Source organism: Pseudarthrobacter sp. rb, from assembly GCF_056389225.1.
This window is the reverse complement of the sequence record NZ_JBWJAR010000007.1, coordinates 57672-114199: the sequence shown is the minus strand read 5'-3', so window position 1 is coordinate 114199 and position 56528 is coordinate 57672. Positions and strand designations below refer to the sequence as shown.

Sequence of the window (56528 nt, the reverse complement as noted above, 5' to 3'; positions counted from 1 at the left end):
TCTGAGGTAAAGATGATCTTTCCCTTGCCCCAGCAGGCGTGCGGGAACTTTCCGCTGGTCGCGCCGTCACGCAGCCAAGACTCAGTGCAGCGCATCAGCGCTGCTGCTTCGGCAGGCTCAAAAAATTCGATATCCACAGCGTCTCCAAGGAATAGGTGCACGTTTCCCAGTTCATGCACCCGGCAGGACTCGCCAACATGACCGAGATCCGTAATCGCGCGCGCCGACTCCTTGAAGGCTCCCTATAGCCGTTGGAAAGCTGTTACCGAGCGTTCAGTGGCATCAGCACCCACTTGCAGTGCCTCAGGCATCAGGTGCCCGTAAACCTGCTCGGTGGTCTTCGTGGAGGCGTGCCCGAGCCGGCGAGAGATAGTGAACAGGGGGACGCCGTCCTGGATCAGCCAGGACGCGTGCGTGTGGCGCAGGTCGTGGATTCGCGGGTTTTTGGTCAAGCCGATTGCCTGGGCCGTTCGAACGGCTGGGAGCCAGTAGTCATCCCAGTAGAGCTTGTGATAGATCCGGTCGCCCTTCGGCGACGTGAACACAAGTTCTTTTCCTGGCCTGCTTGCCACCAAGGGGATCAGGAGCTCAACCAGGGCGGGGTTCAGGCCGATAGTTCGCTTACCGGCTCCGGTCTTGGTCGGGCCAACGTAGAACTGGTTCTGCCCGTCCCGCTTCCATGCCTTGTTGATCCGGGCGGTGGGTGGTTTGGAGAGCAAGTCGACGTCGGCCACGGTAAGGGCAGTGGCCTCGCCAAAGCGCGTACCCGTCATGACAAGGAAATTGGTGAAGGCTTTGTACCGTTCCCCCATGCCCTCCATGATGAGGCTGAACTCAGCGTGGGTGAGAAACATGGCCTCATCCTCAGCTTTCTCAATGTTCGGCAGCTGCACGCCCCGGCAAGGATTGCGGCTGATGTAGCCCAACATCTCGGCGGTGTTCATCGCAGCTGAAATCAATCCGTGGATGTTGTGGATCGTCTTGGGCGCCTTGCCCTTGGCCAACATCGACTTCACCCAATGCGCCATGACGCGATAATCGAGCTTGTCCACTGGCACATGACCGATGACTGACCGGATGTGAAGGTCCAGCATCGTCTGGTACGTCTTGATCGTCCCACTCGACGGGCGGACCAACAGGTCGATGTGTTCCTGGATGACGTCCGCAACAGTTGGGGGACGCTTCTCGTTCGACAGGATGGCGTGCTGGGCGATTTCAAAAGACTGACCGTTGGCATCAAGCAACCGCTTCAGGGTCTCGGCTTCGGCCGCGCTCGGAACTGTCAGGCCCTGCTGCTCGCGGCTCTTCGGGTCCCGCCACAGCACCATGTAGGACGATGAACCGTCCTTCTTGGTGCGTTTGCGAATGCTGGCCACACAGAAAACGGTACGCCGCTGTCAACACTTTCGGCGGATTTGTCAACACCCAGAGAAGAAACAGGCCTCTGACCTGCGGAAACACTGTGCCCGAGGTGGGACTCGAACCCACACACCTTTCGATACCGCATTTTGAGTGCGGCGCGTCTGCCAATTCCGCCACTCGGGCGCGGATTACGTGGAGCCGAAGTACGCCCACAGCTGACTGTGAGCAACGCGATCGCTTCACGTACGCGGAATTACTCTACATGCAGATAGGCTGAATTCCAGAATCGCGCCGCCGTCGCCGCAAACGAACCCCTGCAAGCCAAGTACAGCCGCGGTGGCACCTAAGATAGTGATGTCCCGCCGTACCTTTTCAAGGAGATCCCGTGACTGAACAGACGGAGTCCAAGCCCACGTCCCAGCCGGCGCGCCGCGTCATTGTGGCAGAGGATGAAACCCTCATCCGCCTCGACATCATCGAGATCCTGCGCGGCGAAGGCTACGACGTCGTTGGCGAGGCGGACAACGGCGAGAAGGCCGTCCAGCTCGCCGAGGAACTGAAGCCGGACCTGGTCCTGATGGACGTGAAGATGCCCGTGATGGATGGCATCTCGGCGGCTGAGAAGATCGTCAAGGCCCGCATCGCCCCCGTGGTGCTGCTGACCGCCTTCAGCCAGAAGGAACTGGTGGAGCGTGCCCGCGACGCCGGCGCCATGGCCTACGTGGTCAAGCCGTTCACGCCTGCTGACCTGATCCCGGCCCTGGAGATCGCACTCTCCCGCCACGAGGAAATCAAGGCCCTCGAAAGCGAAGTGTCCGACCTCCAGGAGCAGTTCGCCACCCGCAAGCTCGTCGAACGCGCCAAGAGCCTGCTGACCACCAAGATGGGCCTGACGGAACCGGAAGCCTTCCGCTGGATCCAGAAGACCTCCATGGACCGCCGCCTCAGCATGCGCGAGGTCGCCGAAACCATCATCAACCAGGTCAACTGACGCCCCGGCCGGGCCCGGCGGGATTACGACGACGGCCCGGCCACAAGCCGCAAACGGTCACCAAAAAGCCAACACAACGAAAAGGACCCCTGCCAGCCGGCAGGGGTCCTTTTCGTTGAAGCCTAGCCCTGTGCGGCCTGGTTCTTCTTCTTCTTCTCCGGCCAGGGGCCGAGCTTCTCGCGGTTGCTGCCGGGCTCGCCGCCCTGGCTGCCGGCATCGGCGAGGTCGCCCACCTTGTGGACCTTCAGCATGTTCGTGGAGCCGGCTTTTCCGGGAGGGGAACCGGCGGCAATGACCACCAGGTCGCCGTCGTCCACCAGGTCCATTTCCAGCAGGCTGCGGTCAACCTGGGACGTCATCTCATCGGTGTGCCCCACCATGGGGACCAGCACCGGCTGGATGCCCCAGGTCAGTGCCAGCTGGTTCCACACGTGCTCCACCGGGGTGAAGGCGAACACGGCCTTGATGGGCCGCAGGCGGGAGAGGCGCCGGGCGGAGTCGCCGGACTGGGTGAAGGTACAGATGTACTTCGCATCCAGCTGGTCGGCGATTTCGACGGCGGCACGCGTGATGGCACCACCACGGGTCTTGGGCTTGGTCCCCAGCGGGGGAACGCGCTCCAGGCCGTGGACTTCGGTGGACTCGATGATCCGGGCCATGGTCTTGACCGTCTCGATGGGGTACTTGCCCACGCTGGTCTCGCCGGACAGCATGACAGCGTCGGCACCGTCGAGGACAGCGTTGGCGCAGTCGGACGCCTCTGCACGGGTGGGGCGCGGGTTGTCGATCATGGATTCCAGGACCTGGGTGGCCACGATGACCGGCTTCGCCCAGCGGCGTGCCAGTTCGACGGCGCGCTTCTGGACGATCGGCACTTCCTCCAGCGGCAGTTCCACGCCGAGGTCGCCACGGGCCACCATGATGGCGTCGAACGCGTCGATGATCTCGGGCAGCTGCTCCACGGCCTGCGGCTTCTCGATCTTGGCGATGACGGGCACGCGGCGGCCTTCCTCGTCCATGATCTCGTGCACGCGGGTAATGTCCGAGGCGTCGCGGACAAACGAGAGCGCCACCAGGTCCACGCCGCGGCGGATGGCCCAGCGGAGGTCATCCTCGTCTTTTTCACTCAGCGCGGGGACGTTGACGGCCACGCCGGGGAGGTTGATGCCCTTGTTGTTTGACACCATGCCACCGACGGTTACCTCGGCGACCACCTTGACGTCGTCGACCTCGATGGCGCGAAGTGCCACCTTGCCGTCGTCGATCAGCAGGGCGTCGCCCACGTTGACGTCCTCGGTGAGGCTCTTCAGCGTGGTGGAGCAGATGTCCTTGGTGCCGGGAACATCCTCGGTGGTGATGGTGAAGATGTCGCCAACAGCGAGGGCGTGCGGGCCGTCAACGAAACGGCCCAGGCGGATCTTGGGACCCTGCAGGTCGGCCATGATGGCCACTGCCTTGCTCAGGTCGGACGCGGCCTTGCGGACGTTCTCGTAGGTGTTGTCATGCACGGTGTAGTCACCGTGGCTCATGTTCATGCGGGCGACGTCAACGCCGGCCTCCAGCACCGCGAGGGTGTTTTCGTAGCTGGCAATTGCCGGGCCAAACGTAGCCACAATTTTTGCGCGTCTCATATACCTACCCTATTGGTCTCTTGCATTGGTTAAGTTGTCTGCGAGGTGAACCCTCGATGCATCCCCCGGGACAGCGGTCAGAGGACGGCGATGGCGCGGTCCGTCGGCGCGACGGGTGCAGGAAGGATGGTGCTTCCCATCAGGTACTTGTCCACAGCGGCTGCGGCGGCGCGGCCCTCGGCAATGGCCCACACAATCAGGGACTGCCCGCGCCCGGCGTCACCGGCAACGAAGACGCCCTCGGTGTTGGTCATGTAGTAGCCATCGCGCGCCACGTTGCCGCGGCCGTCGAATTCGGCGTGCACCTGTTCGGTGATCCCGGCAGGTTCGGCGCCCGTGAAGCCGAGGGACAGGAACACCAGGTCCGCGGGAATAATCCGCTCGGTGCCGGCCTTCGGGAGCCGCTTGCCATCCACGAACTCCGTCTCGGCCACCTTCACCCCGGTGAGCTTGCCGTTTTCGCCAACGAACTCGACGGTGGAGGCGAGGTAGGTGCGTTCGCCGCCTTCCTCGTGTGCGCTGGCCATCTCGAAGAGGGTGGGGAACGTCGGCCACGGCTGGTGGCTGGCACGCTCTGCCGGCGGCTGCTTGCCGATGGCCAGGGTGGTAACGGACGCGGCGCCGTGCCGGTGCGCGGTGCCCAAGCAGTCGGCACCGGTATCGCCGCCACCCAGGATCACCACATGCTTGCCGTGGGCGTTGATCTGGTTCTCAATGGTTTCCCCGGCCACCGCGCGGTTCGCCGGCACCAGGTAGTCCATCGCGAAGTGGACGCCGTCCAGGTCGCGGCCCGGGATGGGCAGGTCACGCGGAACGGTGGCACCCGTGCACACCACGACGGCGTCATAGCGCCTGCGCAGCTGCTCCCAGGTAACGTCGGTGCCCACGGACACGCCGGTCCGGAAGCGGGTGCCTTCCGCCTTCATCTGCTCGACGCGGCGGTCCACCTGCTCTTTTTCCATCTTGAAGTCGGGGATGCCGTACCGCAGCAGGCCGCCGATCTTGTCGTCCCGCTCATAGACGGCAACGGTGTGGCCCACGCGGGTGAGCTGCTGGGCGACGGCCAGGCCGGCGGGGCCGGAGCCGACCACCGCAACAGTCTTGCCGGTGAGGCGCGCCGGCGGCAGCGGATTGACCCAGCCGTTGTCCCAGGCCTCATCGATGATCGAAACTTCCACCTGCTTGATGGTGACGGCGGGCTGGTTGATCCCCAGCACGCAGGACGCCTCGCAGGGCGCCGGGCAGAGCCGTCCGGTGAACTCAGGGAAGTTGTTCGTGGCGTGCAGGCGCTCGATTGCTTCATCGCCCTTGTCCCGCCACATGAGGTCGTTCCACTCGGGGATGAGGTTGCCCAGCGGGCAGCCCTGGTGGCAGAACGGGACACCACAGTCCATGCAGCGTCCGGCCTGGGCTTTCAGCGTGCCCTTTTCCTGCGCCTCGTAGACCTCTTTCCAGTCCATGATGCGGACGGGAACGGGGCGGCGTGGCTGGGTTTCACGCTGGCGTACTTTCAGAAATCCGCGTGGATCAGCCACCGGTAACCTCCAGGATTCGAGACCATACTTCTTCGCCGTCGGGGTCAAGGCCCTCTTCGATGGCGTCGAGACGGGTTTGCAGCACGGCCGCGTAGTCGCGCGGCAGCACCTTGGTGATGCGGGCGGCCGTGTCATCGAAGTTCTCAAGGAGGCGTGCCGCCAGCTGGGAGTCAGTTTCTTCCACGTGCTTGACCAGCAGGCCGTGGACGATGTCGCGGTCCTCGGAGTCCAGCTCGCGCAGCTGCAGTTCGCCGGACTCCAGCGCCTGCTTGTTGACGCGGGTGGTCCGCAGGTCCAGGACGTAGGCGGTACCGCCGGACATGCCCGCGCCGAAGTTGCGGCCCGTGCGTCCGATGATCAGCGTCTGGCCGCCGGTCATGTATTCACAGCCGTGGTCACCGATGCCTTCGACGACGGCGGTGGCACCGGAGTTGCGGACCAGGAAGCGTTCGCCCACCTGGCCGCGCAGGAACATCTCACCACTGGTGGCGCCATAGCCGATCACGTTGCCGGCGATGACGTTGGTCTCCGCCTTGAACACGTTGGTCCGGTCCGGGCGGACGATGATCCGGCCGCCGGACAGGCCCTTGCCCACGTAGTCGTTCGAGTCGCCGTACAGCCGCAGCGTGATGCCCGCGGGCAGGAAGGCGCCCAGGGACTGGCCCGCGGTGCCGTTCAGCGTGACGTCGATGGTGTCCGTGGCCAGGACATCGGTACCAAAGGTCTTGGTGACCACGTGGCCCAGCATGGTGCCCACCGAACGGTCGGTGTTGATGACGTCCACGGTGATCTTCACCGGGCTGCGGTCCGTCAGCGCCTCGGTGGCCATGGTGATCAGGCGCTGGTCGAAGTGCTTGTCCAGTTCGTGGTTCTGGCCGGTCATGTTGCGCAGCGGCGCGTCGTCGTCGAACTCCAGGCCGTGCAGGATCGGGTCCAGGTCCAGGCCGTCGGCCTTCCAGTGGTCCACCGCGTCGCGGGTGTCCAGGACCTCGGCGTGGCCGATCGCCTCCTCGAGGCTCCGGAACCCGAGCTCGGCCAGGATTTCGCGGACTTCCTCGGCAAGGAACTCGAAGAAGTTGACCACGAACTCCGGCTTGCCGCTGAAGCGGGCCCGCAGCTCGGGGTTCTGCGTGGCGACGCCGACCGGGCAGGTGTCCAGGTGGCAGACGCGCATCATGATGCAGCCTTCCACCACCAGCGGGGCAGTGGCGAAACCGAACTCCTCGCCGCCCAGCAGGGCAGCGATGACAACGTCGCGGCCGGTCTTGAGCTGGCCGTCCACCTGCACCACCACGCGGTCGCGCAGGCCGTTGAGCATGAGCGTCTGCTGGGTCTCGGCCAGGCCAAGCTCCCAGGGAACACCGGCATGCTTGAGCGAGTTCAGCGGCGAGGCGCCGGTGCCGCCGTCATGTCCGGAGACAAGGACGACGTCGGCCTTCGCCTTGGTCACGCCGGACGCCACGGTGCCGATCCCCACTTCGGAGACAAGCTTCACGTGGACACGGGCCGAGGGGTTGGCACGCTTGGCATCGTAGATGAGCTGCGCCAAGTCCTCGATCGAGTAGATGTCGTGGTGCGGGGGCGGGGAGATCAGCCCGACGCCGGGGGTCGAGTGTCGCGTGCGGGCAACCCACGGGTAGACCTTCTGCGCCATCAGCTGGCCGCCTTCACCGGGCTTGGCACCCTGCGCCATCTTGATCTGGATGTCGTCGGCGTTGGTCAGGTAGAGGCTGGTCACGCCGAAGCGGCCGGACGCGATCTGCTTGACCGCGGAGCGGCGCTTCGGGTCGAGCAGGCGGTCCACATCCTCGCCGCCTTCGCCGGTATTGGACTTGCCGCCCAACTGGTTCATGGCGATGGCCAGCGTCTCGTGGGCCTCCTGGGAGATGGAGCCGTAGCTCATCGCCCCGGTGGAGAACCGCTTGACGATGCTGGAGACGGGCTCCACTTCCTCAAGGGGAACAGACGGGCGCTCATTCTTGAACTTGAGCAGGCCGCGGAGGGTCATGAGGTTGGTGGACTGGTCGTCCACTCCCCTGGTGTACGCCTTGAAGATGTCGTAGCGGCGCTCACGCGTGGCGTGCTGCAGCCGGAAGACGGTCTCCGGGTTGAACAGGTGCGGCTCGCCGTCGCGGCGCCACTGGTACTCGCCGCCGCCCAAAAGCGGACGGTGCGGCTGTTCGATGCCGCCCTCCGGGTAGGCCATCTGGTGGCGGGCGGAGACCTCGGCAGCGATGACGTCCAGGCCCACGCCGCCCAGCTGGGAGTGCGTGCCGGCGAAGAATTCGTCCACCAGTTCCTGGCCCAGGCCCAGTGCCTCGAAGGTCTGGGCGCCGGTGTACGAGGCCACCGTGGAGATGCCCATCTTGGACATGATCTTCAGGACGCCCTTGCCCAGGCCCTTGATGAGGTTGTAGACGCCGTCCTGCGGGGTCACCCCGGTGACGTCGCCGGCCGCAATGAGCTGCTCCACGGATTCCATGGCCAGGTACGGGTTGACGGCGGAGGCGCCATAGCCGATCAGGACTGCAACGTGGTGGGTTTCGCGGACGTCGCCGGCTTCGACCACCAGGGCGGTCTTGGTGCGGTTGGCGCTGCGCAGCAGGTGGTGGTGCACGGCGCTGACCAGCAGCAGCGACGGGATGGGCGCCCACTGGGCGTTGGAGTCACGGTCGGACAGCACGATGTACTGGACACCGCGGTTGATCGCACCGGAGACCTGCTCGCAGATTTCGGTGAGGCGGGCGCGGAGCGCGTTCTCGCCGCCCTCAGGGCGGTACAGGCCGCGGACCTTCATGGCCACGCGGTTGCCGTCGGCGTCCTCGATGTTGGCGATCTTGGCGAGCTGGTCGTTGTTGATCACCGGGAAGGGCAGCTGGACCTGCGGCTGGCGGACCTGCTTGGTGTCCAGGAGGTTGCCGTTGGGTCCGATGGCGCAGGTCAGCGAGGTGACCAGTTCTTCACGGATGGCGTCCAGCGGCGGGTTGGTGACCTGCGCGAAGGACTGCACGAAGTAGTCGAAGAGCAGGCGCGGGCGCTTGGACAGCACAGCCACCGGGGTATCGGAACCCATGGCACCCAGGGGTTCGGCGCCGGTGCGGGCCATGGGGCCCAGCAGGATCTTCAGTTCCTCGGTGGTGTAGCCGAAGGTGCGCTGGCGGATGTTGACGGACGCGGCGGTGTGCACCACGTGCTCGCGCTCGGGCAGGTCGTTGAGGTCGATCAGGTTGTCCTTGACCCACTCGGCCCACGGGTTGGCCGCGGCCACTTCGGCCTTGACCTCTTCGTCGTCAATGATGCGGCCGGCCTCGGTGTCCACCAGGAACATCTTGCCCGGGGACACACGGCCCTTCTTGACCACCTTGGAGGGTTCGACGTCGATCACGCCCACCTCGGAGGCGAAGACGATCAGCCCGTCCTCGGTGATCCAGAAGCGGCCGGGACGCAGTCCGTTGCGGTCCAGGGTGGCGCCCACCAGGTTGCCGTCGGTGAAGGAGACGGCGGCGGGGCCGTCCCAGGGTTCCATCAGCAGCGAGTGGTACTCGTAGAAGGCGCGGCGGGCCGGATCCATGGTGGCGTGGTTTTCCCAGGCCTCAGGGATCATCATCATGATCGAGTGCGTGATGGGGCGGCCGGACAGCCACAGGAGTTCCGCTACCTCGTCAAAGGAGGCCGAGTCGGAGGCGCCGGGGGTGCAGATGGGGTACAGCTCTTCCGGCGAGTCACCCAGCAGCGGGTTGGCAAGCTGGGACTGGCGTGCGCGCATCCAGTTCCGGTTGCCCTTGACGGTGTTGATTTCACCGTTGTGGGCGATGGTCCGGAACGGCTGCGCGAGTGGCCAGGACGGGAAGGTGTTGGTGGAGAAGCGCGAGTGGACGATCGCGAGCTTGGTCTTGAAGCGCTTGTCTGACAGGTCCGGGTAGAACGGCTCCAGCTGGGCGGTGGTCAGCATGCCCTTGTAGACGATGGTGCGCGAGGACAGCGACGGGAAGTACACGCCGAACTTGTTCTGGGCGCGCTTGCGGATCCGCCAGGCGCGGGAGTCCAGTTCGTTGCGGTCGAGTTCCTCACCGTTGGCGGATGCGAGGAAGGGCTGGGAGAAGTAAGGCATGCAGGCCCGGGCCATGGCGCCCACGAGGTCGGCGACTACCGGCACTTCGCGCCATCCGAGGACCTTCAGGCCCTCGTCGGCGGCCAGTCCCTCGATGCCTGCCTTGGCGGCGTCGGCCTCCCGCTGCTCGGCAGGAAGGAACGCGGTGCCGGCAACGTACTGGCCTGGGGCCGGCAGCTCGAACTCGGTGACGGCCCGGAAGAACTCGTCGGGGATCTGCATGAGCAGGCCCGCGCCGTCGCCGGTTCCCTCGTCGGCGCCCACGGCGCCGCGGTGCTCAAGGTTGCGCAGCGCGGTGAGGGCGGCATCGACGATGTCGTACCCGGGTTCGCCGCGAAGGGTGGCGATGATGGCGAGGCCGCACGCGTCCTTTTCCTGTTCCGGGTTGTACAGCCCGGCGGCCTCCGGCATGGCGGCGAAGCGCTTGAACGGCGACAGGGCAGCCCCGGGCTGATCCGGTTCGGACCAGCTGGGAGTGTTAAGAGTTTGGGTCATGGGAGACGTCCTTCCTCCTGATCGTGCGTATGGAAGGGACACCGTTGGCCCCACTCGTCGGCGCCGTTGCAAGGGCACAACAAAGTGTTGATTACTGGAAATTGTAGGTCAGCGCAGCCTGCTGAACTAACGGTTACGCAGGCCCCTGCCCGGGGCAACACCGGACAGCAGCTTCACGCTGTACGGACGGTGCCCCATGCCACGACGTTGTGGTTTCGGGCTCTTCGAGCGGTGGCTCTACTGCCCTGCCTGGCCGGCGCCCTACTTGCCGGTGCCGGCCTCCGGTGCGGGTTCCGTGGCTGTGCTGCCGGAGTGTCCGGCAGCCGTCGCATCCGCTCCGGGCTTTGGGCCGGCCGGTGCCGCCGCGGCTTCTTCCGTGGGGTCGGAAGCATGCCTGGAACCGCTGTGGTTATCAGGGAGATTACCACGCGAATCACTATCTGAGACAACAGTGTCCGGATCACGGACCTCTGTGACTGTCCCGGCATGTGGTCCCGTTGTCACGGCCTTGTCCGGTTCACGGCCGGCGAGGTACACGGTGTCCGGGTCCGGCCGGCCCTTGAGGCCGAGCAGGATGAAGGCGGCCAGGGCTGCCAGGAACACGAAGATGCTGGTCCACACATTGAGCCTGGTGGTGATGCCGAAGATGCTGATCTGCTCAGCATCGTCGATGCGCATCGCTTCAATCCAGACGCGGCCCAGCGTGTAGTACATGGCGTACAGCCAGAAGAGCCTGCTCCGGCGGAAGTTGAAGCGCCGGTCCAGGGCGAGCAGGATCAGGACGCCGGCCAGGTTCCACAGCGACTCGTAGAGGAACGTGGGGTGGAAGAGGGTGTCGGCGGGCATGCCGGCCGGAAAGTTGGGGTTGTCCGCGTCGATTTGCAGACCCCACGGCAGGGTGGTGGGGCCGCCGAAGAGTTCCTGGTTGAAGTAGTTGCCCCACCGGCCAATGGCCTGTGCCAGGAGCAGGCCCGGCGCTGCGGCATCGACGAAGGCGCTCAGCTTGACGCCGCTGCGGCGGCACCCGATCCAGGCACCCACCGCACCGAGCACGACGGCGCCCCAGATTCCCAGCCCGCCCCGTTGGATCTGCGGGATCAGGGAAAGGTCTCCGGTGCCGTCGAAGCCGGGGCCGAAGTAGGCGTCCGGTGATGAGACCACGTGGTACAGCCGGCCCCCGATGATGCCAAAGGGGATGGCCCAGATGACGATGTCCCAGACGCTGCCTTCAGGCGCACCACGCTTGGCCCAGCGGACGGACGTCAGCCAAAGGCCTACGACGATGCCGGCCAGGATGCACAACGCGTAGGCGTGGATCCGCAGGCTGCCCCACGGGAGGGGGATGTCGAAGCCGGACCAGTCCGGGCTGGGGATGCTGGCGGACACCAACGTGGGTGCCAGGGCGGTTGCCTGAAGGAGCGGCTGCACGGCTACGCCCCGGTTTCCTGCGTGAGGCCCGATTCCCGGGCCAGCCCCGTGGCGAGGTCCTTGGTGAGGGCGCCGACGGCGTCCACTCCCCCGTCGCGGAGGGCGGCCACCAATGCCGTGCCCACGATGACGCCTTCGGCGTAGGCTGCGATTTCGCGGACCTGGTCCGCGGTGGAGACGCCAAGGCCAACGCAGACGCGTTCGGCGCCTGCACCGTGCGCGGCTGCCACAACATCCTTGGCGGCCGTGCTGACGGATGTCCGTGCGCCCGTGACGCCCATGATGGACACGGCGTAGACGAAGCCGCGGCTCGCGTCCACGGTGCGCTGCATGCGCTCCGGCGTGGAGGACGGTGCCACCAGGAACACCCGGTCCAGGCCATACTTGTCAGAGGCTGCCATCCACTCGGCGGCCTCGTCCGGAATGAGGTCCGGGGTGATGAGCCCGGCGCCACCGGCTTCGGCGAGCCGGCGCGAGAACTCATCCACGCCCATGCGGACCACGGGGTTCCAGTAGGTCATGACCAAGACGGCGGCGTCGGTCCTGCTGGTGATGCCGGCGACGACGTCGAAGACCTGGCTGACGTGGAAGCCCTTGGCCAGGGCCTCGGTGGTGGCGGCCTGGATGACCTGGCCGTCCATGACCGGATCGGAGTAGGGGATGCCGATTTCGATCAGGTCGGCTCCGTTCTCCGCCAGGGCGATGCCTGCGGCGATGGTTTCCTCCACGCTGGGGTAGCCGGCGGGAAGGTAGCCGATGAGCGCCGAACGCCCCTGGGAACGGGCCCGGTCGATCGCTGCTGCCGACTTGCTGGCCGTCTCTGCCTGGTTGGCGATGTCTGCGCTGCTCACAGCTGCTCCCCCTCTTTGCCGATTTCCGATTCGGCAGAATTTTTGTCCAACAGGTCAAACCATTCGGCGGCGGTGGCTACGTCCTTGTCACCGCGTCCGGAAAGGTTGACGATGATGATCTTTTCGGCGGCGGAAGCGGCATCCTCGGCGGCAAGCCGCTGGCCCACCTTGATGGCTCCGGCCAGCGCATGCGAGGACTCGATGGCGGGGATGATGCCTTCGGTGCGGCACAGGAGCCGGAAGGCGTCCATCGCTTCGCCGTCGGTGATGGGCTCGTAGCTGACCCGCCCGATGTCGGCCAGGTAGGAGTGCTCCGGGCCGACCCCGGGGTAGTCCAGTCCGGCGGAGATGGAGTGCGACTCGATGGTCTGCCCATCGTCGTCCTGCATCAGGTAGGACCGTGCGCCATGGAGGACCCCGGGCTTGCCCAGGGTAATGGTCGCGGCGTGCCGGCCTGTCTCCACACCTTCGCCGCCGGCCTCGAACCCGTAGATCTTCACGCTGGGATCATCCAGGAACCCGTGGAAGATGCCGATGGCGTTGGAGCCGCCGCCAATGCAGGCGCAGACAGCGTCCGGGAGCCGGCCCTCCTGCTCGAGGATCTGGGCGCGGGCTTCCTCGCCGATGACCTCATGGAAGTAGCGGACCATGGCGGGGAACGGATGGGCTCCGGCGGCCGTGCCCAGCAGGTAGTGGGTGGTGGAAACGTTGGCTACCCAGTCCCGGAGGGCATCGTTGATGGCGTCCTTGAGGGTCTGGGAGCCGCTGGTCACGGGAATGACCTTGGCCCCCAGCAGCTCCATGCGGGCAACGTTCAGCGCCTGGCGGCGGCAGTCCTCGGCACCCATGTACACCACGCACTCCAGGCCCATGAGGGCGGCAGCGGTGGCACTGGCCACGCCGTGCTGGCCGGCGCCGGTCTCGGCGATGATGCGGGTCTTGCCCATGCGCTTGGCGAGCAGCGCCTGGCCCAGGACGTTGTTGATCTTGTGCGAGCCCGTGTGGTTGAGGTCCTCGCGCTTGAGGAACACCCGCACTCCCCCGGCGTGCTGGGAGAACCGCTTGGCTTCCGTGAGCAGGGACGGGCGGCCGGAGTAGTTCTTGTTCAGGTCCGCGATCTGGGCCCGGAAGTCGGGGTCGTCCTTGGCCTTGTTGAAGGTCTCTTCAAGTTCGTCCAGGGCGGCGATGAGGGACTCGGGCATCCATCGGCCGCCGTAGTTGCCGAAGTACGGCCCCGGGGCGTGGCGGAGGGATCCCCCCTGCAGGAATGCTTCCGCGGTGGTGTTGTCAGCGTTTCCTGAGGGTGTTTCAGCCATCAGTCCTGTCCTGTTCGAAGTTGGTGGTCAAAAGTGTGCATTTCCGGTACCGGGCCGGAACGGGTGCCTGTCCTGCGGGGCAACGTACTGCTGCCCAGCAGGAGGCTGGATGGGGTGTGCCTTAGCTGCGGGCAGCGATGGCGGCGGCGCCGGCGGCAGTGAACTCGGCGATGCGTTCCCGCGGCGTGGCGTGGCTTACCAGGGCCTCGCCCACCAGTATGGCGTTGGCGCCGCTGGCGGCGTAGTGCGTGACGTCGTCCGCGTCGCGGACGCCTGATTCGGCAACCACGACAGCTTCGGCGGGGATCATTCCTGCCAGTGAGGCAAAAACGGAACGGTCGACGTCGAGCGTCTTCAGGTTGCGTACGTTGACGCCGATGATCCGGGCGTTGGCCGCGATGGCCCGCTCGATTTCTTCCTCCGTGTGCGTCTCCACCAGCACGTTCATGCCGAGCTCGCGGCTGAGGGCGCTGAACTCGGTGAGCTGCGCGTCGGAAAGCGCGGCCACGATGAGCAGGATGAGGTCGGCACCGTGGGCACGGGCCTCCCATATCTGGTACTCGTCGAGCGTGAAGTCCTTGCGCAGCAGCGGGATGTCGACGGCGGCGCGCACGGCGTCGAGGTCGGCCAGGGACCCGTTGAAGCGGCGCTGTTCGGTGAGGACGCTGATGACGGAGGCACCGCCGTCGGCGTACTGCCGGGCGAGCGACGCCGGATCCCCGATGCTGGCGAGATCGCCCTTGGAGGGGCTGCGGCGCTTGATTTCGGCGATGACTTTCAGCTGTTCCCGGGTTGGGGAGGTTCCGCCGAGGGCCGCCCATGCGTCGCGGGCGGGTGCCGCTGCCTGGACCAGGTCCTTCAGCTCAGCCAGGGAAACGAGCCGCTTCCTGGCCTCCATATCCTCCCTGACACCGGCGTTGATGTCGTCGAGAACAGTCGCCATCAGTGGCCGGAGTTCTTCAGCTTGCTGCCTTCGACGCCGTAGCCTGCCTTGCGCATGACGTAACCGAGGATCAGGCCGATGACCATGACAACGGCGCCGCCAATGAAGATGGGGGTGCTGGCGATAACGAAGGCGATGGCTGCGATGAGCGCGCCGACGAGCATGACGATGACGCAGGTCCATGCTGCCGGGCTGTTGCCGTGGCCCAGTTCCTGGCTGTGGTCAATGGCGCCCGGGGCGACCTGGCGGGTGCCGGACTTGGAAACGGACGCAGGTGCTTTGCTCATGGAAAATCTCCTCAGGGTGGATACTGCTTACATTCTGCCATTTTTTGGCCGCCGACCGCGTACCGCCGGGCCCGACGCCCGTGCCGGCGGTGGCGGCCGCAGGCCTTACGTTGGGTCCTCGCCGCGGGAAAGCCGGTCCCAGCTGTCAATCTCGTCCACTGGTCCCGCCGCTGCAGCGGTTCCCGCGGCGCCGGGCGCGTCATATTTGGTGCGCGTCTTCCAGTAACGGGACGCCGGCAGGATCAGGAGGGCTGCCAGCGCCAGCAGGCAGCCGGCGACGACGGCAAGTACCGGAAAGGGGGTGAGCTCCACGTGCGCCTGGCTGCCGGAGATCCCGGTGGCGCCTGCAATGGTTCCCTGCGCGGCCGAGAGCGGGTCGGCCAGGACCGTTGCCGCGGCGGTGACCACACCGGCTGAGGCCAGGACGATGATGGCGGTGATGACCCACCGTGCGATCCTGCCGGCGATGGCAGCTGCCAGTCCCCCGGCAAGGGCCACCAGGCCCAGGGCCGTGACGGTGGTGGCGGCCTTGCTGCCCTGCACCTGGATGGCACTTTGGGTGGCGGCAGCCTGGCCGACCTGGTTGGGGTCCAGGGTGGCAGTCATCCAGGTCTGGGTGGTGGTGCCGAAGGCGGCCAGCGCGAGGAGGGCGATCAGCATCACCAGCGTCGACTTGCGTGCCCACACCGGCGTGCCGCGGTTCTTCCGCGCCTTGCCTGCTTTGCCGGCCTTGCCCGCAGTTACTCCGGAATCCGGCATCAGGAGTCCGTCCCGCCTGGCAGGGATTCCGCCGAAATGTTGTGCAGCGATCCGGCGGTGTGGACTGCGCGCAGCGGGGCGGCGGCCTTGTTGACGGTTTCCATGGCCTCGGTGGGGTTCACCGAGTCCGCCACGATGCCGCCGCCGGCCTGGACGTAGGCGCGCCCTTCCCGGATCAGCGCCGACCTGATGGCGATGGCCATGTCCATGTCCCCGGCGAAGTCGAGGTAGCCCACCACGCCGCCGTAGATGCCGCGGCGGTGCGGTTCCAGCTCATCGAGCAGGCGCAGCGCCCTGGGCTTGGGGGCTCCGGAGAGCGTGCCGGCCGGGAACGTGGCCTTCAGGACGTCGTAAGCCTTGGCCTGCGGAGCGAGCTGCCCCACCACGGTGGATACCAGGTGCATGATGTGGCTGAAGCGCTCCACCTCCATGAACTGGGTGACATCCACCGTGCCGGCAACGCAGACCTTGGAGAGGTCGTTGCGGGACAGGTCCACCAGCATCAGGTGCTCGGCGCGTTCCTTCTGGTCCGCCAGCAGTTCCTCGGCCAGGGCCTTGTCCGCTTCGACCGTCTTGCCGCGGGGGCGGGAGCCGGCGATGGGGTGGGTGATGACTTCCTCGCCCGTGACCGTCACCAGCGCCTCCGGGGAGGACCCGACAATGGAGTATTCGCGGCCCTCGGCGTCTTCGAGGCTGAAAATGTACATGTACGGGCTGGGGTTGGTGTTGCGGAGCACGCGGTAGACGTCCAGGGCGGACGCCTTGCACTCCATCTCGAAGCGGCGCGAGATCACCACCTGGAAGACTTCGCCGTCAACGATGGCTTCCTTGCCGCGGTCCAGGGCTGCCAGGTATTCAGCTTCGTCCCAGCGCTCCTGGACGCTCGAGGCGAAGTCCAGGGCAGCAGGGGCCAGCACGGACACCGGCTGCACCACGGGGGCGCTGATCCTGGCCAGGAGTTCCTTGACCCGGGCCACGGCATCGTGCCAGGCCTCATCGACGCGCTCGGAGCTGTTGTCGAAGTTGATGGCATTGGCGATCAGCAGGACCGTGCCGTCAACGTTGTCGTGCACCGCCATGTCCGTGACCAGGTTCAGGGCCATCTCGGGCAGGTGCAGATCGTCCTCCGGCGGACTGACCAGCCGCTCCCAGTGCCGGACGGTTTCCCAGCCGAGGAAGCCCACCAGGCCGGAGGTGAACGGTGGCAGCCCCTCGAACCGGTCAGTGCGCAGGGCATCGATGGTGTCGCGGATGGCGTCCACCGGACTGCCGCTGACCGGCACCCCGGCGGGCGGCTCGCCGAGCCAGTGCGCCTGGCCGTCCTTGGTGGTCAGCGTGGCGCGGGATTTGGCACCGATGAAGGAGTAGCGTGACCAGGCTCCGCCCACGGCGGCCGATTCCATGAGGAAGGTGCCGGGCTGCCCCTGGGCCAGCTTCCGGTACAGGCCGATGGGGGTTTCGGCGTCGGCGAGGACCTTGAGCCGGACGGGAATGACGCGGCTGTGGCCGGCGAGTTCCCGGAACTCCTCAAGGCTTGGGCTGATGGTTCCGAGGTCCTGCATGGCTGTGCTTGTCCGCCTGTTCTTCAAAAAGGGCCGGCGTTGCCGGCACCTTGGTTGTGCTTTGCTGGGATGGCCGCCGCCGGGTGGAAACGCCGGCCGGACTGTCGCTGCCGCCTACCCTGCCTGGCCGGCCACCACGTCGAGGTCCCTGCCGTCGAAGCAGGTCCGGGTGCCGGTGTGGCAGGCGGCGCCCACCTGGTCGACGCGCACCAGCAGTGCGTCGCCGTCGCAGTCCATGGCCACGGACTTGACCCACTGGACGTGCCCCGAGGTGTCCCCCTTGCGCCAGTACTCCTGGCGGGAGCGGGAGTAGAACGTCACGCGGCCGGTGGTCATGGTGCGGTGGAGGGCTTCGTCGTCCATCCAGCCAAGCATGAGCACTTCGTTCGTGTCGTACTGCTGCACCACAGCGGCCACCAGGCCTGCGCCGTCGCGCTTGAGCGCGGCGGCCACCTCCTCGGGAAGCGGGCTTGCCGGCGGGGCGGATTCAACGGATGGCGCCGGCACGGACTGCACGGGCGCGGACACGGCGGATCCTGCGGTTTGGACGGGGGTTGGCTGCTCAGACATCGGGTCAAGTCTAGTGCCTCCGCCGGGCCGGTCTCCTGTTGTGAACAACGGCACGCCACCGGCCGCCGCAGTGCTGCCCAACTCCACACCACTCGTGCTAGTTTCACAAGTGATGCATTTCGTCGAACCGTCCCGAGAAGTCCTGGCCGAAACCCTGCTTGCGGCCGGCCCTGATGCGCCCACGCTGTGCAAGGGCTGGCGTACCAGGGACCTGGCCGCGCACCTGTACCTGCGCGAGCGGAAGGCCGCCGTCGGGCTCGGTTTGATCATCAAGCGCCTGGCCAAGGCCTCGGACCAAGCCACCGCAAAGCTGGCCGCCAAGCTCACCAACAACGAGGACTACGCCCGGCTGGTGAACACCTTCCGCGCCGGGCCACCGACCCTCTCCCCGATGAGCATCCGGGCGCTGGACGAAAGCGCCAACCTGATCGAGTACTTCGTGCACACGGAGGACGTCCGGCGCGCCGTGGACCGGTGGGCCCCCCGGGCACTGGACGAGGCCTACTCGGACGCGCTCTGGGACGAACTGGTTAAACGCGCCGCCATCCTTTACCGCGGCGTGGACCTTGGCATTGTCCTGGTCCGCCCGTCCGGGCCGCGGCACGTGGCCAAGCGCGCGCCTGTTTCGGTGGCCATCGTCGGCGAGCCGGGCGAACTGCTGATGCACGCCCATGGCCGCACCCGCCATGCCCTGGTCACGTTCGAAGGCCAGCCCGACGCCGTCGCCCTCCTCCAGTCAGCCGAAGTAGGACTGTAAAGGCAACGCCAGGTCACAGACAGTGACCTGGCGTTGCTTTTGGAGATAGTGATTACCTGACTTCGAAGCCTGCCTCACGGATGGCGTCCTTGACCTGGGACATCATGTTGTCCGGGCCCCAGTGGAAAATTGACGCAGCCAGGACGGCGTCCGCGCCGGCCGCGACGGCGGGCGGGAAGTGCGCCGGCTCCCCCGCGCCGCCGGAGGCGATGATGGGGACCCTGACTGCGGCCCGGACCAGCTTGATGAGTTCGAGGTCGAACCCGTCCTTGGTGCCGTCGGCATCGATGGAGTTCAGCAGGATCTCCCCGACGCCGCGGTCAGCTGCTTCCCGGGCCCATTCGATGGCGTCGATCCCCGTGCCGGTGCGGCCGCCGTGGGTGGTCACTTCGAAGCCCGACGGCGTGGGCCGGGATCCCGGGCGCGTCCGCCGGGCGTCGACGGACAGGACCAGCACCTGGGAACCGAAGTGCCGGGTGATCTCGTCGATGACGTCCGGACGCGCCACGGCCGCGGTGTTGATGGAGGCTTTGTCCGCGCCGTAGCGCAGGAGCTTGTCCACCTCGGCCACCCCACGGACGCCGCCGCCAACGGTGAGCGGGATGAAGACTTCCTCGGCGGTGCGCCGGACGACGTCGAACGTGGTCTCGCGGTTGCCGGACGACGCGGTGACGTCGAGGAAGGTCAGTTCGTCGGCGCCGGCGTTGTCGTAGCGGTGGGCGAGTTCCACGGGGTCGCCGGCATCGCGGAGGCCCTCGAAGTTGACGCCCTTGACGACGCGCCCGGCGTCGACGTCAAGGCAGGGTATGACCCGTACTGCTACTGCCATGGGAACTCCTGGTATTCGGTGGTGCTGGGGATGCCGTTGATCAGATGCGGCAGGCGTGGATGCTGCTGACCAGGATGGCGCGGGCGCCCAGGTCGTACAGTTCATCCATGATCCGGTTGGTTTCCTTCTTGGGCACCATGGACCGGACGGCTACCCAGTCGGAGTCCCGCAGCGGGGAGACGGTGGGCGATTCGAGGCCGGGAGTCAGGCTGGCGGCCTTCTCCACGAGTTCCTTGCGGATGTCGTAGTCCATCAGGACGTACTGGCGCGCCACCAGGACGCCCTGGAGGCGGCGGATGAGGACCTCGATCTCCTTGGCCGTGCCGTTGGCGGCTCCGCCGGCGCCGGTGCGCCGGATCAGGACGGCTTCGGATTTGAGGATGGGTTCGCCGAAGATTTCCATGCCGGCGGCCTTGAGGGTGTTGCCGGTTTCCACGACGTCGGCGATGGCGTCCGCGACGCCGAGGCGCACGGAGGATTCAACGGCGCCGTCGAGCCGGACCACCTTGGCATTGATGCCGCGTTCTGCCAGGTAGTTGCGCAGCAATCCGTCGTAACTGGTGGCAAGGCGCTTGCCTTCGAGCTCGGCGGCGGAACTGAAATCGCCCACCGGGCCGGCAAAGCGGAACGTGGAGGCGGCGAAGCCCAGTGGAAGCAGCTCTTCGGCTTCCACCTCGGCGTCCAGCAGCAGGTCGCGGCCGGTGATGCCGACGTCGAGCGTTCCCCGGCCCACGTATACCGCGATGTCGCGGGGGCGGAGGAAGAAGAACTCAATGTCGTTGTCGGGGTCAACCATGACCAGCTCGCGGCTGTCGCGCCGCTGGCGGTATCCGGCTTCGGAGAGCATGGCGGAGGCGGCTTCGGACAGGGAGCCCTTGTTGGGAACGGCTACTCGCAGCATGGGAAATTCTTTCTGGGTGGAAGGTCTGGGTTATCAGGCAATGCAGGCCACAGGAGGCCGGCGGCAGAGCGCCGGCCGGTGGCTACAGATGCTTGTAGACGTCTTCCAGGGTCAGGCCTTTGGCGAGCATCAGGACCTGCAGGTGGTACAACAGCTGGGAGATTTCCTCGGCCGCAGCTTCATCGGATTCATATTCGGCAGCCATCCATACTTCGGCTGCTTCCTCAACGACTTTTTTGCCGATGCCGTGAACACCGGACTCCAATTCAGCGACGGTGCGGGAGCCTTCCGGGCGGGTGGCTGCCTTCTCGCTGAGCTCAGCGAACAGCGTCTCGAAATTCTTCACGCCCTCCAGCCTACTTGCTGCGGCCGTGGGGGCGCTTCCCGGGCGGTTCCATGACGGGCGCGATGTGAGGGAATACACACCGCGCCCGTGCAGCGGGGTGCCGCTTAGCTGCGGTACTGCTTGAGGACGACGGCGGTGGCCAGTGCCGCGGTGACGGCCTCGTGGCCCTTGTCTTCCTTGGAGCCGGGCAGGCCGGCGCGGTCCAGGCCCTGCTGTTCGGTGTCGCAGGTGAGCACGCCGAAGCCCACCGGCACGCCGGTGGAGACGCTGACGTCGGTGAGGCCCGACGTCGCAGCCTGGCAGACGTAGTCGAAGTGCGGCGTGCCGCCGCGGATCACGACGCCGAGGGCCACCACGGCGTCAAAGTGCGGTGCCAGCCGCGCGGCGGCCACGGGAAGTTCGAAGCTGCCGGGAACCCGGAGCACCGTGGGCTCGGCGATCCCGGCATCCTTGGCGGCGCGGAGTGCACCGTCCAGGAGGCCATCCATGATCTGCGTGTGCCAGCTGGCTGCAATGATGGCCAGCTTCAGCTGCGAGGTTTCAGCCGGGTTGAGGGTGCTGAGGTCAATGTCGGGGGCGCCGTGTCCGCTCATGGGTTTGTTGTGTTCCGTTCGTTCGTGAAGACGTCAGTCTTGTTCGTGGTCGTAAGGGGTTTCGGGGGCCGTCACAGGCACGGGAGCCACCTGGGTGTCCAGCACCAGCCGGTGTTCCATGCGGTCCTTCTTGGTGCGCAGGTACCGGATGTTCTGTTCGCGGGAGGGGACCTCTGTGGGAACCATTTCCACGACCGTCACCCCGGCCTTGGCCAGCCTGTTCTGCTTGTCCGGGTTGTTGCTCAGCAGCCGGACTTCATGCAGGCCCATTTCCGCGAGGATCTGGGCCGCGGCCTTGTAGCAGCGGGCATCAACGGGAAGGCCCAGCTGCTCGTTGGCTTCGACGGTGTCAAAGCCCGCTTCCTGCAGCGCGTAGGCCTTGATCTTGTTGGCCAGGCCAATGCCGCGGCCTTCCTGGCCGCGGAGGTAGAGCAGGGTTCCGCCGTTGTCCCGGATCAGCTCCAGCGCGAAGGCGAGCTGTTCCCCGCAGTCGCACCGGTAGGAGCCAAAGACATCCCCGGTGAGGCACTCGGAATGCAGCCGGACAAGGGGAGCTTTTCCGTCGGTGGGAGCATTGGGGGAACTGACGGCCAGATGCTCCACGCCTGTTACGAGGTCCGTCCACGCCTGCGCCACGAAGTCGCCAAAGGCGGTGGGCAGTTGCACCACGGGCCCTCCGCTGACGGGATGGGGCGCTTCACCGGACACCGCATGGGGCTTCCGGTGACCATTGTGCTGGCTGTCGTCGCTGGCTGCCGCTGCCGTCATCGTTTCTCCTTTTCTTCACCCGGGACCGCCCGGGCATCCTCGTCCGGTGCTCCCCCGGTCCCGGCTTCAAGATACGCCACCAGGTCCTCGATGGAGATCAGGGGGCACCCATGTTCAGCTGCGAACGAACGGAGCCCGTCCAGGCGCATCATTTCGCCGTCGTCGTACACCACTTCCGCGATCACCCCGACGGGCGCAAGGCCTGCCAGGCGGCACAGGTCCACAGCGGCCTCGGTGTGGCCCTGGCGTTCCCGCACACCTCCGTCAACTGCACGGAGCGGGAAAATATGCCCCGGCCGGGTCACGGATGCCGGACCGGCCTGCGGGTCCGCCAGGATGCGCGCGGTCAGGGCCCGGTCCGTTGCGGAGATTCCCGTGCTGACGCCGACGGCCGCGTCGCAGGAGACGGTGTAGGCAGTGCCCTTCGCGTCCTCGTTGACCGCCGTCATGGGAGGCAGTGCCAGTGCGTCCGCGCGGTCCCCGGTCAACGGCACGCAGATCACGCCGGAGCTGTACCGGATGGTCCAGCCCATCAGCGCCGGCGTGGCGTGCTGGGCGGCGAAGATGATGTCGCCTTCGTTTTCGCGGTCCTCGTTGTCGACCACCAGCACCGGACGCCCGGCGGCCATGGCGCGCACGGCGTCCGCGATGGGGTCCAGTCCCCGGGCGGGCCCCGAAGATGCCCGGCCGGTCACCGGGTCACCGGATGCCGGGGTGCCGGTCACGGCGTTGGTCACGGGGTCATGGGCCACGGCGGGCTCCAAACGTACTGCTGCGTTCACCGTGCACCTCCCGCAATGGCAGCTTCGCCGCTGCCTGCCGGTGCGGCGGCGCCGCGGAAGGCAAGCAGCCGTTCCGTGTACTTGGCCAGGACATCGACTTCAAGATTCACCCGGCTGCCGGTGGTCTTGGTGCCCAGGCCGGTTTCGGCGAGGGTGGTGGGGATCAGGCCCACTTCGAACCAGGGTTCCTGCTCTGCGGCCGGGCTGACTGCCGTCACGGTGAGGGAGACGCCGTCGATGGCGATGGAGCCTTTCTCGGCGATGTAGCGGGCCAGGTTGGCGGGGACGCCGAAGCACAGCCGCTCCCAGTTGCCCTGGGGTTCCCGTTCGAGCAGGATGCCCACGCCGTCCACGTGGCCCTGCACCACGTGGCCGTCCAGGCGGCCGCCTGCGGGAACGCAGCGCTCCAGGTTGACTGAGTCGCCTGCAGTGAGCTCGCCGATGGTGCTCCGGACCAGGGTCTCCCCCATGACGTCGACGCTGAAGTCCTTGCCGTCAATCGCTGTTGCCGTGAGGCAGACCCCGTTGACGGCGATGGAGCCCCCAAGTGCCAGGCCCTCGGTGGAGGCGGGCGCGTGCAGCCGGACGGTGGCGCTGGTGTTGCCGTCGCGCTCGACGGACAGCACCTGCCCCTGCTCGGCAATAATTCCGGTAAACATCAGTAGCCTCCCTGGGCTGGCTCCGCGGCTGTGCGGGTTGGTGGGTGGTCAAGTGCAACGTGCCGTTGCGGTCTGAGGTGGAGTCTGAGGTCCCGGCCCAGCGTCCGGACCGCGCCGCCGTCGGACGCGTCCCATTCCCACTGCTGGGCGTCGGGAAGGCTGGTGATGCCCAGCCCGTTCAGAGCGGGGGTGCCGGATCCCAGCAGGGTGGGCGCCAGGTACACGATCAGTTCGTCAACCAGGCCTGCCGCCAGGAAGGAGCTGAGGATGCTGGACCCGCCCTCCACCATGACATGCCGGATGCCGGACGAGTACAGCATGGACAACGCTTCGTGCGGGTCGCGGGTGGCAAGGTGGACGGCCAGGCCATCGTCACCGTGGATTGCGGCACCCTCCGGAATATCACGGAGACCCATGACGGCACGGACCGGCTGCTTGGGCGCGGGCTTGCCGGCGGCGTCCCGGGCGGTCAGCCGGGGGTTGTCCACCATCACGGTCTGGGTGCCCACCAGGATGGCGTCGATGCGGCCGCGGATCCCGTGGTTGTCGGCCAGGGACTCCGGGCTGGAGATCCACTGGCTGGTGCCGTCTTCGGCAGCGATGCGGGCGTCCAGGGTCTGCGCGATGTGCAGGGTGACGAACGGCCGCTTGGCAGCCACCGCCTCGAACCACTGCCGGTTCAGGTCCAGCGCCTCGTCGGCACCCAGGCCGCTGCGGACCCTGACACCGGCTGCGCGCAGTGTTGCCGCGCCCCCGGCAGCGGGGTCGTGGGGGTCGTCCACGGCGTAGACCACGTCAGTGATCCCGGCCGCGATGATCGCTTCCGTGCACGGTCCGGTGCGGCCCACGTGGTTGCAGGGTTCCAGCGTGACCACCATGGTGCAGCCGGACAGGTCCAGTCCGACGGCGGCGGCCTGGGCAATCGCGTCGGCTTCAGCGTGTGCGGTGCCGGCGCCGCGGTGGTAGCCGGCAACGAGCTGCTTGCCGTCAGCGCCGACGACGACGGCACCCACCAGGGGATTCGCGCCTCGCGGGCCTTTCAGCGCTGCCTGGAGGGCCTGCTCCATGGCGGCCGTTTCGGCGGCGCTGAAGGCAGTGACCACGCCGGCGGCCGGCTGAAGCTTTACGGCGCCCGTCATGAGGCTGCCGTTGCGGAGGTGTGGCCTGCCTTTGAAGCGGCAGGGCTTGCGGCGTTTAAGAGCCATCGCTGGGGGTTCATTCGTGTGTCGTTCCTTCCCTGTCGAACCGCGATGGCTCCGGGGATACGACAGCAGAACGCTGCGGAGCCAAAAGGCTGCGCAGATACAGCTGTACGTGCTTCTCTCATCCAGACTTTAACTGTCGGTACCGGAATTCCACCGGTTCAACCGTCTGCCGGAGCCCTCCTGGGAGAACAACGGCGCGCGGGTCGCGGACTGTCACCGCCGGTTCGGACTTACACCGACCCCGGAGCACGTATGTGTGTTGTTATTGTGCCATAACCGGGAGGGGCTCCCGGTTATTCCGTCGCCGCGCGTAACGTCCGGCTGCCCTTGGCGCGCAGCAGGTCGATGGCAGCGGACGGATCGTCGGCGCCGTAGACGGCGGAACCGGCCACAAAGACGTTCGCCCCGGCCTCGGCGGCCCGGGCAATGGTCTCTTCCGTGATGCCACCGTCAACCTGGATGGCCACCCCCAGTCCGGAGCCCTCCACGGCCGCGCGGGCCCTGCGGATCTTGGGCAGCGTGATGTCCAGAAACGCCTGGCCGCCGAAGCCCGGCTCCACAGTCATGATGAGCAGCATGTCGAGTTCGGGCAGCATGTCAAGGTACGGCTCCACCGGGGTTGCCGGGCGCAGGGCCATCCCCGCTTTGGATCCCCTGCTGCGCAGTTCCCGTGCCAGCTTGATGGGCGCAATGGAAGCTTCGGCGTGGAACGTCACGGAGGCCAGGCCGGCGTCAGCGAAACCAGGCGCCCAGCGGTCCGCGTCGGCGATCATCAGGTGGGCGTCCAGCGGCACGGGGCTGACGGCCTGGATCCGCTGCACGACGGGCAACCCGAGGGTCAGGTTGGGGACGAAGTGGTTGTCCATGACGTCAACGTGCACGGCGTCGGCATTGCTGATCCGCTGCAGTTCGGCCTCAAGGTTCACGAAGTCGGCGGAGAGGATGCTCGGGTTGATGCAGCATTGCGTCACGGGGGTGCCTTTCAAGGTGCGTGGTGGGAAACTCGGGCGTTCTGCCCGGTCAGGCCTTCTTCTTTATCAGGGCAAGGAACATCGCGTCGGTGTGATGGATATGGGGCCAGAGCTGCGCCGTTGACTCGTGGCCTGCGCCCAGGCTGCCGGTCAGGCTTACCGCGTCCAGGGCCGCACCGGCGTCGAGGAGTTCCAGGTCGGGGCGTTTGCGCAGAATGTCGTCCACTACGGCGGTTGTCTCGGCGGGATGCGGTGAACAGGTCACGTAGGCCACCACTCCCCCTGGCCGGACGGCAGCCAGGGCCGAGGCCAGCAGTTCGCGCTGCAGCGGCCCGAGATCTGCAATGTCCTTGGGCGAGCGCCGCCACCGGGACTCGGGCCTGCGGCGCAGAGCCCCCAGGCCGGTGCAGGGAACATCCACCAGGACACGGTCATACCGCCCGGGCTGCTCACCGCCCACTTCACGGCCGTCACCGGTGCGGACCTGCCAGCTGCCGTGCGGAACGGCGGACAGTGCCTGGCTGACCAGCTTGGCCCGGTGCGGCGCGGGCTCGTTCGCGAGCAGCGTGGCGCCCCGCTGGTGTGCCAGCGCACCAAGGAGCGCTGCCTTCCCGCCGGGACCGGCACAGAGATCAAGCCACGTTTCAGCGTCACCGGCCGCGGGTGCACTTCCAGCCCCGCCCACTCCACCGGGCGCACCAAGGTCCACCGCGGCCAGGGCCCTGGCCACCAGTTGGGAACCGACATCCTGCACCCTGGTGGTACCGGCGCGGACGGAGGCCAGGCGGCCCAGGTCCCCGCCGCTGGAGAGCGCCGAGCCTTCAACCAGTTCCCCGGGGGTGGCGCCGTTTTCCAGCGCTTCGTCCAGGCTGCCCAGGCCGGGCAGGGCTACGAGGTTAACCACAGGTGCGTCGTTGTCCGCTTCCAGCAGTTCGTCGATCTCTGCTGCGGAACGGCCGTGGGCTACGAGGGACTGGCGCATGGCCCGGACGATCCACTCAGGGTGGGCGTACCTCACCGCGGCTACCTTCGTAGCATCGGTTTCGCCTTCCACGAGCAGGTCCAGCCATTCCTCCAGGCTCCGGGCGGAGACCTTGCGCAGGACGGCGTTGATCAACGTCGACGGTCCGGCGCCGATGACCGCGCGGGCCAGCCCTACGGTCTGGTCCAGTGCAGCGTGGGCGGGGACCCGCATGGCAAGCAGCTGGTGGGCACCGATGCGGAGGGCATCGAGGATGGCCGGGTCAAGCTGGGCCAGGGGGCGGTCCACGCACCGCGCCAGGATGGCGTCGTAGGTGCCCTGGCTGCGGAGGGCTCCGTAGCTCAGTTCGGTGGCGAATCCGGCGTCCCGCTTGTCCAGGTGGTGGTGCCGGATCCGCGCGGGCAGCACCAGGTTGGCGTAGGCGTCCTCCGCCGCCACGGCGCGGAGCACTTCGAAGGCCACCAGGCGGGCGGGATCTGCGCGCCTGGTGCGCTGGGACGGCGCCTGCCCGGTGAAGCTCCGTTGCGGCCCGCGGTTGCGTTCCCGCCCCTTGGCATTCCGCCGGCTGGCGTCCCGGGGACCGCCGTTGCCACGGCCGCCGCCGGCAGGTCCGCCGCTGCCGCCCTGCCCGCCTTTCCCGGCGCTGCTGCGTCCCCCGGCACTTCCCCGTCCGCCTGTATTGCCTCCGGACCCGGTCATTCGAACACCACGCTCTCCAGTGAAGCCAAACCGCGCGCCCAGTCGGGGGCGGCCATCATCTTTTTCCCGGCGGGCTGGATCCGGGTAAGTTCCACCGCGTGCGACCCTGTCCCCACCAGCACGGCTTTGCCGTTCAGTGCCACGGTTCCCGGGGCCAGCCCGGAAACATCCGGCCGCAGCCGCACCGGGTCAAGTTTGACCCGTTGCCCGTCGAGCAGGGTCCAAGCACCGGGCTCGGGGGTGACGCCGCGCGCCTGCCTGCTGATGGCAAGGGCCGGATGCGCCCAGTTCAGGTGGCCGTCCTCCAGGGTCAGTTTCGGCGCCAGCGTGACATCGCCGGCCTGTGGCTGCGGCGCTGCTTTTCCGGCATCGATGGCAGAAAGCGTCTGGGCCAGCAGGACCGCGCCGCTGTGGGACAGCCGTTCCAGCAGGTCACCTGCGGTGTCCTGGGGCTGGACAGCCTCCGTCAGGGTGCCGAAGACGGGCCCGGTGTCCAGGCCTTCCTCAAGCTGGAACGTCACGGCGCCGGTGACGTCGTCTCCGGCCATGATGGACCGCTGGACCGGGGCCGCCCCGCGCCAGGCAGGCAGCAGGGAAAAGTGCAGGTTGACCCAGCCGTGCCGCGGAATGCCCAGGGCATCAGGGGGAACCAGTCCGCCATAGGCGACGATGGCCGCGACGTCCGGCTGCACCGTTCTGATGCCGGCTATGGCCGCGGCATCGACGCGCGCGGCACGGATGACCTCGATGCCCAGTTCCGCGGCCCGCTGGGCAACGGGCGACGGCGTCAGCACGCGTTTCCGGCCCACCGGCGCGTCGGGCCGGGTCAGGACGGCAACGACGTTGAAGCCGGCATTTACGAGCGCGTCCAGGGAGGGAACTGCGACGGCGGGTGTCCCCGCGAAGAGGACCCTCACCCGGCTGCTCCGAAGCTGGAGCCGGGGGTGCTGGTTCCGCCAAAGCTTGCCCCGCCGAAGCTTGACCCCACGCTCTTGGCGCGTTTGGCTGTGGTACGTCCGGCGACGGCGTCGTAGTTGGCGTTGCGGATGGACCTCAGCGCCGCCTTCCGGTCCTCGCCCTCGAGGCGGTCGGTGTAAAGGATCCCGTCCAGGTGGTCGTTTTCGTGCTGGAAGCAGCGTGCCAGCATCCCTTCGCCGTCAATGGTGACCGGGTTGCCGTGCATGTCAACGCCGGTGACGCGGGTGGCGCGGAAACGGCGGACCGGGAAGCCCAGGCCCGGGATGGACAGGCAGCCTTCCACGTGGTCCGGCTGGTAGTCCTCGCTGTTCTCGAGGACAGGATTGATGATGTGGCCCTCGACGCCGTCGATACGGTAGGTGAAGATGCGCTTGCTGACGCCGATCTGGGGAGCGGCGAGGCCGGCTCCGTCCACGTCCTCCATGGTCTCGGTCATGTCGGCGATCAGTTTGGCAAGGTCGGGTCCGAATTCCGTCACGGGATCGGCAACTGTGCGCAGCACAGGATCGCCGATGATGCGGATATTCAGAATAGCCATGCGCTGGGTGTCCTCACGGTTGGCGGGAAAGTGAACCTGTCCAGTTTAGGTGCAGTCTCTTCACGTGCACCGTCGCCTTAGGCAGTACGGGCCAGGGGCGGGGGTGCGATGGGCAGCAGCGCAGTGCCCGCGCTGATGGTGTCCGCGGAAAGTTCCCAGACCCGGCGGAGGGCGCAGAACTTCCACCAGTGGTGCTTGAGGACCTCAGGGTTGGCCCGGACGGGGCGGACCTCCGTTTCGCCGATGGCCACCGCCAGCAGGACCGGGTCCTCGCCGTACTTCCAGGGCTCCCAGATCCCCGCCTCCGGATCCACGAGGCTTTCTTCCGCCTTCATGCCGGCAACCAGCTGCATCACCACCTTGTCATCCAGCGGCTTGACCTGGCCGTCCCGCGTTGTGCCCTTGGTCTTGTAGTCGATCAGGCAAATGCGTCCGTTGATCCTGGCCACGAGGTCAAGGGTGCCGGCGTATCCCACCGAGTTGTTCCAGACCGTGATTTCCGGGGCGATGGGCTCCACGCGGAAGAGTTCCCACCACTCGTCGAACCGAACGGCGAAGGCTTCCTCACCGTTGGCGGCCAGGGCGTCGCGGGCTTCCTTCATGGAATGCGGGCGTCCCAGCGCCCGCAGAGCCACTTGCTCGCAGTAGTTGTGGACCCGGTCCCCGCGCCTGGCGGCGTCGTCCCGGTACGTTTCGGCCGCCTTCGCCGCACGGTTGATGGCCTGCTTGATTTTGGCCGGGCTCCCCAGGCAGTCGGAGAGCAGCGGATCGTTGGCCAGGCTGCTGGCACCCATATAGCCGAACCAGCCATCGAGGCCGTGCGGTTGCTGGCTGATCACCGTGGTGATGGACGGTACAGAGAACTGCTCAGACGTTGACCGTGCGTACATCCGGCCGTATTCGGTGGCATGGGCGAGAAGCGGATCAGTCATACAAAAGACTCTTTCACAGGGGGCCGACAAAATCTCCGGCGGCAGGAGCCGCACGCAAAAAAGGTCCGTTTCCGCTGCTGATGAGCGGAAACGGACCTCTGCGGTGGGCGATACTGGGTTCGAACCAGTGACCTCTTCGGTGTGAACGAAGCGCGCTACCACTGCGCCAATCGCCCCGATGCATTTGAATGCTAGCCCACGTCTGCCCCAATTGAAAAATCGGGCGGCGCCACACGCAAAGGCACGCTAAAAGGGGGTCCGCAGCAACGTTGGCCCCCGCCCCGCACCTGCAGGACAGCAGCGCAGCAGGCACCACAACGTGGGGCCGCCGCACCCACCCCGCCCGGAATTACACGCCTGTAACTCGCGAATTCCGCGGAATTCCGCGGTTGCAGGGGCCATGCGGGGCGGCCGCGCCGGGGCGATTTGGAGTTTCCCCGAACCTCCTATATTGTTTTTACTCGTTGGAACGCGAGGAAATGCCGGAAACGGCAAGGAATCAAGCCTCCAAAATGCGGACGTAGCTCAGCTGGTAGAGCACCACCTTGCCAAGGTGGATGTCGCGAGTTCGAATCTCGTCGTCCGCTCGCAGGACACTGTCACAGCAAACATTCTTCGGAATTGACGCTAACACGGTGGGTTGGCCGAGAGGCGAGGCAGCGGCCTGCAAAGCCGTATACACGGGTTCGAATCCCGTACCCACCTCGGTGAAAACCATGGTTTCCGGGTTTCCGGATGCAATGGGCGATTGGCGCAGCGGTAGCGCGCTTCCCTGACACGGAAGAGGTCACTGGTTCGATCCCAGTATCGCCCACTCGGCAAGGCAACTTGCCGGCAGTACCGCCGGATTTTCCGGAACAATCTGCACAATGCGGACGTAGCTCAGCTGGTAGAGCACCACCTTGCCAAGGTGGATGTCGCGAGTTCGAATCTCGTCGTCCGCTCTCTTATATCCCATAAGCCGGTCTTCCGGTTCCGGGCGATTGGCGCAGCGGTAGCGCGCTTCCCTGACACGGAAGAGGTCACTGGTTCGATCCCAGTATCGCCCACACACGAACAGCAGCTCTCCGGAGCTGCTTTCTTCGTTTAAGCCGCATCCGCTGCTGGCGAACGTGATTTCCTTGGCACGCCTTCCGCGCCCGGATAGGATCGAATGCGCAAGGAGCGACCTGGCTCCGCGATAGAAGGGAGGTGCCCGTGGGTTTGATTGACGATCTAAAGGGCAAGGCTCAGGGTCTCATCCGCGGCAACGAGCAAGCTATCAAGGACGGCATCACCAAGGCCGGCGATTTCGTCGACACCAGGACCGGCGGCAAGTACGCAGGCCACGTCGACAAGATCCAGGATGGCGCTTCCAAGCTCGTTGACAAGAACGGCACCCCGGGGCAGGCACCTGCCGCCGAGCAGGTTCCCCCGGCAGCTCCTGGAAATCCGGTTCCGCCGGTTGACAGGGCTCCGTAAAGGATTTGGCCAGGGCTTTGCCCGGCACGTCAAGGAGGTGCGGGTCCCGCCGGGAGGCGGCGCCCGCACCTTTGGCGTTTAAGGGCAACGTTTGCCCCCCCCGAATTGCCGTCTGGCAAACCTGGGCCGGTAACCTGCCGGTATGCCCAAGTCCCCCGCACCCACCACGGCAGCCAAGCCCGGACTGACCCGGACCGATTCCCGGCCGGTGGTCGCAGGGATCGTCACCGCGCTGGTGGGCTTCACCTCATCCTTTGCCGTGGTCCTGGCCGGCCTCAAGGCAGTCGGCGCTGATCCGGCCCAGGCTGCGTCCGGCCTCCTGGCCGTAACGCTCACCGTCGGGCTCGGCGTGCTGGTGCTCGCCTGGCGTTCCCGGGTCCCGGTGACACTGGCCTGGTCAACGCCGGGCGCGGCGCTGCTTGCGGCATCGGGAGTTCCCGACGGCGGGTGGCCGGCCGCCGTCGGAGCCTTCCTTGGTGCGGGCCTGCTGCTGGCCATGACCGGCCTGGTGCCGGCGCTTGGCAGGCTGATGGCGCGTATCCCGCCCTCCCTGGCCCAGGCCATGCTGGCGGGCGTCCTGCTCCAGCTCTGCCTGGCACCCTTCAAGGCCCTCGGTTCCGTCCCGGCGTTTGCAGCGCCGGTGATCCTGTGCTGGCTGCTGATGATGAAGTTCGCTCCGCGCTGGGCGGTGCCGTCAGCCCTGCTCGCGGCCCTGGGCGTGATCGGAATAACCCTGGCATCGGCTGGAACCCCTGTTGAACCGGCAGCCATGGTCCCGGCACTGGCCTGGACCACACCCACGTTCAGCCTCCAGGCCATGGCGGGCATTGCTCTGCCGTTGTTCGTGGTGACGATGGCCTCGCAAAACATTCCCGGGGTGGCCGTGCTGAGGTCTTTCGGATACGAGGCACCGTGGCGCCCGGCGATGCTCGTCACGGGAGCGGGAACTGTTGCGGGAGCCCCGTTCGGCGGCCACGCCATCAATCTCGCGGCACTCAGTGCTGCCCTGGCCGCCGGCGAGGAAGCCGGCGGGGACCGGAGCAGGAGGTGGATCGCGGGCTTCACGTCCGGCCTGGCCTACCTGGTGCTGGCTGCTTTCTCGGCCGCCCTGGTGTCGGTGGTCGGCAAGGCGCCGGCCGGGATGCTGGAAACCGTTGCCGGGCTGGCACTGCTGGGCACCCTCGCCTCGGCGGTCTCGTCAGCCCTGGCGGAACCGGACGACCGGATCGCCCCGGCCGTTACGTTCCTGATGGCCGCGTCCGGCCTGGCGTTCGCCGGGATCGGGTCCGCTTTCTGGGCGCTGCTGGCCGGGCTGGTGGTCCGGCTGGCGCTGCGGCCCCGCGCCCGGCCCGGGAAGAAGTCCGCCTAGGAGGGCTCGTGGTTCTGGCCTTCACGGGCCAGCGCAGTGAGGCGGGAGACGGCGCGGAAGTACTTCTTCATGTACCCGCCGGCCATCATCTCTTCGGTAAACAGCTTGTCGAAGGGGACGCCGCTGGCCAGGATCGGGACATCCTTGTCGTAGAGCCGGTCTGCAAGGACCACGAACCGCAGCGCTACAGCCTGTTCCGTGATGGTTTCCACGTTGCGCCACACCACGCCGTCAATGCCGTGGATCAGCTGGCGGTAGCGGCTGGGGTGCACTCCGGCCAGGTGGTGGATGAGGGTGGAGAACTCATCCTGGGCCACCGTCTTCCCGTCGAATTCCGCCTTCATGTGCGCGTTGAGCTCGCTGTTCTTCAGCGGCGCCGGTGCGGCCGGGAGGCCACGGTGCCGGAAGTCCTCGCCGTCGATGCGGATCACGTCGAACTGGTCCGCCAGGACCTGGATTTCGCGCTGGAAGTCCACAGCGGCAAACCGGCCATCGCCCAAGGAGCCGGGCAGCGTGTTGGACGTGGCGGCAAGTTTGACCCCGGCGTCAGCCAGCTCGCGCATGAGCCGGGACATCAGGACGGTGTCGCCCGGATCGTCCAGTTCGAATTCGTCGATGCACACGAGCTGGTAGCTGCTCAGCGCGTCCACCGTTTTGCGGAAGGAAAGGGCGCCCACGAGGTTGGTGTACTCCACGAACGTACCGAAGGCCTTGGGACCGGGCGACGCGTGCCACAAGGAGGCGAGCAGGTGGGTCTTGCCCACGCCGAAGCCGCCGTCCAGGTAGATACCCGCCCTGGATTCGTCCTTCTTGCCGAACAGCTTCTTGAAAAGCCCGCCTCCGTTGCCCGACCCCACGCCGTCGGCAAATCCCTCCAGGGCACGCACGGCGGCGGCCTGGCTGGGCTGCTTCGGGTCCGGGCGGTAGCTCGAAAAGGAAACCTCCCCAAACCGGGGCGAGGGGTAGAAGCCCTTAAGGAGTTCGTCCACCGATACTGCCGGAGTGCGGGCGGCAAGCTGTTCGATCTGTACCAAGGTGGTCCGTTCTGCTGGTGGTTGGTCCCCAGAAAGGATACCGGCAATGCACGCCCAACCCGGGCGGGACGCCGTCCTGCCGCCCCGGGGCGTGATGAAGGCAACATTTCGCCCTATTAACGGAATACGGACAACCCCGCGGGCGCTGGTTAGTGTGGGAACAGGTTCCAATGGATGTTCCGCGGTTTCCCGTGCTCTTAGTGAAAGGCCAAGCCATGCCCTACCCGGTTGAACAGAATGAGAAGTTCGCAGCCTACGCCCACCCGGAGCGGCTGGTCTCCACTGAGTGGCTTGCTGCCGCCGTTGAAAGCGGTGCCGTGGCCCGCGGCGAACTTATCGTGGTGGAGTCCGACGAGGACGTGCTGCTGTACGAAACCGGCCATATCCCCGGCGCGGTCAAGATCGACTGGCACACGGACCTGAACGACGACGTGGCCCGCGACTACGTTGACGGTGCCGCCTTTGCTGAACTCGCGGCGTCGAAGGGCATTTCCCGCGACAGCACCGTGGTGATCTACGGCGACAAGTCCAACTGGTGGGCCGCCTACGCCCTCTGGGTCTTCACGCTGTTCGGCCACCAGGACGTCCGGCTGCTGGACGGCGGCCGGGACAAGTGGGTTGCCGAAGGCCGCGAACTGACCAGGGACCGCCCTGCTCCCGTTCCCGGTAACTACCCGGTGGTTGAGCGTGACGACGCCCCGATCCGCGCCTTCAAGGATGACGTCCTGGCCCACCTGGGCACCGGCCCCCTGATCGATGTCCGCTCCCCCGAGGAATACACCGGTCAGCGCACCCACATGCCGGCCTACCCGGAAGAGGGTGCCCTGCGCGGCGGCCACATCCCCACTGCAGCCTCCATCCCATGGGCACGTGCCGCTGCCGCCGACGGCACCTTCCGCAGCAGGGAGGAACTGGAGGCCATCTACCTCGGCGAGGCCGGCCTGGCTGAAGGCGACGACGTCGTGGCGTACTGCCGCATCGGCGAGCGGTCCAGCCACACCTGGTTCGCCCTCAAGTACCTCCTGGGCTTTGAGACCGTCCGCAACTACGACGGGTCCTGGACTGAGTGGGGCAACGCCGTGCGCGTGCCGATCGTCAAGGGCGCGGAGCGTGGCTCTGTTCCCGTAGCCGTCGGAGCCTGACCCTGCTCCCCCGCGTAGACTTGGAACGATGACTACTCAAGCTTTGCCTTCCGCCCTGGCGGCGATCGTGGACGATTTCCAGGCCCTGTCCGAACCCGAGAGGCTGCAGCTGCTGCTGGAGTTCTCGGAAGGACTGCCGGAACTCCCGGACCGGCTCAAGGACCACCCCGAACTCCTTGAGCAGGTCGTGGAGTGCCAGTCGCCGCTGTTCCTCACCATTGAGACGGGAACCAACGACGACGGCGCCGTCCGCCTGTTCTTCAAGGCACCGCCCGAGGCGCCCACCACGCGCGGTTTCGCCGGGGTGCTGCACGAGGGCCTGGACGGTTTGACAGCGGAAGAGATCCTGTCGGTGCCGGACGACATGCCGGAGCTGCTGGGACTCACCCGCGCCATCACCCCCCTGCGCATGCGGGGCATGACCGCCATGCTGGGCAGGATCAAGCGCAAGGTTGCCGCAGCATCCCGCAGCCACGCCTGACCCCGCCGTCATGGCACGCAGGAACAACGCACAGGGAACCCCGGCCACAGCGGCCTTGACCGCAGCCGGGGTTCCCTTTGTGCTGCATCCGTACACCCATGACCCCTCGGCGGCGAGCTACGGAGCGGAGGCAGCCGAGGCCTTGGGGATCGATCCGTCCCGCGTCTTCAAAACCTTGATGGTGGAAGTTGAGGGCAGGCTCGCGGTGGGCATTGTTCCGGTCAGCGGAACCCTGGACCTGAAGGCGATGGCCACTGCGCTGGGGGCCAAGAAAGCCGCCATGGCCGATCCCGCTGCGGCACAGCGCCGGACCGGCTATGTCCTCGGCGGCATCTCCCCGCTCGGCCAGCGCCAGCCCTCCCCCACGGTGCTGGATTCCAGCGCCCTGGCCCTGGGCACCCTGCTGGTCTCGGGCGGCCGGCGGGGCCTGGACATTGAGCTCGCGCCGGCTGACCTGGTCCGGCTGACAGACGCCGTCACGGCTCCCATCAGCTCACTGGCCGCAGGCAACCTCCGGCCCTAGCCGCAGCAGGGGTGGTTCATTCCGCTACTCGATGATGTACCGCTGCATCATCTCGTTGTCCTCGTGCTCCAGGATGTGGCAGTGCCAGACGTACTCGCCACTGAAGGATGAGCCGATGGCCAGCGGGGCTCCGTCCGCCGCCCCTGCCCCGAACGGAACACGGATCCTGGTGACTTCCCCGGGCATGGCAATGACTGTGTCCTTCCAGCCCTGCTCATGTGCCGGCGCCCCTTTGGGGCGTCCAATCAGGAAGGGCCGCACCGGAGCGGCGCTGCCGCGGCCCGGCGTCACCAGGCCGGTCCCTGGGTCTACATAGCCGGTGGCTGCCAGGTACCCGTCGACGTCGAACTTTTGCCGGTCGCGGACCTGGAACTGGGTGAAGTGCACATGGATCGGGTGGGCGTCCCCCGTGGTATTGATCAGTTCCCATTCTTCGAGGCTGTCGCTCCGGACCCGGAGAATGTCTTCGCTCTCGAATTTTCGGTTGTTCAGGAGCGCCATGAGGGGAACCCCGGCGGCGTTGGCCACTTCCACCAGTGCCATGGGCCTGATGGCCTCCGGGGCCCTGGCCACCAGATCGGTGATGGAACAGTCCCGGAGGCTGCCAGGCAGCGGCGCTGTGTATCCGGCCTGGGATGTCACAGTGAACTGCATGATTTGCGGCAGCGGGAGTCCCCCGAGCTGGATGGTGGCGGGGCCGTCCGGGTAGGGGACGCGGGCACTGTTGGCCAGAACAACCCGCGTGCCGGGCTTTTGTCCGGCGAAATCGATCACGATATCCGCCCGCTCGCCCGGCCCCAGGAGCAGCCTGTTCAGCCTGACCGGTGCGTTGAGCAGGCCGCCGTCCGTTCCTATTTGGAAGAAGGCGAGCGCCGCGCCATCAACTGCGAACTTGAGGTCGTAGAACCGGGCATTGGAGCCGTTGAACATGCGGAGCCGGTACTTCCCCCGGGCCACGTCGAGATTCGGCCGGCACTTGCCGTTGACTGTTGCGGCGTCGCCGAAGAACTCCGGCGCCCAGGGACGCGGTGTTCCGCCGGCAGTGGAAAGGTCCGGGTTCGGCGGGTACGCAAGCGTTCCGTCGGGGTTGAACATCTTGTCCTGGATGATCAGCGGAACTTCATAGGGCGGCGGGGGCAGGTGGGTACCGTCGCCGGTATCTATTCCTGATCCATCTGAGTCCCGCAACAGGTAGCCGCCGGCCAGCCCCGCATAGACATTCAACCGCGTAATGCCGAGCGCGTGATCGTGGTACCAGAGACCGGCTGCGTCCTGGTCGTTGCCATACCTGTACGTGTAGGAAGCGCCGGGCCTGAATGCCTGCCCGGGGCCGCCGTCGTACTCTGGCCTGGTGTTGCCTCCGTGAAGGTGCACGGACGTCCTGGGCGCTGCAGCATCGTTGCTGCCGGGAGGAACGAGCTCCGCGTCGACGGCGTAGCCAAGGGGATGCCGATCGATCCCGTTATGGACGGTGAGGCGAAATGGGGTTCCTTTCCGGGCGACAATGACCGGGCCCAAATATGTACGGGAGGAGGTCCCGTCCTGGTACGCCAGGGTGTCGGCCACGCCCATGCCGGCCTGGAAGCGATGCTGGGCGTTTCGCATCCAGAGAGACGCAGTGCCGCCGGCACTCATGTCCAGGACGCCCAGTTCGGCCAGCGTTGGAAGCTGCTCGGTGAATTGGCCGGCCTGTCCTGGCGTGGCAATTGCACGCCCGCTTCCCGGTCCATACGGCTGCGTCGCAACGGCCGCACCGGCTGCGGCGCCGGCTTGCAGGAGTTGCCGCCTTGTCAGATACATTGTGGGCCCCATTTCAATTGCCTTGATGGTTCCCCCCTTGCAGCCGACGGTAGGCAGCTCTCTTTGTCAGCGCTAGGGCCGAGTGTCCCCTTCCGGGGAAAGGGCCGGGACCTGCCCTGGGCCTTCCCGGACCGGCTCCTCCGGGCGGCTGCCGGAACGGCCCGTGAAGTGGTCCATGGTGCGGTTGACGCCGAGCACGTCCATGATCCGGTCAAAAACGCCGACCGGCAGGATCCGCAGGACCGGAAGCAGGTTCACCAGGGGTGGCAGGACCAGTTTCCGGCGGCCGGCCTCGATCGCGTCAAGGACTTCAGCTGCCACGTCCTCCTCCTCAAGGATGGGGAGGAGCCGGGGCCAACGGGTCTGGACGCCGTCGAACATTCCCGTGTTGATGTAGTAGGGGCAGACCACCAGCGTGTTGACCCCGGTCTGGTCCGCCCGGAGCTCGGCCCGCAGTGACTCGGTGAAACCGAACGCGGCGAATTTGCTGGCGGAGTAGTCCGTCTGCCGGGCGACGCCCACCATCCCCGCAGCACTGGCAATGGTGACCACGGTGCCGTGCCCCCGCTCTGCCATCCCGCCGAGGAAGGCGCGGGTGACCCAGTACAGGGCCATGACGTTGACGTGCATGGTCCGTTCGATGGCCTCATCCGTCGCATCAAGGAGCCGGTGCCCGCTGACCACCCCGGCGTTGTTCACCAGCACATCCACCGCCCCCGTCCTGGCCGCGGCGGCCTTGACCGCCTCCCGGTCCGTGACATCCACGGCATGGGCTTCAGCCTGCGCGCCGGCAGCCCGGATTTCGTCGCGGACCGCTGCTCCCGCTGCCGCGTCCACATCCCAGATCACCACCCGGCTCCCGCGCCGGGCGGCGCCGAGCGCCATGCGGCGGCCCAGTCCGCTTCCCCCTCCCGTGACCAACAGTGTTGCACCGGAAAGTTTGGTTCCTTTGGCCATCTCAGTTCTCCTCGGATCTTGGCACAGGCTTTGTCCTCAGCGGTTTCGGGAAAGGCGGCCCATCAAGGTGATGGCCGCTTTCATGATCCGTGCGTAGGCATGGTTGGACATCCCGGGAGCGGGGGCAACCCGGAGCAGCCGCTGCACGGCGATGGTCTGCGGTTCCGTGTATTTGAGGATGCCTTCCCGGCCGTGGCGGCGACCCGCGCCGGAATCCTTCATGCCGCCGATCGGTGCATCATGGGATGCCCAGGTGGCTGCGTAGCCCTCGTTGACGTTGACGGTCCCCGTCTGGAGCCTGCGGGCCACTGCTTCCCCGCGGCGGGCGGACCAGACGCTGGCGTTGAGCCCAAAGTCCGAGTCGTTGGCAAGGGCGACGGCGGCGTCGTCGTCGGCCGCCCGGTAGACGGCAACCACCGGCCCGAACGTCTCTTCCCGGGCAAGGAGCATGTCCTCAGTTACCCCGGCCAGGACGGTGGGTTCGTAGAACAACGGCCCCAGGTCCGGCCGGCGCCGCCCTCCGGCCAGGAGGTGGGCGCCTTTGGCGAGCGCATCCTGGACGTGGCGGTCCACCCGCTCCACCTGTGCCGTACTGATAAGGGACCCCATGCCAATGTCCCAGTCCGGACCGGACCCCATCCGGATGTCCTTCACCTTGGCTGTGAACGCCGCCAGGAAACGGTCATAAAGGTCAGCATGAACGTAGATCCGCTCAATGCTGACGCACAGCTGCCCGGAGTTGGAGAAGCAGGCGTGCACTGCGCCGGCAGCCGCCTTGCCTGCGTCCGCATCCGCGAGCACCAGCATGGGGTTCTTGCCGCCCAGTTCGGCGGAGAAGCCGATCAGCCGCTCAGCGCACTGCCTGGCGACGGTCTTGCCGGTCTTGGAGGATCCCGTGAACATCAGGAAGTCCACCCGCCCGATCAAGGCAGGCCCTATCTCCGTGCCCGGCCCGGTGACGATCCGGAACAGGTCCGCCGGAAGGCCCGCCTCCCGCAGGAACCTGAGCATGAGCAGGGCCGTGAAGGGCGTCTGCGAGTCGGGCTTCAGGACGATGCCGTTGCCCGCCAGCAGGGCCGGGATGGCGTCCGAAACCGCAAGGGTCAATGGATAGTTCCAAGGGCTGATGACACCCACAACCCCCTTGGGCACCCGGTATTCCGTGGTGCGGGTGAGGAGCGGGGCCGCGCCCTTCCGGCGGCGCGGGCGGAGATACCGGTCAGCGGTCCGCTCGTAGTAACCGGCCGTCAGGACGACGTCCGCGAACTCCTCGAAGGCGCTCAACCTGGACTTGCCGCTCTCTGCCTGGACCAGGTCAAGGACGTCCTGCTCGCGCTCCAGGAGTAACGCCAGGAACCGCCGGATCACCGCTCGGCGTTCGGCGGTTGGCTGGGCTGCCCACTGCCGCTGCGCCATGCGTGCGGTCTCGACGGCGGCATGGACGTCGTCCGGGGTGCATACAGGCACTTCACCCACCACTGAACCGTCGAAGGGCGCGTGCGAGGCCTGCGCCGGCCGGCCGGAGCCCGACGACGCCACCAGTCCGGCAAGCTCCGCCGCCAGCTCCTGGCCACGGCCGGTCACAGTTCCTGCCGGGCGTGCTTTCACCATGTCAGGCACCCGCCTGCGTGGGCCGGCCCGGAGATTCCGCCATGCGTCCAGCGGTCGGGCCGGGGCCGGAGCCGGGATTAAGGCGCGGAGCGAGCTGCTGGCGCAGCCAGGCCTTCACCAGCCGCTCCCAGCGTTCGGGGTCCACATTCCATTCCTTCGTATGCCGTGCATGGTTGAACGTCTCGAACGTCACCATCTCCGGGTTCCGCTCGGCCAGCAGGGCCGACGGTCCGTACGGTACATACTCGTCGTCGACGCTGTGGATGATCAGTGTCGGCGTCCGCAGCTCGACGGCCCGGGACACCCAGTCCAAGACTTTCAGGTCCACGGGCGCCGAGAGGCCCGTGAGCCTGCGTCCCAGCGGGTGGCCCAGCATCAGCTGGCCGTACCTGCCCACGAGCGACGGAATCCGGTTCAGCTGCGCGTGGTGCGCCAGTACCGTTACCCAGTCGATGACCGGTGCGTCCAGCACCATCGCCCTGATCAGGTGGCGGTGGCGGGAAAGATCCGCGGTCTGCAGGCAAATGGCCCCTCCCATGGACCAGCCGAACAGGACAACTTCCTCGGCACCGTTGGCCAGCGCGTACCCGATGGCAGCCTCGATATCCTGCCACTCCGTCGAGCCCAGGCCGTAGCGGCCGTCATCGGCTGAGGGTGCCAGTCCGTCATTCCGGTAGGACACCAGCAGGCTGGTCAGGCCCAGTTCCAGCGCCGGTCCCACCGCCCGCAGCGCTTCCTGCCGGGTGGCACCCCGCCCGTGCACCATGATGGCCCAGGTCCGGGCAGCCCCCTTTGCCCGGACCAGCCAGGCGGGAGCTTCGCCGCGCTCAACGGGAATCAGGACGTCCTCGGCAGGGATTCCGAAGGCGGCCGGGTCCGGGTATGTGGCACCGCTCCACCATCCCCAGCGGGCCGTGGAGAGATCCCCGCTGTACACGGCTTCGACCTCGCGCAGGACAGTCCGCTCGGCGGGCGAGTAAGACACGATACGGCCGATCCGCGCGTGCCCTTTGCCGCCGTCGAAGAAGAACCCGTAGACGCCGTCCACCGTGGTGTCATCATCGGCGGCGACGATCACTTGCAGCTTCTGCCCGTCCCGGATCACCGCGAGGACTTCCTTGTCGGCCGCCCGCTGCCGTGCCGGAGTGATGACCCGGCGCGCGAAATACACGGCGAGCGCCGAGGAACCCGCTCCCAGCAGGCCTGCCACCGAGCCGCCGGCGATGGCGCCGCCAACGGCCCACTTGGCCCCCGGCGACACCCCAACGGATTCCCTGGTGGATGCAGTCATTGCAGGGCGCGCTCGCCGGAAAGGTGCCATGGGACTATTCTTACCGGCCCTGCCGCAGATACCCGCATTCCGGCACCCGGGCGGCACGGCGCCGCCAGGCCGGCACGCGAGGGACCCGGTGCCGGTGCCGGCCTGCGGGCGCAGGGGCCGGTAAGTGTAGAGACCGGTGCAGTTCAAGGGCCAGCGCAGTTCAACGGCAGGTGCAGTGCGGGGGCCAGCGGGCGGGACTAGGCTAAGGCCATGAGTGATCCCATCGTCATCCTGACTGAAGAACCCCTGGGCGCGGACGACCGCGTTAACATCGAACGGCTTGTGGATGGCGCGGACAGCCGCCTGCTGGTCCTGGTCCCGGCGAATACCGAGCGGCACCTGCTGGTGGACTTCCTTGAGAACCTGTCCATGCTGGACGTTGCCAAGGCTTTCCGCGAGCTCGCCGCCCGCAACCCTGATGCCGCCACCGAACGCGCGCACGCCGACGACACGCTGGCGGCCTCCCTCGCGGCGCTCGAGGGACTGGGCTCCGGTGTGACCGGCCAGGTGGTGGACGGCAAGGCCGTTGACAGCCTGGTGGCAAAGGTCCGCGAAACCGGCGCTTCCCAGGCCGTCGTTATCACGCGGCCGCATGCCGTGGCCGATACGTTCCACACAGACTGGGCCAACAAGGCCCAGGACCAACTCGGCGTCCCCGTGCTCCACCTGTACGCGGGCTCGGGATTTATCGGCGACTCCTAAGCGTTGGGAAAGCTATGAGCATCTTTGGAAACAGCATCTTCGGCAACAGGGCACCAGGCGTTGGTGCCGGAACGCAGCATGGCAGCGCACAGGAGGCTGCGGACAGCGGGGCCTCTGTCCAGAAAAGTGATGCCCAGTGGCGGGAGGAACTGACTCCGGAGGAATACCACGTCCTGCGCCAGGCGGGGACGGAACGGCCATACACCGGCGAATACTGGGACACCCATACGGAGGGCGTGTACCAGTGCCGCGCGTGCGGCGCTGAACTGTTCACCAGCAATGAGAAGTTCGATTCCCACTGCGGCTGGCCCTCCTTCTGGGCCCCTTTGACTGAGGGCAAAGTGCGCTACATCCATGACCGCACCCTGGGCATGGACAGGATCGAAGTGCGGTGCGCCTCCTGCGACTCGCACCTGGGCCATGTGTTCGAGGGTGAGGGCTACGGAACGCCCACCGACCAGCGCTACTGCATCAACTCGGTCTCCCTCCGGCTCGTGGCCAAAGAGGCGTCCGGCGACGGACCCCAGGGCTAAGCGATAGGCATCGCGGGAATACCCCGCAACCCGTCCAGGCAGAACCGGCCCCCAGCTGTTCCCACAGCCGGGGGCCGGTCTCGTTCCTCCCCAGCCGGGCCCGAGACTAAGAACTTCTTATCCAACCGCCCTTTGGGCATAAGTCCTGCTGGTTGCTTGTTACGCTCACCAGAGAAGCAAAGCAACCAGAAAGGCAGCCGACGATGACAGAGACCCTGACCACCGCCGTCACCGGTATTTCCGCGCAGAACAAGGATTGGCTGCGGCTCAAGGGCGCGGCCACCGCCCTGCAGGCCCTCCAGGTCCAGGACGGTTCCGTCCCCGGGAGCGCGGACCACCCGGCGGCAGCCCGGTACGTGGAAACCATCGTGGATGCTCTCACGGCACTGGCCCCTGCCTTCCCGCACGACGCGGACTACCTTGAGGCCGCCTGTGCTGATTTCCGGGCATGGGCCGCGGGCGGGTTCGCCGTCCCGGACTTCCTGTCGTCCCTGCTGGTGTTCCAGCCGCAGCAGCAGCGCATTGACGGCCTGCAGCACCTGGTGGTCTTCCCCATGTACACCCAGAACGGCAGCAGCAACCGACTGGTGGAGGCCGTGCTGGTGGAGGTCATCTGGCCCGAGTTCATCGCGGGACTGGAAGCCGGGGAGTACTCCAACAAGCTCTTCGTCCCCATCCGCTTCGTCGACTTCACGCCGGGCTATGACACCAACTCCGCCGTCCTCTTCCCCGAGACGGTAGCGGTCAGCCAGACCCCCACCTTCACCTGGGGCGCCATCTTCGCCGACCGCGAAGCTGCCCGGTTCCGCCGCGTGCTCAAGGCGGCCGCGGAGACCACCTCCCTGGAGCTCCCGGAGGGTGCAGCCGAACTGCTCGTCGACCAGGACCTCACCGAGGCCACCTTCGTCATGTGGGACCTGATCCACGACCGTACGCACATGCGCGGCGACCTGCCCTTCGATCCCTTCATGATCAAGCAGCGGATGCCCTACTTCCTCTACTCGCTCGAGGAGCTGCGCTGCGACCTCACCGCGTTCCGCGAATCCGTCCGGATCGAAAAGGACGACGACGCCGACCCCGAGGCCCGGCGGCACGCCAAGCTCGTGCAGTACGCCATCATCTTCGACCGCATCTTCCGCTTCGCCATCACCGGCAGCCGGGTCCGCAACTACGACGGCCTGGGCGGCCAGCTCCTTTTCGCCTGGCTGCACCAGCAGCACGTACTGCACTGGACGGACACCCGGCTTACCATCGACTGGGATGAGGTGGCGGACGCTGTGATCGCCCTGGGAGCCGGCATCGATGACCTGTACTGGCGCTCCATCGACCGGCCCAAGACCGCCCACTGGCTGGCGGCCTACCAGCTGGTGTCCGCAACCGTCACCCCCAACCCGGCCTCCGTGTGGGCCAAGGGGCCGGACGCGCTGCCACTGGCGGGAACACCCCGCGGCCTCACGGACCAGGTCCTGGACGACGAATTCCCGCTGTCCATGTTCTACGAGGCATTGGAGAAGAAGATGCGCCCCGTCATTGAATCAACCGCCGGCATCACCGGCCACTCCGCCCTGTGACCGGTTCCGGCCCTGCCGCTGCTGCCCACAACACCACCGGGCCCCTTAAGGTCCTGGTGGCAGGCGGCAGCGGCGCGTCCGGCGTCGCCGTTGCGCGTGCACTGGCTGCGGCAGGGCACCGCGTGGCCACCGTGGGCTCGGACCAGGCCAGGATCGGGGCGGCCGCGGAAAAGGCGGGCGACGGCGTCACTCCCTTCACGTGCGACCTCGCCGATTTCCACGGCGTCCGGCAGCTTCGGGCGGAGGTCAGCGCCGCCGTCGGGCCGGTTGACGCCGTGATCCACCTGGTGGGTGGCTGGCGAGGGGCCAAGGGCATCGCCGACCAGTCCGACGACGACTGGGACTTCCTGGAGCGCGGGGCCATCACCACGCTGCGCAACGTGTCACGCGTCTTCTTCGACGACATTGCCGCATCTCCGGCCGGCAGGTTTGCCATGGTGTCCTCCACGGCCCTGGACAAACCAACCGCCGCGGTGGCCAGCTACGTTGCAGCGAAGGCCGCCGCGGAAGCCTGGACCATGGCCATGGCGGATGGCTTCCGCCGTGCCGCCGGGGACGGCGGAAACCTGGCTGCTGCCAGCATCCTGGTGGTCAAGGCACTGGTTGACGACGAGCTGCGCCGCGCCCACCCCGAGCGGAAATTCCCGGGGGCCACGGACGTGGCTGACCTGGCCGCCGCCGTCGTACGGCTTTTCGGCACGCCGTCCGCCGAACTCAACGGTATCCGCCTCCGGCTGGCGGGCTGATCCCCGCCGTGACTGTACATAAACTGAAAGCGTGAGCAACCCTATGACGACAACAGCAGAAACAGGCTCGGCGCTGCGGCTGCACGATCCGAGCGTGCGCGGCTTTGCCTCCGACAACTACTCCGGTGTCCACCCCGAGGTGCTGGCAGCCTTGGCTGCAGCCAACGAGGGGCACCAGGTTTCCTACGGCGAGGACGACTACACCGCGCGGCTGCAGGAACTGATGGTTGAACACTTCGGCCCGGGCATCGAATGCTTCCCGGTCTTCAACGGCACCGGTGCCAATGTCCTGTCCCTGCAGTCCCTGCTCCCCCGCTGGGGCGCCGTGGTGTGCGCTTCCACCGCCCATATCAACATGGATGAGAACGGGGCACCCGAGCGCATCGGCGGCATGAAGCTGCTGCAGGTCCCGGCCCCGGACGGCAAGCTGACCCCGGAGCTGATCGACAGGGAGGCCTGGGGCTGGGGCGATGAGCACCGTGCGCAGCCGCTGGCCGTCTCCATCACCCAGACCACTGAACTGGGCACGTGCTACACCCCGGAGGAAGTGCGGGCCATCGCCGACCATGTCCACGCAAAGGGCATGAAGCTGCACATGGACGGCGCACGGCTGGCCAATGCGGCCGCCCACCTGAACCTCCCCCTGCGGGCCTTCACCCGGGACGCCGGCGTGGACATCCTGTCCTTCGGCGGGACCAAGAACGGGCTGCTCTTCGGCGAGGTCGTGGTGGCGCTGAACCCTGAGGCCGCCCACGGCCTGGTATACCTGCGCAAGATGAACATGCAGCTGGCATCCAAGATGAGGTTCATGTCCGCCCAGTTCATCGCCCTGCTCGAAGACGGCCTTTGGCTGCGCTCCGCATCGCATGCCAACGCCATGGCCACCCGGCTGCGGGCCGCCGTCGACACCATTGAGGGCGTCCGCACCACCCAGAAGACGGAATCCAACGGCGTCTTCGCAATCCTTCCACCCGGCGTGGCGGACCGCCTGCGCAGTTCCTTCCGTTTCTACGACTGGGACGAGGCAGCAGGGGAAGTCCGCTGGATGTGCTCCTTCGACACCACCGAGGAAGATGTTGATGCCTTTGCCGCCGCGATCCGCCGTGAACTCCGGGATTACCGGGACGGGCAGGCGGGGTGACCGTCCGCTGACGGCGAGCCTTCCTGCCCCGCCCCGCCCCGCCCCGTAATCTGCCAAGGTGAACGCACTTGACCAGGTTCCCCCGGATTTTCTCCACGCCTTGGGAACCCTCAGGAAAGCCCGGTGCCGCAAGGAACTGCACCTGGCCGAAATCCCTGCCCCCGCACGGCTGGCTCCGTTTGCCGTCGCACTTGGCGCTGAAGTCATGGCCCCCGGCACAGGCAGCCTTTCCACGCCCGTCCACGGACCGGCAGCACTGGCTTTCGCAGCAGCATCCGGTACCGCCGCCGCAGGAACTGCGGACGACGATGAGACGGAACTCGCCACCGGACGGTTCATCCTGCTGCACGATCCGGACGGCTCAGCGGTCTGGGACGGCGAGTTCCGCATCGTGACCTACATCCGGGCCGAACTGGAACCGGAAATGGGCAACGACCAGATGCTGGGAACTGTGGCATGGACGTGGCTGGTGGAAGCGCTGGATAACCACAAGGCCGCTTACAGGGCAGCCGGCGGCACAGCCACCCGCGTCCTGTCCGAAAGCTTCGGAACTTTGGCCGGGCGGCCAGGTTCCATCGACATCGAACTCCGGGCCTCCTGGACGCCCGATTCCTCCGATGTCCAGGCGCACCTGGAAGCCTGGTCCGACATGGTGTGCACGTTTGCGGGGCTGCCGCCGCTGCCCGACGGCGTGACCGCCCTTCCGCCCCGGCGGCGGGGCCAGCAGAACGGCTATGGGGCAGCCCGGTAAACTGGGGGCATCATGACCCCAAACATTCCGGAAAACACCACAGCCGGCGTCCCGGCTGCTGCTGCCGCACCCCATATCACGGTGGAGGGCTTTGACAGCCCCATCCCCGAAATCATCGATCTTGACGCACCCCGGGACGGCGTTCCCCTGGTCATCGAAACCCAGTCCGGCCTGGAGCGCTGTGCCGCCGCCATTGCCGCCGGCACCGGCCCCGCAGGCGTTGACGCCGAACGCGCCTCCGGGTTCCGCTACGGCCAGCGCGCCTTCCTGGTCCAGATCCGCCGCGAAGGTGCCGGGACCTGGCTGATCGATCCCGAACCCTTCGGGAACCTGGAGATCATCAATGACGCCCTGCGCGGCGTCGAATGGATCCTGCACGCCGCCAGCCAGGACCTGCCCTGCCTGTCCGAACTCGGAATGTGGCCGGACAAGCTCTTCGACACCGAACTCGCCGCCCGCCTGGCCGGGCTTCCCCGCGTGGGCCTGGCAGCCGTCATCGAACAGCTCCTGGGATTCGGGCTCGCGAAGGAACACTCCGCCGCTGATTGGTCCACCCGCCCCCTGCCGGAGCCGTGGCTGCGCTACGCCGCCCTGGACGTCGAGGTCCTCACCGAACTGCGCGAGGAACTCATTGAACTGCTCCAGGCGGACGGGAAGCTGGAGTACGCCGAGCAGGAATTTGCCGCCATCCTCGAAGCCGGCATCGCTCCGCCCCGGGTGGACCCCTGGCGGAAGACGTCCGGCCTGCACCAGATCCGGGACCGCCGCCAATTGGCCGCCGTCCGCGAGCTGTGGCTGGAACGCGACTCGCTGGCGCAAAAACGCGACGTGGCACCGGGCAGGCTCATTCCGGACTCCGCCCTGGTAGCGGCGGCGAAGGCCATGCCCGCCACCGTCCCGCAACTGCTCAGCACCAAGGGGTTCCACGGCCGCGCGGCCCAGCGCGAGGCTCCACGCTGGTTGCGCTGCATCGCCGCAGCGCGGGACCTGGAGGAACTGCCGCCCCTGCACCTGCCCACCAACGCCCCGCCACCGCCGAGGGTCTGGGCAGACCGTGATCCCGAAGCCGCCGCCAGGCTGGCCACTGCCCGGCCCCTCCTCCAGGCCAAGGCAGAGGAACTGAACCTGCCGCTGGAGAACCTGTTGACGCCCGACTACCTGCGACGCGTGGCGTGGCGGCCGCCCGCAGACCTTACCGAGGACTCCGTTGCCGCTGAGCTTCGGGCGCTGGGGGCCCGCAGGTGGCAGGTGGAACTCAGTGCACCGCTGATTGCCGGCGCGTTCCTGAACCCGCAGCCGCTGCCGCCCAAGGAAGCCAAACCTGTTGCCGCAGCCGGCGGCCAGTAACTGCTCCGCGATACCCCTTGCAGGCTAAGTTACTCACGAGTAACATCGGTGTGACCGACGCCAGGCTGCTGCCGCCCTCCGGCATGCACCCGGCGCGCCACATCTCGATGAGGAGTTACACGTGAGCCAGCACGGAAGCGGCGCATCCACGCGCACTGTCCGCGACGTCGTCTTTGTGGACGGCATCCGCACACCCTTCGGCAGGGCCGGCGAGAAGGGAATCTACGCCGGAACCCGGGCCGACGACCTGATCGTGAAATGCATCCGAGGCCTGCTGCGCCGCAACCCGTCGCTGCCGGCGGAGCGGATCGACGAGGTTGCCATTGCCGCGACCACGCAGACCGGCGACCAGGGCCTCACCCTCGGCAGGACCGCCGCGCTGCTGGCCGGACTGCCGCGCACGGTTCCCGGCTTCGCCATCGACCGCATGTGCGCCGGCGCCATGACCGCTGTCACCACTACGGCCGGCAGCATCGGCTTCGGCGCCTACGACGTGGTCATCGCCGGCGGGGTGGAGCACATGGGCCACCACCCCATGGGCTCGGGCGCCGACCCCAACCCCCGTTTCATGTCCGAACGGCTGGTGGACCCGGCAGCCCTGAACATGGGAAACACCGCCGAGAACCTGCATGACCGCTTCCCCGCCATCACCAAGGAGCGCACCGACGCCTATGCGGTGGCTTCCCAGGACAAGCTGGCAGCCGCCTACCGGGACGGCATGATCCAGGCCGACCTGGTTCCCGTTGCCGCCCGGAAGCCCGGCGAGGGCTGGACGGTCCACAGCAAGGATGAGCCGCCGCGCCCCGGCACCACCCTGGATGACCTCGCCGGCCTGCGTACGCCGTTCCGCGCCCATGGCCGGGTGACAGCCGGTAACGCCGCCGGGCTGAACGACGGCGCAACCGCCGCCGTCCTGGCGTCCTCGGAAGCCGCCGCCGAACTGGGCCTGCCGGTCAAGATGCGGCTGGTCAGCTACGCATATGCCGGGGTGGAGCCGGAAGTCATGGGCATCGGCCCTGTCCCGGCCACCGAAAAGGCACTGAAGAACGCCGGCCTGGGGATCGAGGACATCGGCCTGTTCGAAATCAACGAGGCGTTCGCCGTCCAGGTCCTGAGCTTCCTTGACCACTACGGCATTTCCGACGACGACCCCCGGGTGAACCGCTACGGCGGCGCCATCGCCGTGGGCCACCCCCTCGCGTCCTCCGGCGTCCGGCTGATGATCCAGCTCGCCCGCCAGTTCGAGGAAGATCCGTCGGTCCGCTACGGGATCACCACCATGTGCGTGGGCCTGGGCATGGGCGGCACCGTGATCTGGGAAAACCCGCACCACCCCGACTACAGTGGAACCCCCGCCGGGGAGACCGCCGCCGCTACCGAGTCCAAAGGAGCCCTGGCATGAGCGCCGCAGATTACCGCAAGTTGGCGGACCTCTTCCCCAACGAAACCGTGACCCACTCCTACGTCCAGGACATCGCCCTGCCGGGAACTGCGGGGAAGCCCAGCCCGGGCACCTTTGCCCTGGTCACCCTGGACAACGACTTTGACCACACCAAGCCCACCACCCTTGGCCCCAACACCCTCGTGGAGCTCGGCACGGTGCTGGAAGGCCTGCGTGACCGTGCCGCCCGCGGGGAAATCGTGGGCGTGGGCGTCACCGGCAAGCCGCACTACCTGGTGGCCGGTGCCGACCTTTCCGCGGTGAAGTCCCTGGAAAAGCGCGAGCACGGACTCTGGATGGCGCAGCTGGGCCACGACGTCTACGCCACCCTGGCCAACCTGGGCGTCCCCAGCTTCGCCTTCATCAACGGCGCCGCCCTGGGCGGCGGCCTGGAGATCGCCCTGCAGTCCACCTACCGGACGGTGTCAACAGGTGCCGGCGCCCTGGCGCTGCCGGAAGCCTTCCTGGGCCTGGTGCCGGGCTGGGGCGGCGTGTACATCCTTCCCCGCCTTGTGGGGCCCGAAAACGCCGTCAAGGTGATGATCGAGAACCCGCTGAGCAACAACCGGACCCTTTCCGGCGCCCAGGCGTTCGGTCTCGGAATTGCGGACGCGCTCTTCGAGCCTGCCGACTTCCTGGAGCAGTCGCTGGCCTGGGCCGCGGGCGTCATCTCCGGCGACGTGGTCCCGGAGCGGCCCAACGCCGTCGACCCTTCCTCCCCCGACGCTGCGGCCCGCTGGACCGCGGCCGTGGATGCCGGCCGGAAGTTCGTGGAAGGCAAGACGTCCAACGCCTCCCCTGCCCCCGCCAAAGTCCTGGACATCCTCGAGGCCAACCGCACCATGACCGCGGCGGAGTCCGCCGCCCTGGAGTGCGAAACCCTCGCCGGGCTCATGCAGACGGACGAGTTCCGCTCCACCGTCTACGCTTTCCTCGACCTGGTGCAGAAGCGTGGCAAGCGCCCCGCCGGCGCCCCTGACCGCAAGCTGGCCCGCCCTGTCACCAAGGTGGGCGTGGTGGGCGCCGGACTGATGGCCGGCCAATTGGCACTCCTCTTCGCGCGGCAGCTGAAAGTCCCGGTGGTCCTGACCGACATCGACCAGGCCCGGGTGGACAAGGGCGTGGCCTACGTCCATGGCGAGGTGGACAAGCTGCTGGCGAAGAAGCGCGTCAGCCAGGACGCTGCCAACCGCACCAAGGCACTGGTGACCGGATCGGTGTCAAAGGAAGCATTTGCGGATGCCGACTTCGTGATCGAGGCTGTCTTCGAGGAACTCCACATCAAGAAGCAGGTCTTCGCCGAACTGGAGGGCATCGTGTCGCCGGAGTGCATCCTGGCGACCAACACCTCCTCCCTCTCGGTGACGGAGATGGCCGCGGACCTGCAGCACCCGGAGCGGCTGGTGGGCTTCCACTTCTTCAATCCGGTGGCCGTCATGCCGCTGCTGGAAATCGTCCGCGCCCCGCGGACCGACGACGCCGTGCTCGCCACCGCCTTCGAACTGGCCAAGGCCCTGAAGAAGACCGGCGTGCTGGTCAAGGATGCGGCCGCGTTCGTGGTCAACCGCATCCTGCTGCGGCTGATGGGCGAAGTGACGGCTGCCTTCGACGAGGGCACCCCCGCGGAAGTGGCGGACGCCGCGCTGCGGCCCATGGGGCTGCCCATGACACCGTTCACGCTGCTGGCCATGGTGGGCCTGCCCGTGGCGCAGCATGTCCAGGAGTCCCTGAACGCCGCTTTCGGCGACCGCTTCCCGGTTTCCGACAACCTCAAGAAGCTCATCGACAACAACGTCAAGGCACTGTGGGAGACCGCCCCGGACGGTTCCCGGGCTATCCCCCAGTCCACACTTGAGTTGATGTCCTTTAGCTCCAGCCCGTCCTCGGCGGAGCAGGTGCTGCACCGCGTCCAGGACGCCCTGGCAGAGGAAATCGGCCTGATGCTGGAGGAAGGCGTCGTCGCCGGACCCGAGGACATCGACCTATGCATGATCCTGGGCGCGGGCTGGCCGATGTTCCTGGGCGGCATCACGCCGTACCTGGACCGGGTGGGTGCATCGGAGCGGGTCAATGGCAAGCGTTTCCTGCAGCCCGGCGTCGCGTCGAGCAAGTCCCGGGACTAGGCGGACGGGCGGTCAGGCCGGAACCAGCCGGCCGCCGTCGAGCGCCAGGATGCGGTGTGCCGCCGCGCGTGCATAGCCCAGTTCATGGGTGACCAGCACGACGGCGGCACCCGCCTCCGCTGCCGACCGTACGGCTGCGCCGAGCAGGGCGAGTCCGTCGCCGTCCAGCGCCACCGTCGGTTCGTCCAGCGCCAGAACGGCAGGCCTGCGCGCCAGGACGGTGGCCAGGGCCAACAGTCGCTGGGCGGACGCCGGCAGCTCGGCAGGATGTTCCCGGGCCGCACCTGCGAGTCCCACAGCTTCCAGTGCCGCGGCGGCGTAATCGGCCGCCATCGCCGGGCCGAACAGGCGGTCCAGCCCGAACCCGACTTCCCGCAGCACCGTGCGTTCGAACAGCTGGTCACGGGGCTGCTGGAAGAGCAGGCCGACGGACGCCGCTGTCTTTCCCACCGGAGCTCCCGCGATGTCGCCGCCGCGGACCAGGACAGCGCCTGCGGTGGGACGGAGCAGGCCGTTGAAGTGCCGCAGGAGCGTTGATTTCCCTGCACCGTTGGGGCCGGTGACAGCTACGATTTCCCCCGGATGGACTGCCAGGTTGATGTCCTGGAGCACCATTGCGCGGCGGTCGGGCCCTGGCTCCTGCCGGCGACGCCTGCGGCGGCGTTCGGGCGCTTCCGGGTATCCAAAGGACACCCCCCGCAGCTCCAGCGCTGCGGGCCCGGCCGGCAGCTCCCCTGCCCGACGGCTGGAGGGCCGGGGCACGGGGGTCGCAGCGGCTTCCAGGTTGAGGCGCCGGATGGCCGGCGGCAGGAGCCCGGAGCCGGGGCTGAACGCGGCAGGAGGTCCGCCGGTGGTGAGCGTGCCGTCCGCCAGCACCAGCCACGTGCCGGCTTCCAGCAGCAGCGGGTCAACCGTCTGGCTGAGGATCACGACGGCGGTGCCCTGGTTGAGGAGGTCCCGGACCAACACGGCCAGTTCGTTGGCCCCTGCCTCGTCCAGGGAGGCGAAGGGCTCGTCCATGACCAGCACCGGAGGTCCGGGGATGATCGCGCAGCCGATGGCCAGCCGCCGCATCTGGCCGCCGGACAGCCTGGCCGGGTCCTGGTCCAGCTGGCCGGCAAGTCCCAGGAGCCCGGCGGTGCGCTCCACGGCGGCTTTCATCCCGGCACGGTCCATGCCGGTGTTTTCCAGACCGAACGCGAGTTCCTCGGCCACCGTGGCCCGGACGGTGGACAGGACGCCGGCAGGGTCCTGCGGCACGAAACCCACGTGCCGGCCCCACTGGGCGGGATCGATCCGGGGGTCCCCGCTGCCGCCGTCGAATTCCAGCCGCGTGCCGGCCAGCTCAAGGAACCCCGCCAGCGTGCCGTGGCCGCCCGGCGCCAGCCAGCCGGCCAGCAACCGGCCCAGGGTGGACTTGCCACTTCCAGATGCGCCCAGAATGGCCGTGAAGGAGCCCGGCGCAACGGAAACAGCCAGCTCATGCAGGGCGGGGGCATGCCCGTCGTGGAAGGTAAAGCTCCGGACGCCGGCAGCCAGCACTGGGCTGTTCAAGGGGACGGCACGGCCGGCAGCCGCCATGCGTTCAGGCACCGGCCTGCACAACCCGGAGAACCACTGCGGCCAGTGCCGCCACCATCAGGACGGCCCGCACTGCCCGCTGGGCGGCGGAATCGGGCACTTCCCGGTAGGTGGTCCGCGGCCCGGGGTTGCCCAGTCCGCGCGCTTCCAGGGCAGCAGCCCGGGTCCCGGCTTCCTCGATCAGGGACAAGACCAGGGGAACGGCCTGCAGCCGGAATGCGGTCATCCTGGACAGCAGGCCGCGGGAGATGACCAGGCCGCGCGATTCCTGGGCCTGCCGGATCCGGCGCGCCCGGCCGGCAATGGCCGGCAGCAGGGTCAGGGTGGATGCCAGCACGAAAGCGAACCGGCCCTGCACGCCGCGGGCCGACAAGGCCGCCACCAGGTCCGGCACGCTGACACTGAAGGAAAACAGCAGCAGGGCCAGGACCACGGCGGCCAGCTGTAGAATGCGCTGCACGGCAAATTGCAGTCCCTCTGCCGTGATGCGGGCAGGTCCCCACTCCGCCAGCACAGTCCTTCCTTCCGGGAAGAAGAGGCCGTGCAGCACCAGCAGTGACAGGCCGAGCGGGACCAGGACTGCCGCGGCAGCCGGCACAACGCGGCGGGCCGCGCCCCTGGCCAGCGACAGGCCAAGGCAGGCGGCAACCACGGTGCCTGAGAGCACCCAGCTTGCTGCCGCCGTCGTCATGACCGCCGTGCTGCCGGCAACGGCAAGTAAGGTCAGCGGATTAATCCGCTCCCGCCTGGCCGGGGCCGCGGTCCTGCCCGCCGGGGATGCTGTCACGGTGCCCGGCTCAGCCGTTCAGCGCTGAATCGCTGGCCGGTCCCGACGCAGTACCCGGTGCCTGCTTCGAACCGTCGGCGTGCGCACCCGTCTGCGGCGCCGGGGCCGGGCTGCTGCCGGCGAGCACCCGGTGGCGGCGGATGAAGGGGAACTGCTGGCGCGTCCGGCGCGGCAGCGCGTAGACCAAGACGGCCACGATGGTGAACACGATGGCCTTGTCCATGGGGTCGGACAGGAGTGCCTGCTTGGTGATGGCGGCCAGGAGGGTGTCCCCCATGGCCCGGAAGGCACTGACGATTGCGCCGGTGGCCACGCCCGACGTCCCGCCGAAGACGAAGGCAGCCACGGGGGCGGACACGACGCCTGCGATGATCCCGGTGACGAAGCCGGCAACCGGGGCAAGGTAGAAGCGGCGGAAGAGGCCGTAGCGTGCCGCGAGCCCGGCCAGGCAGCCGATGAGCGCGGCGCCTGCCGCGAACGGCAGCACGGTGGGGTTGAAGAAGGACCAGACAATGCTGCTGAGCGCGCCAGTGGCGGCGCCGGCGGCGGGGCCGGCCAGGGCGGCGATCAGCACTGTGCCGATGGCGTCGAGGTAGAAGGGAACAAGAGTGCTGCCGACAAACTGGCCCAGCACGATGTTCAGGACCAGCGCCACCGGGATCAGCACCAGGGTGGAGGCCGGAAGGGTGGGCAGCACGGCGACGATCAGCAGGACCGCCCCGGCCAGGAAACCGGTGAGGGCGATCAGGGCCGATGCGCTGCCCGGACCACCGGTGATGTCTGCGGGCTGGTTAAGGACCAGGTAGACGTAGGTGGCGGCAATGGCCAGGGCGCCGAGGATCTCCAGCAGCCGGCGGCGGGCCGCGGGGCGTTCCTGGGACGGAAGCGTCAAAGAGGGCGATGACATGGGAACTGTTCCTTTGGGGTGCAGGCAGTGGCCCGGCAGTACCGGGCCGGGATGTGGCTGCCTATGTCACCTCGGCAGCAGCCGGCGGCAACTGCGCCGGGCCGGTCCGGAGCCCATTCTACCGGCCATCCTCCGGCAGCGTCCCGGGCAGGATGTTCCTGCCGCGCCGGCCGTGGATCCCCTGCCTCACCCCGTCTTCCGGGCCAGGCGCCCCACAGCGGACACCAGCTCACCGAACGCCTGCTCCGGGTTGTTGGCGGACACGATCCGGGCGTTCGGTGGTGCGCCCCAGAGCCCGCGAAAGTCTGCCACGGTCGTTCCCATGAGGAGCGCCGATTCCGTTTCGACGTCCACCGTGGCCGGGCGCGCGGCGTACTCAAGGGTGCCGGCGGCCACGCCGGCGGCAAAGAAGTCATGGACGTGGGCCAGGTAGCCCTGGTCGTAGAGCCGGTGGAACTCGAAGTAGAAGCGCAGGGCGTCCGAAAGGTGCCTGATCAGCGTGTTGTCGGAAGTGCTGCGGCGGCCCTCTGGGTCTTCCGGGAGTACCAGTTCCGGAACGGCGGCACCTGCAGCCCGGGCCAGTGCCTTGACGTGGGCCGGATGCATTTCCATGCGTTCCGTGGTGTCCAGCGAACAGACGATGGGCAGTTTCTCCAGCGGCCGGCCGCGGTAGGCGGCATAGACTTCCTTGGCCGCGTGCGGATCCACGTGGGTGTTCCACTCGGCGGTGGGGGTGGTGTTGCCTTGGTGGTAGAAGGCGCCGCCCATGATCACCACCTTGGCCAGGAGGTCTGGAAGTGCCGGTTCCTGCCGCAGGGCCAGGGCGAAGTTGGTGAGCGGGGCGGTAATGAGCGCGGTCAACTCCCCCGGCCTGGCCCTGGCATGTTCGATCCACAGGTCCACTGCATTCTGCCGACTGGGCTGGCCTGATGGTTCAGGCAACACCGCGTAGCCGATCCCCTGCGGCCCATGCGTTTCCGGGGTGGTGATCAGGGGGATGGACAGGGGCTTCCGGGCACCCACCGCAACCTGCACTCCAGGCCGGCCGCACAGCTCCAGCAGGGCAAGGGTGTTGCGCGCCACCTGGTCGGCATCAACGTTGCCCGGGGTGGCCGTGACCGCCACGAACTCCGTGTCCGGGAGGGCGGCAAGATAGGCGAGGGCCAGGGCATCGTCGATGCCGGTATCGACGTCAAGGAGGTAAGCGGGCACGGTCGCCTAGAAGAGCGCGACCTTGGGCACGGCGGGGAAGATCCCGTCCAGGGCAGCCAGGTCCTCCGGGGTGGGAACCCAGTCTGCCGCTTGCGCGTTCTGCCGGACCTGTTCCGGCCTGGTGGCGCCGGCGATGACGCTGGCCACCGAGGGCTGGGCGGCGAGCCAGGAAAAGGCCACCTCGATCTCGGTCAGCCCGCGCTCCT

Annotated in this window: 52 protein-coding genes, 7 tRNA genes and 1 riboswitch (2 of these 60 cut by a window edge); of the genes, 21 read left to right on the top strand and 38 right to left on the bottom strand. The window is 67.4% G+C overall.

Annotation, left to right across the window (positions count from 1 at the left end; genetic code table 11):
- From ACWRN3_RS11425 to ACWRN3_RS11415, 3 genes are all read right to left on the bottom strand, one after another.
- On the bottom strand, positions 1-137 hold the 5' portion of the coding sequence (locus ACWRN3_RS11425) for a hypothetical protein (protein ID WP_476740709.1). Its footprint begins 136 nt before the window's first position; only the first 137 of its 273 coding nucleotides appear in the window; it begins with the start codon at positions 135-137; its stop codon lies beyond the left edge, outside the window.
- A gap of 105 nt (positions 138-242) precedes the next feature.
- Entirely contained in the window at positions 243-1376 is a 1134-nt protein-coding gene (locus ACWRN3_RS11420; protein WP_476740708.1) for a tyrosine-type recombinase/integrase, read from the bottom strand.
- Positions 1377-1463: 87 nt separating this feature from the next.
- Positions 1464-1545, bottom strand: a tRNA-Leu gene (locus tag ACWRN3_RS11415).
- Between the two features lie 202 nt (positions 1546-1747).
- Between ACWRN3_RS11415 and ACWRN3_RS11410 the strand changes: the two genes are divergently transcribed.
- Positions 1748-2353: an ANTAR domain-containing response regulator gene (locus tag ACWRN3_RS11410; RefSeq protein WP_009358190.1), complete on the top strand. Its 606-nt coding sequence runs from the start codon at positions 1748-1750 to the stop codon at positions 2351-2353.
- A gap of 122 nt (positions 2354-2475) precedes the next feature.
- Here ACWRN3_RS11410 and pyk read toward each other — a convergent pair whose 3' ends face one another.
- The 11 genes from pyk to hisI form a co-directional block, all read right to left on the bottom strand.
- The gene (gene pyk, locus ACWRN3_RS11405; RefSeq protein ID WP_255175230.1) at positions 2476-3984 is read right to left on the bottom strand and encodes a pyruvate kinase; all 1509 of its coding nucleotides are present in this window, start codon (positions 3982-3984) and stop codon (positions 2476-2478) included.
- Positions 3985-4061: 77 nt separating this feature from the next.
- Positions 4062-5519, bottom strand: a complete 1458-nt coding sequence (locus ACWRN3_RS11400) for a glutamate synthase subunit beta (protein ID WP_159632128.1) — start codon at positions 5517-5519, stop codon at positions 4062-4064.
- On the bottom strand, positions 5512-10125 hold the full coding sequence (gltB, locus tag ACWRN3_RS11395) for a glutamate synthase large subunit (RefSeq protein ID WP_324644833.1): 4614 nt from the start codon (positions 10123-10125) through the stop codon (positions 5512-5514). The genes ACWRN3_RS11400 and gltB overlap by 8 nt, the downstream gene beginning before the upstream one ends.
- A 261-nt stretch (positions 10126-10386) precedes the next feature.
- Positions 10387-11553: a prolipoprotein diacylglyceryl transferase gene (gene lgt, locus ACWRN3_RS11390; RefSeq protein ID WP_476740707.1), complete on the bottom strand. Its 1167-nt coding sequence runs from the start codon at positions 11551-11553 to the stop codon at positions 10387-10389.
- A 2-nt stretch (positions 11554-11555) separates the two neighbouring features.
- The gene (gene trpA, locus ACWRN3_RS11385; RefSeq protein ID WP_324644831.1) at positions 11556-12404 is read right to left on the bottom strand and encodes a tryptophan synthase subunit alpha; all 849 of its coding nucleotides are present in this window, start codon (positions 12402-12404) and stop codon (positions 11556-11558) included.
- Positions 12401-13720, bottom strand: a complete 1320-nt coding sequence (trpB, locus tag ACWRN3_RS11380) for a tryptophan synthase subunit beta (RefSeq protein ID WP_476740706.1) — start codon at positions 13718-13720, stop codon at positions 12401-12403. Before trpB ends, trpA begins: the two co-directional genes overlap by 4 nt.
- 121 nt (positions 13721-13841) lie before the next feature.
- Positions 13842-14663: an indole-3-glycerol phosphate synthase TrpC gene (trpC, locus tag ACWRN3_RS11375; RefSeq protein ID WP_476740705.1), complete on the bottom strand. Its 822-nt coding sequence runs from the start codon at positions 14661-14663 to the stop codon at positions 13842-13844.
- The gene (locus tag ACWRN3_RS11370) at positions 14663-14950 is read right to left on the bottom strand and encodes an HGxxPAAW family protein (protein ID WP_141160741.1); all 288 of its coding nucleotides are present in this window, start codon (positions 14948-14950) and stop codon (positions 14663-14665) included. The genes trpC and ACWRN3_RS11370 overlap by 1 nt, the downstream gene beginning before the upstream one ends.
- Positions 14951-15055: 105 nt before the next feature.
- Positions 15056-15709, bottom strand: a complete 654-nt coding sequence (locus tag ACWRN3_RS11365; RefSeq protein ID WP_476740704.1) for a Trp biosynthesis-associated membrane protein — start codon at positions 15707-15709, stop codon at positions 15056-15058.
- Positions 15709-17271, bottom strand: a complete 1563-nt coding sequence (locus ACWRN3_RS11360) for an anthranilate synthase component I (protein WP_476740703.1) — start codon at positions 17269-17271, stop codon at positions 15709-15711. Before ACWRN3_RS11360 ends, ACWRN3_RS11365 begins: the two co-directional genes overlap by 1 nt.
- 114 nt (positions 17272-17385) lie before the next feature.
- The gene (gene hisI / locus ACWRN3_RS11355) at positions 17386-17841 is read right to left on the bottom strand and encodes a phosphoribosyl-AMP cyclohydrolase (protein ID WP_255175222.1); all 456 of its coding nucleotides are present in this window, start codon (positions 17839-17841) and stop codon (positions 17386-17388) included.
- Positions 17842-17953: 112 nt separating this feature from the next.
- On the opposite strand from hisI, the gene ACWRN3_RS11350 reads away from it, so the two are divergent.
- The gene (locus ACWRN3_RS11350) at positions 17954-18598 is read left to right on the top strand and encodes a TIGR03085 family metal-binding protein (protein ID WP_476740702.1); all 645 of its coding nucleotides are present in this window, start codon (positions 17954-17956) and stop codon (positions 18596-18598) included.
- A 52-nt stretch (positions 18599-18650) separates the two neighbouring features.
- Here ACWRN3_RS11350 and hisF read toward each other — a convergent pair whose 3' ends face one another.
- The 14 genes from hisF to ACWRN3_RS11280 form a co-directional block, all read right to left on the bottom strand.
- The gene (hisF, locus tag ACWRN3_RS11345; protein ID WP_476740701.1) at positions 18651-19427 is read right to left on the bottom strand and encodes an imidazole glycerol phosphate synthase subunit HisF; all 777 of its coding nucleotides are present in this window, start codon (positions 19425-19427) and stop codon (positions 18651-18653) included.
- A 40-nt stretch (positions 19428-19467) separates the two neighbouring features.
- On the bottom strand, positions 19468-20328 hold the full coding sequence (gene hisG / locus ACWRN3_RS11340; RefSeq protein WP_159632138.1) for an ATP phosphoribosyltransferase: 861 nt from the start codon (positions 20326-20328) through the stop codon (positions 19468-19470).
- A gap of 82 nt (positions 20329-20410) precedes the next feature.
- Positions 20411-20674 (bottom strand): phosphoribosyl-ATP diphosphatase, encoded by a 264-nt coding sequence (locus tag ACWRN3_RS11335; RefSeq protein ID WP_009358176.1) that lies wholly within the window; start codon positions 20672-20674, stop codon positions 20411-20413.
- A gap of 104 nt (positions 20675-20778) precedes the next feature.
- A complete protein-coding gene (ribH, locus tag ACWRN3_RS11330; protein ID WP_224025738.1) occupies positions 20779-21267 on the bottom strand; it encodes a 6,7-dimethyl-8-ribityllumazine synthase in 489 nt (162 codons plus the stop codon).
- A 33-nt stretch (positions 21268-21300) separates the two neighbouring features.
- The gene (gene ribA / locus ACWRN3_RS11325; RefSeq protein ID WP_224025737.1) at positions 21301-22035 is read right to left on the bottom strand and encodes a GTP cyclohydrolase II; all 735 of its coding nucleotides are present in this window, start codon (positions 22033-22035) and stop codon (positions 21301-21303) included.
- Positions 22032-22730: a 3,4-dihydroxy-2-butanone-4-phosphate synthase gene (ribB, locus tag ACWRN3_RS11320; protein ID WP_476740778.1), complete on the bottom strand. Its 699-nt coding sequence runs from the start codon at positions 22728-22730 to the stop codon at positions 22032-22034. Before ribB ends, ribA begins: the two co-directional genes overlap by 4 nt.
- A gap of 83 nt (positions 22731-22813) precedes the next feature.
- Positions 22814-23476: a riboflavin synthase gene (locus ACWRN3_RS11315; RefSeq protein ID WP_476740700.1), complete on the bottom strand. Its 663-nt coding sequence runs from the start codon at positions 23474-23476 to the stop codon at positions 22814-22816.
- Positions 23476-24615 carry a bifunctional diaminohydroxyphosphoribosylaminopyrimidine deaminase/5-amino-6-(5-phosphoribosylamino)uracil reductase RibD gene (gene ribD / locus ACWRN3_RS11310; RefSeq protein WP_476740777.1) on the bottom strand — a complete coding sequence of 380 codons (1140 nt, stop codon included), beginning with the start codon at positions 24613-24615 and terminating at the stop codon, positions 23476-23478. The genes ACWRN3_RS11315 and ribD overlap by 1 nt, the downstream gene beginning before the upstream one ends.
- Before the next feature lie 171 nt (positions 24616-24786).
- Positions 24787-24935: riboswitch (FMN riboswitch) on the bottom strand.
- 39 nt (positions 24936-24974) lie between these two features.
- Positions 24975-25652: a ribulose-phosphate 3-epimerase gene (gene rpe / locus ACWRN3_RS11305; RefSeq protein ID WP_255175218.1), complete on the bottom strand. Its 678-nt coding sequence runs from the start codon at positions 25650-25652 to the stop codon at positions 24975-24977.
- Between the two features lie 49 nt (positions 25653-25701).
- On the bottom strand, positions 25702-27333 hold the full coding sequence (locus ACWRN3_RS11300; protein ID WP_476740699.1) for an RsmB/NOP family class I SAM-dependent RNA methyltransferase: 1632 nt from the start codon (positions 27331-27333) through the stop codon (positions 25702-25704).
- On the bottom strand, positions 27330-28250 hold the full coding sequence (gene fmt, locus ACWRN3_RS11295; RefSeq protein ID WP_476740698.1) for a methionyl-tRNA formyltransferase: 921 nt from the start codon (positions 28248-28250) through the stop codon (positions 27330-27332). The genes ACWRN3_RS11300 and fmt overlap by 4 nt, the downstream gene beginning before the upstream one ends.
- Positions 28247-28849 (bottom strand): peptide deformylase, encoded by a 603-nt coding sequence (def, locus tag ACWRN3_RS11290; protein ID WP_476740697.1) that lies wholly within the window; start codon positions 28847-28849, stop codon positions 28247-28249. Before def ends, fmt begins: the two co-directional genes overlap by 4 nt.
- A gap of 77 nt (positions 28850-28926) precedes the next feature.
- Positions 28927-29781: a cytochrome gene (locus tag ACWRN3_RS11285; protein WP_476740696.1), complete on the bottom strand. Its 855-nt coding sequence runs from the start codon at positions 29779-29781 to the stop codon at positions 28927-28929.
- Positions 29782-29885: 104 nt separating this feature from the next.
- Positions 29886-29957 (bottom strand) — tRNA-Val (locus tag ACWRN3_RS11280).
- A gap of 338 nt (positions 29958-30295) precedes the next feature.
- Between ACWRN3_RS11280 and ACWRN3_RS11275 the strand changes: the two genes are divergently transcribed.
- From ACWRN3_RS11275 to ACWRN3_RS11245, 7 genes are all read left to right on the top strand, one after another.
- A tRNA-Gly gene (locus ACWRN3_RS11275) sits at positions 30296-30368 on the top strand.
- Between the two features lie 47 nt (positions 30369-30415).
- Positions 30416-30486 (top strand) — tRNA-Cys (locus ACWRN3_RS11270).
- Positions 30487-30523: 37 nt separating this feature from the next.
- Positions 30524-30595: transfer RNA gene (locus ACWRN3_RS11265), tRNA-Val, on the top strand.
- A 57-nt stretch (positions 30596-30652) separates the two neighbouring features.
- Positions 30653-30725 (top strand) — tRNA-Gly (locus ACWRN3_RS11260).
- Positions 30726-30758: 33 nt separating this feature from the next.
- Positions 30759-30830: transfer RNA gene (locus ACWRN3_RS11255), tRNA-Val, on the top strand.
- Between the two features lie 148 nt (positions 30831-30978).
- A complete protein-coding gene (locus tag ACWRN3_RS11250; protein ID WP_255175213.1) occupies positions 30979-31242 on the top strand; it encodes an antitoxin in 264 nt (87 codons plus the stop codon).
- A gap of 142 nt (positions 31243-31384) precedes the next feature.
- A complete protein-coding gene (locus ACWRN3_RS11245) occupies positions 31385-32611 on the top strand; it encodes a benzoate/H(+) symporter BenE family transporter (protein ID WP_476740695.1) in 1227 nt (408 codons plus the stop codon).
- On the opposite strand, the gene zapE is transcribed toward ACWRN3_RS11245, so the two are convergent.
- The gene (gene zapE / locus ACWRN3_RS11240; protein ID WP_224025730.1) at positions 32608-33645 is read right to left on the bottom strand and encodes a cell division protein ZapE; all 1038 of its coding nucleotides are present in this window, start codon (positions 33643-33645) and stop codon (positions 32608-32610) included. The two genes, ACWRN3_RS11245 and zapE, sit on opposite strands and share 4 nt — an antisense overlap.
- A 215-nt stretch (positions 33646-33860) precedes the next feature.
- On the opposite strand from zapE, the gene ACWRN3_RS11235 reads away from it, so the two are divergent.
- From ACWRN3_RS11235 to ybaK, 3 genes are read left to right on the top strand one after another with little or no spacing between them, the layout of a single operon-like run.
- The gene (locus ACWRN3_RS11235) at positions 33861-34787 is read left to right on the top strand and encodes a sulfurtransferase (protein WP_476740694.1); all 927 of its coding nucleotides are present in this window, start codon (positions 33861-33863) and stop codon (positions 34785-34787) included.
- 28 nt (positions 34788-34815) lie between these two features.
- Positions 34816-35268 (top strand): SufE family protein, encoded by a 453-nt coding sequence (locus ACWRN3_RS11230; RefSeq protein WP_255175211.1) that lies wholly within the window; start codon positions 34816-34818, stop codon positions 35266-35268.
- A gap of 10 nt (positions 35269-35278) precedes the next feature.
- The gene (gene ybaK, locus ACWRN3_RS11225) at positions 35279-35791 is read left to right on the top strand and encodes a Cys-tRNA(Pro) deacylase (RefSeq protein WP_255175566.1); all 513 of its coding nucleotides are present in this window, start codon (positions 35279-35281) and stop codon (positions 35789-35791) included.
- A gap of 24 nt (positions 35792-35815) precedes the next feature.
- Here ybaK and ACWRN3_RS11220 read toward each other — a convergent pair whose 3' ends face one another.
- The 4 genes from ACWRN3_RS11220 to ACWRN3_RS11205 are packed head-to-tail and all read right to left on the bottom strand — an operon-like array spanning position 35816 to position 41450.
- On the bottom strand, positions 35816-37603 hold the full coding sequence (locus ACWRN3_RS11220; RefSeq protein WP_476740693.1) for a multicopper oxidase family protein: 1788 nt from the start codon (positions 37601-37603) through the stop codon (positions 35816-35818).
- A gap of 60 nt (positions 37604-37663) precedes the next feature.
- Complete coding sequence (locus tag ACWRN3_RS11215; protein ID WP_476740692.1) at positions 37664-38548, bottom strand: SDR family oxidoreductase; 885 nt, start codon at positions 38546-38548, stop codon at positions 37664-37666.
- Positions 38549-38584: 36 nt separating this feature from the next.
- Positions 38585-40159 carry a succinic semialdehyde dehydrogenase gene (locus tag ACWRN3_RS11210; RefSeq protein WP_476740691.1) on the bottom strand — a complete coding sequence of 525 codons (1575 nt, stop codon included), beginning with the start codon at positions 40157-40159 and terminating at the stop codon, positions 38585-38587.
- 1 nt (position 40160) lies between these two features.
- Positions 40161-41450: an alpha/beta hydrolase family protein gene (locus tag ACWRN3_RS11205; protein WP_476740776.1), complete on the bottom strand. Its 1290-nt coding sequence runs from the start codon at positions 41448-41450 to the stop codon at positions 40161-40163.
- Between the two features lie 240 nt (positions 41451-41690).
- Between ACWRN3_RS11205 and ACWRN3_RS11200 the strand changes: the two genes are divergently transcribed.
- From ACWRN3_RS11200 to ACWRN3_RS11160, 9 genes are all read left to right on the top strand, one after another.
- Complete coding sequence (locus ACWRN3_RS11200; protein WP_255175207.1) at positions 41691-42182, top strand: hypothetical protein; 492 nt, start codon at positions 41691-41693, stop codon at positions 42180-42182.
- A 14-nt stretch (positions 42183-42196) separates the two neighbouring features.
- Positions 42197-42715 (top strand): peptide-methionine (R)-S-oxide reductase MsrB, encoded by a 519-nt coding sequence (msrB, locus tag ACWRN3_RS11195; protein ID WP_476740690.1) that lies wholly within the window; start codon positions 42197-42199, stop codon positions 42713-42715.
- 203 nt (positions 42716-42918) lie between these two features.
- A complete protein-coding gene (locus tag ACWRN3_RS11190) occupies positions 42919-44286 on the top strand; it encodes a DUF6421 family protein (protein WP_476740689.1) in 1368 nt (455 codons plus the stop codon).
- A complete protein-coding gene (locus ACWRN3_RS11185) occupies positions 44283-45032 on the top strand; it encodes an SDR family NAD(P)-dependent oxidoreductase (RefSeq protein ID WP_476740688.1) in 750 nt (249 codons plus the stop codon). Before ACWRN3_RS11190 ends, ACWRN3_RS11185 begins: the two co-directional genes overlap by 4 nt.
- A gap of 43 nt (positions 45033-45075) precedes the next feature.
- Positions 45076-46173 (top strand): threonine aldolase family protein, encoded by a 1098-nt coding sequence (locus tag ACWRN3_RS11180; protein WP_476740775.1) that lies wholly within the window; start codon positions 45076-45078, stop codon positions 46171-46173.
- A gap of 58 nt (positions 46174-46231) precedes the next feature.
- Positions 46232-46924, top strand: coding sequence for a DUF3000 domain-containing protein (locus ACWRN3_RS11175; RefSeq protein ID WP_476740687.1), 693 nt, complete (start codon positions 46232-46234; stop codon positions 46922-46924).
- A gap of 12 nt (positions 46925-46936) precedes the next feature.
- Complete coding sequence (locus ACWRN3_RS11170; protein WP_255175204.1) at positions 46937-48271, top strand: HRDC domain-containing protein; 1335 nt, start codon at positions 46937-46939, stop codon at positions 48269-48271.
- 121 nt (positions 48272-48392) lie between these two features.
- Complete coding sequence (locus ACWRN3_RS11165; RefSeq protein ID WP_476740686.1) at positions 48393-49673, top strand: thiolase family protein; 1281 nt, start codon at positions 48393-48395, stop codon at positions 49671-49673.
- Positions 49670-51835 carry a 3-hydroxyacyl-CoA dehydrogenase NAD-binding domain-containing protein gene (locus tag ACWRN3_RS11160; RefSeq protein WP_476740685.1) on the top strand — a complete coding sequence of 722 codons (2166 nt, stop codon included), beginning with the start codon at positions 49670-49672 and terminating at the stop codon, positions 51833-51835. Before ACWRN3_RS11165 ends, ACWRN3_RS11160 begins: the two co-directional genes overlap by 4 nt.
- 12 nt (positions 51836-51847) lie before the next feature.
- On the opposite strand, the gene ACWRN3_RS11155 is transcribed toward ACWRN3_RS11160, so the two are convergent.
- The 5 genes from ACWRN3_RS11155 to ACWRN3_RS11135 form a co-directional block, all read right to left on the bottom strand.
- A complete protein-coding gene (locus tag ACWRN3_RS11155) occupies positions 51848-53416 on the bottom strand; it encodes an ABC transporter ATP-binding protein (RefSeq protein ID WP_476740684.1) in 1569 nt (522 codons plus the stop codon).
- A 4-nt stretch (positions 53417-53420) separates the two neighbouring features.
- Complete coding sequence (locus tag ACWRN3_RS11150; RefSeq protein WP_476740683.1) at positions 53421-54203, bottom strand: energy-coupling factor transporter transmembrane component T; 783 nt, start codon at positions 54201-54203, stop codon at positions 53421-53423.
- A 10-nt stretch (positions 54204-54213) separates the two neighbouring features.
- On the bottom strand, positions 54214-55110 hold the full coding sequence (locus ACWRN3_RS11145; RefSeq protein ID WP_476740682.1) for an ECF transporter S component: 897 nt from the start codon (positions 55108-55110) through the stop codon (positions 54214-54216).
- A 186-nt stretch (positions 55111-55296) separates the two neighbouring features.
- A complete protein-coding gene (locus ACWRN3_RS11140; RefSeq protein ID WP_275181065.1) occupies positions 55297-56322 on the bottom strand; it encodes a nucleoside hydrolase in 1026 nt (341 codons plus the stop codon).
- Positions 56323-56328: 6 nt separating this feature from the next.
- Positions 56329-56528, bottom strand: the final stretch of a protein-coding gene (locus tag ACWRN3_RS11135; RefSeq protein WP_255175198.1) for an aldo/keto reductase. It continues 778 nt past the right edge of the window; 200 of the gene's 978 nt are visible here — the last part of the coding sequence; its start codon lies beyond the right edge, outside the window — the gene reads right to left on this strand; the stop codon is at positions 56329-56331.

Coding starts and splice junctions, on each gene's coding strand:
- pyk (WP_255175230.1), bottom strand. CDS start 3,984: ATGAGACGCGCAAAAATTGTGGCTACGTTTGGCCCGGCAATTGCCAGC.
- gltB (WP_324644833.1), bottom strand. CDS start 10,125: ATGACCCAAACTCTTAACACTCCCAGCTGGTCCGAACCGGATCAGCCC.
- trpB (WP_476740706.1), bottom strand. CDS start 13,720: ATGGCTGAAACACCCTCAGGAAACGCTGACAACACCACCGCGGAAGCA.
- trpC (WP_476740705.1), bottom strand. CDS start 14,663: ATGGCGACTGTTCTCGACGACATCAACGCCGGTGTCAGGGAGGATATG.
- ACWRN3_RS11370 (WP_141160741.1), bottom strand. CDS start 14,950: ATGAGCAAAGCACCTGCGTCCGTTTCCAAGTCCGGCACCCGCCAGGTC.
- ACWRN3_RS11365 (WP_476740704.1), bottom strand. CDS start 15,709: ATGCCGGATTCCGGAGTAACTGCGGGCAAGGCCGGCAAAGCAGGCAAG.
- ACWRN3_RS11360 (WP_476740703.1), bottom strand. CDS start 17,271: ATGCAGGACCTCGGAACCATCAGCCCAAGCCTTGAGGAGTTCCGGGAA.
- hisI (WP_255175222.1), bottom strand. CDS start 17,841: ATGTCTGAGCAGCCAACCCCCGTCCAAACCGCAGGATCCGCCGTGTCC.
- ACWRN3_RS11350 (WP_476740702.1), top strand. CDS start 17,954: ATGCATTTCGTCGAACCGTCCCGAGAAGTCCTGGCCGAAACCCTGCTT.
- hisF (WP_476740701.1), bottom strand. CDS start 19,427: ATGGCAGTAGCAGTACGGGTCATACCCTGCCTTGACGTCGACGCCGGG.
- hisG (WP_159632138.1), bottom strand. CDS start 20,328: ATGCTGCGAGTAGCCGTTCCCAACAAGGGCTCCCTGTCCGAAGCCGCC.
- ribH (WP_224025738.1), bottom strand. CDS start 21,267: ATGAGCGGACACGGCGCCCCCGACATTGACCTCAGCACCCTCAACCCG.
- ribA (WP_224025737.1), bottom strand. CDS start 22,035: ATGACGGCAGCGGCAGCCAGCGACGACAGCCAGCACAATGGTCACCGG.
- ACWRN3_RS11315 (WP_476740700.1), bottom strand. CDS start 23,476: ATGTTTACCGGAATTATTGCCGAGCAGGGGCAGGTGCTGTCCGTCGAG.
- ribD (WP_476740777.1), bottom strand. CDS start 24,615: ATGACGGGCGCCGTAAAGCTTCAGCCGGCCGCCGGCGTGGTCACTGCC.
- ACWRN3_RS11300 (WP_476740699.1), bottom strand. CDS start 27,333: ATGACCGGGTCCGGAGGCAATACAGGCGGACGGGGAAGTGCCGGGGGA.
- def (WP_476740697.1), bottom strand. CDS start 28,849: ATGGCTATTCTGAATATCCGCATCATCGGCGATCCTGTGCTGCGCACA.
- ACWRN3_RS11285 (WP_476740696.1), bottom strand. CDS start 29,781: ATGACTGATCCGCTTCTCGCCCATGCCACCGAATACGGCCGGATGTAC.
- ACWRN3_RS11245 (WP_476740695.1), top strand. CDS start 31,385: ATGCCCAAGTCCCCCGCACCCACCACGGCAGCCAAGCCCGGACTGACC.
- ACWRN3_RS11235 (WP_476740694.1), top strand. CDS start 33,861: ATGCCCTACCCGGTTGAACAGAATGAGAAGTTCGCAGCCTACGCCCAC.
- ACWRN3_RS11230 (WP_255175211.1), top strand. CDS start 34,816: ATGACTACTCAAGCTTTGCCTTCCGCCCTGGCGGCGATCGTGGACGAT.
- ybaK (WP_255175566.1), top strand. CDS start 35,279: ATGGCACGCAGGAACAACGCACAGGGAACCCCGGCCACAGCGGCCTTG.
- ACWRN3_RS11220 (WP_476740693.1), bottom strand. CDS start 37,603: ATGGGGCCCACAATGTATCTGACAAGGCGGCAACTCCTGCAAGCCGGC.
- ACWRN3_RS11215 (WP_476740692.1), bottom strand. CDS start 38,548: ATGGCCAAAGGAACCAAACTTTCCGGTGCAACACTGTTGGTCACGGGA.
- ACWRN3_RS11210 (WP_476740691.1), bottom strand. CDS start 40,159: ATGGTGAAAGCACGCCCGGCAGGAACTGTGACCGGCCGTGGCCAGGAG.
- ACWRN3_RS11205 (WP_476740776.1), bottom strand. CDS start 41,450: ATGACTGCATCCACCAGGGAATCCGTTGGGGTGTCGCCGGGGGCCAAG.
- ACWRN3_RS11200 (WP_255175207.1), top strand. CDS start 41,691: ATGAGTGATCCCATCGTCATCCTGACTGAAGAACCCCTGGGCGCGGAC.
- msrB (WP_476740690.1), top strand. CDS start 42,197: ATGAGCATCTTTGGAAACAGCATCTTCGGCAACAGGGCACCAGGCGTT.
- ACWRN3_RS11190 (WP_476740689.1), top strand. CDS start 42,919: ATGACAGAGACCCTGACCACCGCCGTCACCGGTATTTCCGCGCAGAAC.
- ACWRN3_RS11180 (WP_476740775.1), top strand. CDS start 45,076: ATGACGACAACAGCAGAAACAGGCTCGGCGCTGCGGCTGCACGATCCG.
- ACWRN3_RS11170 (WP_255175204.1), top strand. CDS start 46,937: ATGACCCCAAACATTCCGGAAAACACCACAGCCGGCGTCCCGGCTGCT.
- ACWRN3_RS11160 (WP_476740685.1), top strand. CDS start 49,670: ATGAGCGCCGCAGATTACCGCAAGTTGGCGGACCTCTTCCCCAACGAA.
- ACWRN3_RS11155 (WP_476740684.1), bottom strand. CDS start 53,416: ATGGCGGCTGCCGGCCGTGCCGTCCCCTTGAACAGCCCAGTGCTGGCT.
- ACWRN3_RS11145 (WP_476740682.1), bottom strand. CDS start 55,110: ATGTCATCGCCCTCTTTGACGCTTCCGTCCCAGGAACGCCCCGCGGCC.